Origin of the sequence: Pseudomonas sp. TWI929 (assembly GCF_039673335.1) — a bacterium.
GTDB lineage: Bacteria > Pseudomonadota > Gammaproteobacteria > Pseudomonadales > Pseudomonadaceae > Aquipseudomonas.
On sequence record NZ_JBDJLK010000024.1, the window covers coordinates 1 to 56,704 of the forward strand.

Here is a 56,704-nt window from a genome sequence, read left to right on the forward strand (position 1 = left end):
CACAGGATCTGCGCCAGCCTCCAGGCCTGTGCTGTCCCTGGGGGAGCGGGCGTGCCCGCGAAGGGCTGAAAAGCAGCCCCAATCTGCCCAAAACGAGTACCCCGCTACATGAACTACCTGTTCCCCCTCACCGCCATCCTGATCTGGGCCGGCAACACCGTGGTTACCAAGATGTCCGCCGGTGCCATCCACCCCGCCGAGATCGGCTTCTACCGCTGGCTGCTGGCCGCCCTGCTGTTCACCCCGTTCCTGCTGCCCGCCGTGTGGCGCAACCGGGCGGCCATCCGCCCTCACCTGGCCAAGGTGTTCGTGCTCGGCGTGCTGGGCATGGCGCTGTACCAGAGCCTGGCCTACTTCGCCGCCAGCATCACCAGCGCCACCAACATGGGCATCATCCTCTCGCTGATGCCGCTGATGTCACTGGCGCTGTCCATCGCCTGGCTGGGCCAGCGCCTGAGCTACGGCGCCTTGCTGGGTGCGCTGGTGTCGTTCATCGGCGTGCTTGAAGTGGTCAGCGCCGGTCACCCCGCCAGCCTGTTGCAGCAAGGCCTTAACAGCGGCGACCTGCTGATGCTGGTGGCCACCCTGGCCTACGCGCTGTACAGCTTCCTGCTGAAGAAATGGCAGCTGCGCCTGCCACCGATGCAGCTGTTGTACCTGCAGGTGCTGGTGGCCATCGTCGTGTTGCTGCCGCTGTTCCTGCTGTCGGACAAAACCGGCCTCGACAGCCACAACATCGGCCTGGTGCTGTACGCCTGCATACTGGCCTCGATGATCGCGCCGCTGGTGTGGATGCAGGCCGTGCACCGCCTGGGGCCAAGCCGCACCACGCTGTTCTTCAACCTGCTGCCGCTGGTCACGGCACTGATCGCCGCCGTGGTACTCGACGAGCAACTGGCCAGCTACCACCTGGTTGGCGGCCTGCTGACCCTGGCCGGCGTGCTGCTGGCCGAACGCTGGACCACGCCGATTCGCCGCTAGAGCCCCACTACTAGAGCCCCGCAGCCTTGAGCCGGGCGGCATGTTCGGTAAACAGCCGCACCGGCTCGGCGCCTTTGCCCACGGCGCCCAGTGACTGGTTGACGATATCCAGGTGGTCGAGCGGGTAGTCGTCGCCGATCACTTGCCCCAGATGCGAACTGAAGCGCCCGACCATGCCGTCGCAATGGCCTTTTTCCTTGACGAAACTGCGCGCGAACAGCCGACAGAAGCGGCTACTGCCATCGAAACGGTTGCGCCCCTGGTCGGTCAGGCCAGGCTGCAAGGTGCCGGACCAGGAGTAATAGCGCACGCCATTGACCTCATAGGCCCCTTCCCCACCCCAAGTGTCCGGCAGCCCCTGTGGATAAGCCTGGTTGAACAGCGCTACCCCGGCGCTGGTCAGCGACTGGTGCGAGGCATGCACATCGACCGGCAGCGGGTCGCGGCGCCAGCCGGTTTCCAGCCACACCAACAGCACGGCAAAGCCATGTAGCAGCGCCTTGAGGATGCGGCCCTGAGGGGAGTAGCCCGGCGCCATACGTTCCAGGTGGTCGGCCAGTTCCGAGCCATGGTTGGGCCCTGCCACCGACGTGACTGACGCCACCCGATCGGGCCGCTTGGCCGCTGCGTAGCGCGCGCTCAGGGCGCCCTGGCTATGGCCGAAGAGGTTGACCTTTTCCGCGCCGGTGCGCTGGCAGATGTCTTCGATGATCTCTAGCAATTGCTCGCCGCGCACCTCGCTGGAGTGCAACGGCGAAACCTGCACCGCAAAGACCTGCGCCCCGCCTTTGCGCAAGGCCGGCACGATGCCGAACCAGTAGGGGTAGAGCACTACCCGGACAAACCCGAGCATGCCCGGCACCAGCACCAATGGGTACCGCGTGGCCAATTCCTGCTGCATTGCCCCAGCCCCTTTCCGTGGACGACTGGCCAACACTACAGCGGCCATCATGACCATCGCAATCGAACTCCCGGCGCGCGCAGCGGTTCCAAACCACACAGACCCTTTGCAAGGAGCGGGACCATGTACAAGCAGACCCTGGCAATCCTTCTGGCAGGCGCCACCCTGGCTGCCTGCAGCAGCCACCCGGAAAACCCGGTGGACGCTGTCACTTACCGCGAAGAACCACTGGTCAAGCAGGTGGAAAAAGGCATGACCATGCAGAAGGTCATTGCCATCGGCGGCAGCCCATCGAACGTGATCGACCTGCCGCACGGCGGTACCTGTAACGACTACATCCTCAACCGCGACGGCCACCAGCAGCCCTACTACGTGCGCTTCGATGCCACTGGCCACGTCGATGCCAAGGGCTTCAAAACCTGCAAGCAACGCGAAAAAGACAGCGACGCCACTCACGGCGCGTGAACCTTTCAGGCCCTGCCATGACCACCCTTAAGCTTTCGGAGATGAACATGAATGCGACTGGACTGACCGATGTGCAAACCCTGCGCGAGCGTGCCCGCCAGCACGTCGAGCAAGGCGCGGTGACCGAGGGTTACCACGCAGACCGCAACCAGATCCTGCGCCTGCTGAATGAATCGCTGGCGACCGAGCTGGTTTGTGTGTTGCGCTACAAGCGCCACTACTTCATGGCCAGTGGCATCAAGGCCAGTGTGGCTGCCGATGAGTTCCTCGAACATGCCAACCAGGAAGCCGAACATGCCGACAAGTTGGCCGAGCGCATCGTGCAGCTGGGCGGCGAGCCGGATTTCAACCCGGATAACCTGAGCAAGAACTCCCATGCCCAGTACGTGGCGGGCAGCTCGCTGAAGGAGATGGTGCTGGAGGACCTGGTGGCAGAGCGGATTGCGATTGATAGCTACCGCGAAATCATTCAGTACATTGGTGATAAAGACCCGACTACCCGGCGCATTTTTGAAGACATCCTGGCGCAGGAAGAAGAGCACGCGGACGACATGTCCGACTTGCTGCAAGGCTTGTAAATACTGGGGGCGCTTTGCGCCCCTATCGCGACGCAAGGCCGCTCCCACAGGTACTTCACTGGGCTCAAGGGTGGTGAAAAACCTGTGCGGCCTTGTGTCGCGAATGGGCTGCAAAGCAGCCCCTTGCTATTTCTTGCCTTTCACCGCCGCTGGCGCCTTGCCCGCCTTCATCTGCTGCAACAACGGCGTGCACTGGTTCGGGTCATCCCCGCTGCTGGGCGCAATCAACGCCAGCAACCCCGCTGCCGGCCCGGCCACCACCCCCAGCGCTAGCATCCCCGCCCCACGCAACGCCAACGGTACCGCCTGCACACCCGCACTCGGCTTGGCGAATGGCCCGCGCACATACAGCGGCGAGCGCAGCGAGAACAGCCGCAGCCCTTTCGATTCCGGGGTGATTTTCAGGTCCAACTGCTCAGTGGCGAAATTGGCCGTGCCGTTGATGTAGATGATCGCGTTCTCGGTATCGAAGATGAACAGCCGGGTAGTCGCCAACCCCTCCTTGATCCCCACATCGGCCGCCGCGCAGTTGATCTTCACGTCCTCATCGCCGAACAGCTTGCCAACCACGTAGTTGCCCACGTTCAACCCGGCAATCTCCATCAGGCTGCGGCTGATGGCGCCATCGTTGATCAACATGCGCAGGTCGCCATTGGCCGTGCCCAGCAAGGCCGCCACCGAGTTGCCGCGGCCACTGATATCGGCATCACCGTTCAACTCACCAAAGCTGGTCTGCATCGGCGCGAAGGAGGGGAACAGCTGCTTGAGCTTGAACCCACGCGCCGTCAGCTGGGCACGGCCCTGCAGCGGCACGCTGCGCCCATCCAGGCGGATGTTGGAGGCCAGGTTGCCGCCGGCCACACCAAAACGCAGGGGTTCCAGACGCAGCAGGCCATCTTCGAGGATCACGTGGGCCGACAGATCATTGAACGGTAGCTGCGCGCTGTGCACGATACGCTTGCCGGCAAAGGTGACGTCGGCGTCCATCGCGCGCCAGCGCTCGGTGCGGAACTCTTCCACCGGCAACACCTTGCCGGCCGGCTGCTTGCTGGCACCACCGCGGGCCTTCTGCTCGGCGTTGGAGTCGGCGCCGATCAGCGGCGCCAGGTCCTTGAACAGCAGCTGGTTCGATACCAGGTTGCCCGAAAGCTTGGGCCGTGGCTGGCTGGCGACGAAGGCCAGGTCGCCATGGATATCGCTGTCGCCGATCTTGCCGTTGAAACCCTGGTAATTGAACGTTGCCCCTTGCGCCGCATGCAGGTTGGCGCTGAGGCGACCGTCGGTGGCATAGGCCGGGGTGTCGGGCAAGGTAACGCCGGTTAGCGGGTAGAGGTTACCCAGGCTGGCACCGGACAGGCGCAGGCGCAGGTCAAGGGCCCCGAGGTTGCGCGGGTCGATCAGGGTGCCGGCGAGCACCACGTGGGTGTCGGCAATGCGCACGTCAGCCTGCAGCGGGAACGGCTGGCTGGCGTCTTGCAGGGCCAGCAGGCCGCCGATCTTGCCGGTGCCGGACACCGGCTGGCCCTTGTAGCGGCCCTGGGCCTTGAGGCCAAAGGCGTAGTCCTGCGCGCCGCCGGCCTTCTCGGCGCTGGCCTTGCCAACAATGTCGCTGAACGGGATTGGCTTGCCCAGCGGGTCGATCTGTACCTTCATGCTGGTTTTCAGGGTCTGGTCGTCGAAGCTGACATTGCCCTGGTCAAAACCGATCGCACCGATATCCAGTTCCCACTTGGAGGGCCCTGCGTTTTCATCCTTCGGCCCGAAGTCGAACATCCAGTTGGCCCGGCCATCGGCCAGGCGGGTAAGGCTGGCCGTGGGCTTGGTCAGGTCGATGCGCGGTATGCTGATCTGCTGGAACAACAGCGGCAACGGCGCCAGGCGAAACTCCACGCGCTCCAGGTTGACCATCTTCGGCTCTTTGAGCCACTCGGGGTTGCCCAGGGTCAGGTCTTCGGCAATGAAATGCGGCCATGGCACCCAGGCCCGCCAGCCACCCTCTTCCGGCTCGGTGCGCCACTGCACCACCAGGTTGCCGTTGATTGCGAACGGCCGGTGCAGGGCCTCGGAAACCTTCTCGTTGAGCAACGGCTTGACGCGGTTCCAGTCGAAGGTGGCGATCACCACCAGCAGGATTGCCAGTAGGGTCAACAGGCTGGTGAGGGTCCAGACGAGGATTCTGGCGGGACGCGTCATTGCGTGATTCTCCTTGCGGTATGGCACAAAACGGGCGCAGCGATGGCACTCAATATCTCGGACTGATGAAAACCCGCTGGGTTTTATCGATGGCGCCATGATAGCGAAGTTTTTCATGCCGCCTTGCTCGGCAATTCGTCGCGCCAGGCAGTGGGTGTTACTCGCGAAGCGTACCGGCAAACAGCCACCTCACATCCTGAAAAGTGCTTTCTAGAGACGTTTCCAACCTCTATCAATACGGTCGATTGTTACCATTACCCGTATGAACTTCTCTCTGGCGTTACCCGGCGTAGCATTGGCTTCGTACCCACTTTCCAGCCCCCGAGAGGAGCACCGAAATCATGAAACGCCACCTGCTGACCCTGACCCTGTCCATCCTGGCTGCCAACGCTTTTGCCCTGCCAGCCGCCGAACAACACCTGACTGCCGAATCGCGCTCCAGCGCTGCCGAAATCGCCCAGCCGCTGAAAACCGTTGCTGAAGGTGGTGCTGATCGCCTGATCGAACGTGCTGGTCGTGTTGCCGAAGGTGGCTCCGACCGCCTGATCGAACGCTCTGGCCGCGTAGCTGAAGGTGGCTCCGACCGCCTGATCGAACGCTCTGGCCGCGTAGCTGAAGGTGGCTCCGACCGCCTGATTGAACGCTCTGGCCGCGTAGCTGAAGGTGGCTCTGACCGCCTGATCGAACGCTCTGGCCGGGTTGCCGAAGGTGGCTCCGACCGCCTGATCGAACGCTCTGGCCGCGTAGCTGAAGGTGGCTCTGACCGCCTGATCGAACGCTCTGGCCGGGTTGCCGAAGGTGGCTCCGACCGCCTGATCGAACGCTCTGGCCGCGTAGCTGAAGGTGGCTCGGATCGCCTGGTTGCAATCAGCCACGTGAGCTGATTGCCATGGCCGAAAAGAACAACCTCTGTCACAACGCCTGCTCCCCTCCAGCCCGGTCCATTGACCGGGCTTTGTTTTTTTAACTAGAGTGCCCAGCCTTACCGTCACAGAAGCCCGCACCATGCTGCCGCGCGCCGAACAGAAGCTACAGACCCGCCAGGCCCTGCTCGATGCCGCCTGCCAGCTCATGGAGAGTGGCCGTGGTTTCGGCAGTATCAGCCTGCGCGAAGTGGCAAAGACGGCCGGCATCGTGCCCACTGGCTTCTACCGGCATTTCCCCGACATGGACGCCCTGGGCCTGGCCTTGGTGGCCGAGATCGACACCACTTTCCGCCAGACCATCCGACTGGTGCGCCACAACGAATTCGAACTGGGCGGCATCACCGATGCCTCAGTGCGCATCTTCCTCGACGTTGTTGCTGCCCACCGCGCGCAGTTCCTGTTCCTGGCCCGCGAGCAGTACGGCGGTTCGCAGGCCGTGCGCCAGGCCATTGCCCGCCTGCGCCAGGACATCAGCGACGACCTGGCCACCGACCTGGCGCGCATGAAGCGCTGGCAGCACCTGGACAGCGCCGCGCTGACGGTAATGGCCGACCTGGTGGTGAAGACTGTGTTCGCCACCCTGCCCGAGCTTATCGACAGCCCGGAAGCGGGTTATCCACAGGCGCTGACGCCGCAGGAAAAGATCACCCAGCAGCTGCGCTTCATTTTTGTCGGGGCGCGGCATTGGCAAGGGCTCGGCAACCCGGGCTGATGGGCTGCCCTCAGGCCCTGTGCGGGCCCTGTGGGAGCGGGTTCACCCGCGAAGAGGCCCGCACAGGCTACTGAAAACCCCAGTTCTGCTACCATGGCGCCCTGCCCGACAGCAACGAGCGCCGAAATGTCCGACCCCCGCCCCACCCTGCCCGCACTGGCCCGCTTCAACCAGCACTTCGCCGAACGCATCGTGCCAATGTGGCAAGGCCCGGGCTGGAACGCCGACATGGCCCTGCCCTACGAGGCCCTGAACGCTCAGCACCAGCCGTTGCCGGTGCAGCGCTACCGGGCCATGGCCTGCGCCCGTCAGCTGTACCTGTTCAGCAGCCGCATCGGGCAACCGGGCGCAGCCGAGCGTGCGGCAGCGTTGTTCCGCTCGCTGCAAAAGCACTTCCACGACGCCGAGCACGGTGGCTGGTTCTACAGCATCGATGCCCAGGGCAAGCCGCTGGACCGGCGCAAGGACCTGTACACCCACGCCTTCATCGTCTTCGCCTGCGCGCACTACTGGGGCAAGGTGCGTGAAAGCCTGGTGGAGTCCACCCTGAATGCCGCGCTGGACATCATCGACCAGCAGTTCGCCCGCGACGATGGCCTGTACGAGGCCAGCCTGGGTGAAGACTGGGCCGACCTGGGCAGCGGCCCGCTGCAGAACCCGCAGATGCACCTGGCCGAGGCGTTTCTGCAGGTACTGGCGGTACGTGACGACGAACATGCCCGGCAGTCGCTGCTGCAACTGTGCGAAGCACTGCAGGCACACTTCATCGAACCGGCCCATGGCCTGATGCTGGAAAAACCACGCGGTGCTGTGGATAACTGGTTCGAGCCGGGGCACCAGTTCGAATGGTTCTACCTGCTGCACACCTCGCCACTGCTGCGTGACACGCCGCTGCATGCGTCTATCGAGCGGGCGTTCGGCTTTGCCGAGCAATGCGGTGTGAAAGAGGGTGCGGTACTGGCGATGCTGGCTGTGGATGGCCAGGTGCAGGATGCCACGCAACGGATCTGGGCACAGGCGGAATACCTGCGGGCGCTGGTGTTGCGGGCTGGGGGCGAGGCGAAATTGCCGGAGCAGTTGCAGGTGCTGGAGGCGCGGTTCCTGCGTGAGGCGGGCTGGTATGAATGCCGGGATGGGGAAGGCAATGTCAGCCGACATGATATGCCTTCTACTACACCTTACCATTTGGCGACTTGCCTGGAAGGGTTGCAGCGCTTGGGCTGATGCATTCGCGGGGCAAGCCCGCTCCCACAGATGTTGTACAGGACCTGTGGGAGCGGGTTCACCCGCGAAGAGGCCCTCGGATCAGCCCTTGGCCGAACGGTCGATCGAGAACCCTGCCCAGTCCTGGCTAACCGGCATCAGCTCCAGGCTGTTGATGTTGATGTGCGCCGGCTGGTTGAGGATCCAGAAGATGGTCTCGGCAATGTCCTGCGGCTGGATCGGCTCGGCGCCTGCATAGGTGGCGTCGTACTTGGCCTGGTCACCGCCGAAACGCACCAGCGAGAACTCGCTCTCGCACAAGCCCGGCTCGATGTTGCTCACGCGCACGCCAGTGCCGCGCAGGTCGCAACGCAGGCTCAGCGAGAACTGGCCAACGAAGGCCTTGGTCCCGCCATACACGTTGCTGCCCGGGTACGGGTAGTTGCCCGCCACCGAACCTACGTTGAGGATCGATGCCCCACGGCCGTGGGCGATCAGCCGTGGCAGCAGCAGGCGGGTGGTGTACATCAGGCCCTTGATGTTGGTGTCGACCATGGTTTCCCAGTCGTCCAGGCTACAGTTCTGCGCCGCATCCACACCCAGCGCCAGGCCAGCGTTGTTGACCAGGCCACGAATCTTTTCGAAGCCGGCCGGCAAGTTGGCGATGGCCTGCTCCATGGCCTGGCGATCACGCACGTCAAGTACCAGGCCATGCACTTCGGTCTTGGCCGACAGTTCGGCGCACAGGGCGTCCAGGCGCTCCTTGCGGCGGCCTGTGAGTACCAGCTTCCAGCCGGCTTCGGCGAAGCGGCGGGCAGTGGCCTCGCCAAAGCCGGAAGTCGCGCCAGTGATGAATACGGTGGACGTCATGCTCAGTTCCTCACGGTAGGTTGTCATGGCAGCTTTGCAGCATGCCCGCGCCAGGCGCTGGCAGCAAGCCGTGCAGGGGGCTGTTCATTTTTTGTTCATGTGCGGCAAACCCTTGTGGCAGAGGGCCCGGCGCCAGCTATGCGCATGTTATCCACAAGGCTTTCCCCACGGATTGGGGGCAACTTGCCCACCGCGCGGAACCCTTTCAGCGCTCTGTGGTCGGTGGATATCTTTTCGGTGATGGCGCAAGGCTTTCAAACATGCCGCCTGTAGCGGTCTGTCCAAGGTTTTTACACAGAGTTATCCACAGGGTTTACATTGGCCGGCGGATGCATGCAGGGCACTGAAAAGCTTGGGAAAATCATCCACAAGGGGGATGTGATCAAAAAATGATCGCAATGCTGCAGGGCTTGATACTAAAGGGCTTGAGGGAGATGCCACCATGTTTTCCACAGGCGGTTCCACATTATCCGTGGAAAAGATCTGGCCTGTGGAAACAAGGGCTTATGTAGGGATGGTGATGTGTATGGAGCTAGGTGCGCGACAAGTTGTCCACATTGGGAATGGGGCTGCTTTGCAGCCCCGAATAGAACTCAGTGCCCGCCCAGATAGGCGTTACGCACCTCTTCGTTGACCAACAACTCCTGCCCGGTCCCGGTCATGCGGATCTGCCCGTTGACCATCACATAAGCCCGGTCCGACAGTTTCAGCGCATGGTTGGCGTTCTGCTCCACCAGGAAGATGGTCATCCCGGTCTTGGCCAGCTCACGCAGGGTCGAGAAGATCTGCTTGACCACGATCGGCGCCAAACCCAGCGATGGCTCGTCCAGCAGCAGCAACTTCGGCCGGCTCATCAGCGCCCGGGCAATGGCCAGCATCTGCTGCTCGCCACCAGACATGGTCATGGCCCGCTGGTTGCGCCGCTCCTTCAGCCGTGGAAACAGCTCGTACATGCGCTGCATGTCTTCATCCGCATGCTTGTCGCCAATGGGGATGGTACCCATCATCAGGTTTTCCTCGACGGTCATGTCGGGGAACACCCGGCGCCCTTCCGGCGACTGGGCGATGCCGTTGGAAGCGATGTAGTGCGACGACTTGCGGGTGATGTCGGTGCCGCGGTACACGATGTGCCCGGAGGCCGCCCGTGGCTGGCCGAAGATCGACATCAGCAGGGTCGACTTGCCGGCACCGTTGGCGCCGATCAGGCTGACCGTCTCGCCTTCGTTGATGTGCATCGACACCTTTTTCAGCGCCTGGATCGGCCCGTAGAACACGTCCAGGTCCTTCAGCTCGAGAATGGGTGCAGTCATACCAGTTCCTCTTCGTCGGCACCCAGGTAGGCGGCGATCACCGTCGGGTTGTGGCGGATGTCCTGCGGCGCGCCTTCGGCAATCACGTTGCCGTGGTCCAGCACCACGATATGGTCGGAAATGCTCATGACCATGCCCATGTCGTGCTCGATCAGCACCACGGTGATGTCGTGCTCGTCGCGCAGCACGCGGATCATGCGGCTGAGGGCTTCGGTTTCCTGAGGGTTGAGGCCTGCAGCCGGTTCGTCCAGGCAGATGATCTTCGGCCGCGTGCACATGGCCCGGGCAATTTCCAGGCGGCGCTGCTGGCCGTATGACAGCTCGCCAGCCAGGCGGTTGGCGCAATCGACCAGGTCGACCACTTCCAGCCAGTAGAAGGCGTGGTCCAGCGCGTCACTCTCGGCCTTGCGGTAGGCCTTGGTGTTGAGCACCCCGGCCAGCAGGTTGCGGTTGACCCACATGTGCTGGGCCACCAGCAGGTTTTCCACCACCGACATTTCCTTGAACAGGCGAATGTTCTGGAAGGTGCGCGCCAGGCCGGCGCGGTTGACCAGGTGGGTACCGCCGAACATCTTGTAGTACATGCGGTTGGCAAAGCGCGCCGGCGACACGAAATCCGCCGCCTGGAAGCGCTCGCCGAGCAGCTGGATGACGTTGGTGTGGCTGCCGCGCACGTTCAGCTCGATGCGCCCGCCACTGGCCTTGTAGAAGCCGGTCAGGCAGTTGAAAACCGTGGTCTTGCCGGCGCCGTTGGGGCCGATCAAGGCGAAGATCTGGTTGCGCCGGACCTTCAGGCTGACATCGCTGAGCGCCTTGATGCCACCGAACTGCATCATCAGGTTGTCAACCGAGAGAATGATATCGTCGCTCATGGCGCCACTCCTTTACGCGGGGTCACACCGGTACGGCTGATGCGGATCAGCCCACGCGGTCGCCAGATCATCATCAGCACCATCAGCACGCCGAACAGCAGCACCCGGTATTCGGAGAAGCTGCGCAGCAGCTCCGGCGCCACGGTCAGCACGAATGCCGCAATGACCACGCCCACGGTCGAACCCATGCCGCCCAGCACGACGATGGCGAGGATTAGCGCCGACTCGAAGAAAGTGAACGACGACGGGTTGACGAAGCCTTGGTAGGTGGCAAAGAACACCCCGGCCAGGCCGGCAGTGGAGGCACCCAAGGTGAACGCCGAAAGCTTGACCAGTACGTGGTTCAGGCCCATCGAACGGCAGGCGATCTCGTCTTCGCGCAGCGCTTCCCAGGCCCGGCCGACCGGCATGCGGGTCAGGCGGTGCTTGATGTACAGCACGGCCAGCACGACGATGAACAGCACCGCGTAGATGAACACGAACTTGAGGTTGGCGTTGTACTCGAAGCCGAAGAACTCATGGATTGGCACCCCGCCATCCTTGGCCCGGCGGCCGAATTCCAGGCCGAAGAAGGTGGGCGACGGCGCCGGCATGCCATTGGGGCCGCCCGTGAACGACAGCCAGTTGTTCAACACCAGGCGGATGATTTCGCCAAAGCCCAGGGTCACGATCGCCAGGTAGTCACCGTGCATCCTTAGCACCGGGAAACCGAGGATGCACCCCGCCAGCGCCGCGGCGATGGCCGCCAGTGGCAGCACGCTCCAGAAGCCCAGGCCGAGGTACTGGTAACCCAGCGCCAGGCCATAGGCACCGATGGCGTAGAACGCCACGTAGCCCAGGTCGAGCAGGCCAGCCAGGCCGACCACAATGTTCAGGCCCAGGCCCAGCAACACGTAGATCAGGCCGAGGATGACCACGGTCAGCAGGTACTTGTTGGCGAAGATCGGGAAGACGATGGCAATCACCACCAGCGCCGGGATGATGTAGCGCAGGCGCGACACGTAGTTCGGCGCACGCACATGCACGCCCGAGCCACCACTGTCGAAGCCTTCGAGCATGCGCCGCCCGGCAGCGGTCTGCAGGTACAGGCTCAGCAGGAAACGCCCAAGCATCACCCCACCGACCAGCCAGGCTACCCGGCGCGGCTCGGCGTTGAAGGTGTAGCCGTCGAGCACCACGCCAACGACCGGGCCAAACACAATGAGGGCCAGCAGGCCGGCGACAATGGTCTCCAGCAGGCTGCGTTTAAGGTCGAAACCCTTGTTGGTTTCGCTTACAGCGGCAGTTTTGGCAATGGACATGTTCACACCTTAGCCACGAGCGGGCGACCCAGCAGGCCTTGTGGGCGGAAGATAAGGATCATCACCAGCAGCGAGAAGCTGAACACGTCCTTGTAGTCGGAGTTGATCAAGCCAGAGAACAGCGACTCGGAAATGCCCAGGATGATCCCGCCAAGCATGGCGCCAGGCAGCGAGCCGATACCACCCAGCACCGCGGCGGTGAACGCCTTGATGCCGATGATGAAGCCAGCGTAGAAGTCGAAGGTGCCGTAGTTCATGGTGATCAGCACGCCAGCCAGCGCGGCCATCACCGCACCGATGACGAACACGTAGGAGATCACCCGGTCGGTGTTGATGCCCAGGATCGAGGCCATCTTGCGGTCTTGCTGGGTAGCACGGCACATGCGGCCGAGCTTGGTGTACTTGATCACATAGGTAAGCAGGCCCATGCCGACGAAGGCTGCCACCAGGATGAAGATCTTGGTGTAGGTCAGTTGCACGAAGCCGGTACCCACTTCGACACGCATGGCGCCTTCAAGCAGGGTCGGTACGCCTTGCTGGCGGGCACCCTGGCTGATCTGCGCGTAGTTCTGCAGGATCAGCGAAATGCCGATGGCGCTGATCAGCGGTGCCAGGCGGGTGGAGTTGCGCAGGGGTTTGTAGGCGATGCGCTCGATGGTGAAGCCGTAAACGCCGGTGACGACGATGGTGAACAACAGAGTGCCCAGCATCAGCAGAGGGAACGACTCGACACCGAAGTAAGCCAGCAATGCCAGGCTGATCGCCGCGAGGTACGCGGAGATCATGTACACCTCGCCGTGCGCGAAGTTGATCATGCCGATAATGCCATAGACCATTGTGTAGCCGATGGCGATCAGGCCATAGACCGACCCGAGGGTCAGGCCGTTGACCAGTTGCTGCAGGAAAATACCATCCATAACGCAATCTCACCTGAGCGAGACTGCACGAATGCCGACCACGAAAGACCACGGATGAAGCGGCCCCAGCAGCGCAGCCGTGCAGATCTCCGAATAAAGACAGGTACCGCGGGGCGTTGGCCCGGAAGCAAGTGCACCCGGGCTGGCGGCCGTTGTTATTTTTGTTTTTCCAGCTGGTGGTACTTGCCGGTCTTGTCCCACTGGTAGACCACATAGTCGGACACGGTCAGGTCGCCCTTGCTGTCCCACTTCTTCTCGCCCATGACGGTCTGCACCGGGTTGGCCTTGAGCCACTTGGCAGCGTCTTCGCCCTTGTTCGACTTGGCGCCGTTGAACGCGGCGGCCAGGGCCTGCAGCGAGGCATAGGCATACAGGGTGTAGCCTTCAGGTTCGGTACCGGCCTTGCGGAACTCCTCCACCACCGCCTTGCTGTCTGGCAGCAGGCGCGGGTCGGCACCGAAGGTCATGTACACGCCATCGACGTACTGCGCGCCGCCAGCGGTGGACACCAGTTCGTCGGTAACGATGCCGTCATCGGACATGAACTTGACGTCTTTCAGGCCCTGCTCGCGCAGCTGGCGTACCAGCGGGCCGGCTTCCGGGTGCAGGCCGCCGAAATAGACCACGTCGGCGCCGGTGGAGCGGATCTTGGTGACCACGGCGCTGAAGTCTTTCTCGCCACGGGTCAGGCCTTCGTACAGCACCGGCTTGACGCCGCGTTTCTCCAACTGTGCCTTGGTTGCATCGGCCAGGCCCTGGCCGTAAGTGTCTTTGTCGTGCAGCACGGCGACTTTCTTGCCCTTGAGCACGTCGACGATGTAGTCGCCGGCAACGATACCCTGCTGGTCGTCACGGCCGCACATGCGGAACATGGCGCCCAGGCCGCGCTCGGTGACCTGCGGGTTGGTGGAGCCCGGGGTAATGGCGATCACGCCAGCTTCATCATACACCTCGGAAGCCGGGATGGTGTTGGAGGAACAGAAGTGGCCGACCACGCCGATCACCTTGTCCTGGTCGACCAGGCGGTTGGCCACGGCCACAGCCTGCTTCGGTTCGCACGCGTCATCGCCCTTGACCAGGACGATTTTTTCGCCGTTGACGCCACCAGCGGCGTTGATCTTGTCGGCCGCTGCCTGCGCACCTTTCATGTACTGCTCGCCAAACGCTGCGTTTGCCCCGGTCATGGGGCCCGCTACACCGATCTTGACGTCGGCCTGAACATACGAAGAAACACCCAGTGCCGTAGCTACGGCCAGAGCCAGGAAACCTTTCTTGTAAAACGTCTGCGACATGAGGTGGTGCTCCTAGAGTTTTTTTTGGTTGGCACTACAACTTCTCAGCCCTGTGCTCTGAGCAAGGGCCGTGCCATAGGTTTTGTCTTCCTGGAAATCACACTGTGCAGGGCGCCTGCAGGCGACCGACGGCCTTTTCTTTATTGAGCGTGCAACCGTCTGCCACGCGGCAGGCGCCACCACACGTACAGACAAGGAGCAACCGCCAAGTGCCATCATTGCAACCCTGACAAGTGTTTACGTGCAACCGCCCTGTAACAGCCGACGTCACCGAAGTGCACACCGCTGGTGCGCGACTGCTACAGGCGGCACCGTTTCAAGGCTAGCTGGCGCACGGAAAAACACGCGGTTTTGGCAGTTCCGGCCTCTTCGCGGGCTCGCCCGCTCCCACAGGATTGCACCGTTCATGAGCCCGGGGCGGTCACTGTGGGAGCGGGCAAGCCCGCGAAGAGGCCAGCACAGCCACAACAACCCCCAAAAGGCTGGCACAATGTCCGCCATTCGCCGCTTCCGGAGCCCCCCTTGATGAGCGAGAGCGCATTCGCCGAGCGCATCGTGCACAACCTGCTCGACACCGACTTCTACAAACTCACCATGATGCAGGGCGTGCTGCACAACTACCCGGACGCCGACGTCGAATGGGAATTCCGCTGCCGCAATGGCGAGGACCTGCGCCCTTACCTCGGTGAGATCCGCAACCAGCTTGAACGGCTCAGCGACCTCACCCTCGATGATGGCCAGCCGGCCTTCCTCGAACGCATCAGCTTCCTCAAGCCCGACTTCCTGCGCTTTCTACGGCTGTTCCGCTTCAACCTGCGCTACGTGCGCATCGGTATCGAAAACGACCAGCTGTTCCTGCGCCTGAAAGGCCCGTGGCTGCATGTGATCCTCTTTGAAGTGCCACTACTGGCAATCATCAGCGAAGTGCGCAACCGCCACCTGCACCCACGCATGCGCCTGGCCGAAGCGCGCGACCAGCTGTACCGCAAGTTCGACTGGCTGCGCGCGCATGCCAGCGACGACGAGCTGGCCGAGTTGCAGGTTGCCGACTTCGGCACCCGTCGGCGTTTTTCCAGCCGCGTGCAGGAAGAAGTGGTGCGGGTGCTACGCGACGACTTCCCGGGCCGCTTTGTCGGCACCAGCAACGTCGACCTGGCATGGAAACTGGATATCAAGCCACTGGGCACCATGGCCCACGAGTGGATCATGGCCCACCAGCAGCTCGGCCCGCGCTTGATCGACAGCCAGATCGCCGCGCTGGACTGCTGGGTACGCGAGTACCGGGGCCTGCTTGGCATTGCCCTGACCGACTGCATCACCATGGATGCTTTCCTCAGCGATTTCGACCTGTACTTCGCCAAGCTGTTCGACGGCCTGCGCCACGACTCGGGCGAACCGGTGGCCTGGGCGGAAAAGGCCATTGCCCACTACCAGAAACTGGGTATCGACCCGATGACCAAGACCCTGGTGTTTTCCGACGGCCTCAACCTGACCCGGTCGCTGGAAATCTTCCGCGCCCTGCGCGGTCGCATCAACGTCAGTTTTGGCATTGGCACCAACCTCACCTGTGACATCCCCGGTGTGGCGCCGATGAGCATCGTGCTTAAAATGACCGACTGCAATGGCGCGCCAGTGGCCAAGATTTCCGACGAAGCTGCCAAGACCCAATGCCGCGACGAAAACTTCGTCGCCTACATGCGCCACGTATTCAAAGTCCCCAGCAAGGAGTAACCCATGCAAGCGGTTCAGCAAGAAATTGCCCAGGCGCTGAAGGTACAGCCGCCGTTCGCCGACGCTGCAGCGCTCGAGGCCGAAGTCGCCCGGCGCGTGGCGTTCATCAAGGGCTGCCTGGCCAATGCCCGGCTCAAGACCCTGGTGCTGGGCATCAGCGGCGGTGTCGACTCGCTGACCGCCGCCCTGCTCGCCCAGCGCGCCGTCAACGAGTTGCGCGCCGAAACCGGCGACAAGGCCTACACCTTCATCGCGGTGCGCCTGCCGTATCAGGTGCAGCATGACGAGCATGACGCCCAGGCCTGCCTGGAAGTGATCAAGGCCGATGAAGTGCACACCGTGGATATCGCCCCGGCGGTGCGGGCACTGGCGGCGGAAGTGGTGGAGTTGAAGAACGGCTCGCCAACGCTGGTCGACTTCGTGGTCGGCAACGTCAAGGCACGCACGCGCATGGTCGCCCAGTACACCATCGCCGGCGCCCGCGCGGGCCTGGTGATCGGTACCGACCATGCCGCCGAGGCGGTGATGGGCTTCTTTACCAAGTTTGGTGATGGTGCCTGCGACCTGGCGCCGCTGAGCGGGCTGGTGAAAAACCAGGTACGGGCGATTGCGCGCAGCTTTGGTGCACCGGAGTCACTGGTGGAGAAGGTGCCGACCGCAGATCTGGAAGACCTGGAGCCAGGCAAGCCGGACGAAGCGTCGCATGGCGTGACCTACCAGCAGATCGATGCCTTCCTGCATGGGCAGCCGGTTGACCAGGCAGCGTTCGACATCATCGTTGCCACCTACCGCAAGACCCAGCACAAGCGCGAACTGCCGTTCGCCCCTTGATCAGGCTGTAGAAAGACCTGTGGGAGCGGGTTCATCGGAGCGCCGAACCGCCGCGAATGCGATGGTAGCTCCACCGACGCATTCGCGGGTAAACCCGCTCCTACAGGGTTCGGCGTCAGGCTTTGATTACTTGACGACGACCTTGCCCTTCATCATCGAGATGTGGCCCGGGAAGGTGCAGAAGAAGCTGTAGTCACCACCGGCTTCCAACTTGGTAGCGTCAAACTTCACTTCGGTTTCTTTCTCTGGCGCGCCGATCATTTTGGTGTGGGCGATGATCGCGGCGTTATCAGCCTTGATGTAGTCCTTGTCCAGACCCTGGCTCATGCCTTCGGTGGCAATGCCCTGCATGTCGGCAGTCTTGCTGATCACCAGGTTGTGGCCCATGACGTTCTTCGGCAGGTTGCCGGAGTGGGTCAGTTTGACGGTGAATTCCTTGCAGCTCTTGTCGACGGTGATTTCCTTGGTATTGAAGGACATCTGGTCAGTCGAGTCGACGGTGACCGAGCACTCGGCGGCGAAGACAGAAGCGCTGGCGAGGGTCAGCAGGGATACCGCTACAGCTTTCGCAAACATCATGAATCTCCTTGGCAGGGTTTTATCAATTGCGAGACTGCCTGAAACCGTTCAGCCCCTTGCTGATATGGGTCAAGGGGGTGTCAAGAGGCCAGCCAGTAGAATTGTTCAATGGATTGTATACAACCAATCTAAGGGCACATCATGCCCTTTTATTGGACGATGGGACAACCTCTCATTTAGGAGCAATACCAAATGCCCATCTCCAGCTTCTTCAACAGCCTGCTCGCCGCCTATGCCCACGGTGCCACAGGCGCCATCTGTGAATTCTCCCGCCCGGAATGATAGCGGCCTTGGAAGCGACGGGCATGCGCCGTACCCTGTGCAGCTGAGTGACAGGAGATGAGCAATGCCCGTACGTTCCGTTTGTGTGTTCTGTGGTGCCAGCATCGGCACTAACCCTGCCTACCGTGAAGCGGCCATCGCGCTGGGCCAGGCCATCGCCCGTCGCGGCCTGACCCTGGTGTATGGCGGCGGCGCGGTCGGTTTGATGGGTGTGGTGGCCGACGCGGCCATGGCAGCAAGTGGCGAAGTGGTCGGGATCATTCCACAGAGCCTGCTGGACGCTGAAGTCGGCCACAAAAGCCTGACCCGCCTGGAAGTGGTTGATGGCATGCATGCGCGCAAGGCCCGCATGGCCGAGCTGAGCGATGCCTTCATCGCCTTGCCGGGTGGGCTGGGTACGCTGGAGGAATTGTTCGAGGTGTGGACCTGGGGGCAGCTGGGCTATCACGCCAAGCCGTTGGGGCTGCTCGATGTGAACGGCTTCTACGACAAGCTGGGCGGCTTCCTCGACCATATCGTCGAAGAAGGCTTCGTGCGCCCGCAGCACCGGGCGATGTTGCTGCTGGCGCAGCAGCCGGATGAGCTGCTGGATGGGATGGACAACTTTGTCGCGCCGGTGGCGCCGAAGTGGGTCGACAAAAAACCCGATTGATCTCGATTGTTGGACCTGACACCTAACCTGTGGGAGCGGGTTCACCCGCGAATACGTCGGTAAATCCACCATCGCATTCGCGGGTAAACCCGCTCCCACAGGGTTCTATGCAGGGCCTAGATCAGCGCGGAATAACTGGCTGACGCGGCTTCTTGTTGCCCTTGCCGCCTTTGGCCGCTTCCTTGCGCTCCTTGGCCGCCTGCTGGTTACGCGCAAACGCCTCGGCCTTGGCCTTCTCGCGCTTGTCCCATGGCTTGCTGCCATCGCTTGCACGCGGTGGCAGGCCGGTGTGCTGGGTCAGAATCTTCTGGTCCTTGCCCACCTTGTGGCTACCGGCCGGGGTCGAGTTCTTGCGACGCGCGCTCTGGTAGGTATCGGTCTGCGGCTGGTGCAGCGGGATCAGTTGGTGCTTGCCCGGCCCGATCAGGTCGGCGCGGCCCATGCGTTCCAGCGCTTCACGCAGCATCGGCCAGCCCTTCGGGTCGTGGTAACGCAAGAACGCCTTGTGCAAGCGACGCTGCTCTTCGCTCTTGACGATCTCCACCCCTTCGCTCTTGTAGGTCACCTTGCGCAGCGGGTTCTTGCCCGAGTGGTACATGGCCGTGGCCGAAGCCATCGGCGACGGGTAGAACGCCTGCACCTGGTCGGCACGGAAGCCGTTGCCCTTCAGCCACAGCGCCAGGTTCATCATGTCTTCGTCGGTGGTGCCCGGGTGAGCGGCGATGAAGTACGGGATCAGGTACTGCTCCTTGCCGGCCTCTTTCGAGAACTTCTCGAACATGCGCTTGAAGCGGTCGTAGGTGCCGATGCCCGGCTTCATCATCTTGTCCAGCGGGCCACGCTCGGTGTGCTCCGGGGCAATCTTCAGGTAGCCGCCAACGTGGTGGGTGACCAGCTCCTTGACGTACTCCGGCGATTCCACGGCCAGGTCGTAGCGCAGGCCCGAGGCGATCAGGATCTTCTTCACACCCGGCAAGGCACGGGCCTTGCGGTACAGTTCGATCAGCGAACTGTGGTCGGTGTTGAGGTTTTCACAGATGCCCGGGAACACGCACGACGGCTTGCGGCAGTGCTTCTCGATCTCGTGGCTCTTGCAGGCGATGCGGTACATGTTGGCGGTTGGCCCACCAAGGTCGGAGACCACGCCAGTGAAGCCCGGCACCTTGTCACGCATCTCTTCGATTTCGTGCAGGATCGACTCGTGCGAGCGGTTCTGGATGATGCGGCCTTCGTGCTCGGTGATCGAGCAGAAGGTACAGCCACCGAAGCAGCCACGCATGATGTTCACCGAGAAGCGGATCATCTCGTAGGCCGGGATGCGCTCCTTGCCATACGCCGGGTGAGGAATACGCGCGTAGGGCATGCCGAACACGTAGTCCATTTCCTCGGTGGTCATCGGGATGGGTGGCGGGTTGAACCACACGTCCACTTCGCCATGCTTCTGCACCAGGGCACGGGCGTTGCCCGGGTTGGTTTCCAGGTGCAGCACGCGGTTGGCGTGGGCATAGAGCACCGGGTCATTACGCACCTTTTCGAACGACGGCAGGCGGATTACCGACTTGTCGCGGGTCATTCGCGGGCTGTCGAGAATCTGCACCACCTTGGCTTCGTTCGGGTCTTCCTGCTCGCCCTTGGCCTGCTCGATGGCGCAGGCCTGGGTGTCCTGGGTGTTCACGTACGGGTTGATGATCTTGTCCACGCGGCCCGGGCGGTCGATGCGGGTGGAGTCGATCTCGAACCAGTCGGCAGGCGTGTCACGGCGAATGAACGCGGTACCACGCACATCGGTGATGTGCTCGATTTTCTCGCCCTGGGACATGCGCTGGGCAACCTCGACGATGGCCCGCTCGGCGTTGCCGTACAGCAGGATATCGGCGCTGGCGTCGATCAGGATCGAATGGCGGACCTTGTCCTGCCAGTAATCGTAGTGAGCGATGCGGCGCAGCGAAGCCTCGATGCCACCCAGCACGATCGGCACGTGCTTGTAGGCTTCCTTGCAGCGCTGGCTGTACACCAGGCTGGCACGGTCCGGGCGCTTGCCGGCCAGGCCACCCGGGGTATAGGCGTCGTCAGAACGGATCTTCTTGTCCGCGGTGTAGCGGTTGATCATCGAGTCCATGTTGCCCGCGGCCACGCCGAAGAACAGGTTCGGCTCCCCGAGCTTCATGAAGTCGTCTTTGGACTGCCAGTTCGGCTGGGCGATGATGCCCACGCGGAAGCCCTGGGCCTCCAGCAGGCGGCCGATGATGGCCATGCCGAACGACGCGTGGTCGACGTAGGCGTCCCCGGTCACGATGATGATGTCGCAGGAATCCCAGCCGAGCAGATCCATCTCCTCCCTGCTCATTGGCAGGAAAGGTGCTGGCCCGAAGCATTCGGCCCAGTACTTGGGATAGTCGTAGAGTGGTTTGGCTGCTTGCATGTCAGTGACCGGTTCTGGTGTACAGGGAAATCGCGGGCGCGGAATATAGCACAAATTTTGACCAAATCCGACTGGATTCGTGGGGATTGGTGGGTGGAGCGACGGTTGGGATGGGCGGGGGTGCCGGGTGGGTGGCTTGGAATTGTGGTGAGATTGCCAGGTGTTCGCCACAACATAATCAGCGCTCGATCTCATAGGCGCTGAAACTGCTGCGGCGAACACCTGGCGCCTTCATGCAACCTGAAGCCAACCCCTCACTGCTTCATCCCCAACTCAGCATCATCCATCAACGCCTTGGCCATCGCACTCAGGTAATGGGCAGCCCAGATCATCATCGGCTTTTCATCCATCAACCCGGTGATAGTCAGTTCGCGCACATACCCCATCAACTCCGAAGACTGCTCGCGAGCGTCCCGGCACGGGATCCCGGGCTCGATGCGGAACAACGGGTGGGTGCCATTTTCGCCTTGGTAGAACGTGGTCTTGCCGACGGTGAACTGGGTGTCTTCTGTTGTCATTGTTCAATCCCCTCAGATTTCTCTATTGCCTGGCCGGGCCTCTTCGCGGGTAACCCGCTCCCACAGGCACGGTGCAATTCTCGAAGCCTGTGGTGATCCTGTGGGAGCGGGTTCACCCGCGAAAGGGCCAGACCAGGCGGCATATCAACGAAGCCTTACAGCAGGCATCTGCCCCTGCATCGGATTGTCTTCATCAAAAGGGGGATCGCGGGGCGGAGCGGGGACAATCTTGATCATGGCGTAATCTCGTCTGATTCCGAAAAGACCGCCACGACATCACTTGCATTTGATGGGTGGCGGCTACGTACGGGTCTGCAAGACCGGACAGACGATAAAACCGGCAGATCCGAAGATCTCCCGTACGCAGCCACCATTGACCGAATTGCCGACTGGCAGCAATCCGGATAGCGGTACTAATCGTCTGCGAGCTTGCAGGCCCGGTCGCTGCTTGGGCAACGACAGAGCCAGACTAGGCCGCCCAGAAAACCACCGCAATGGCGCAAAGGCGGTTGAAAGCTATTTCAGAAACGGCCTACACGCAATGGGAAAAAGCTGATTACTTCCTCGCATAAAGGGTCGCAACGCCAGCCATGGCAACCCCTTCGCAGCCAGATACATTTTCAAACGCTTCGCCGGCAGACAGCCCTGCGAACTTATTGAAGGATGGTGCTTTCTTGCGGCTTGACCCATCCACACCACCAGGCCCAGCACTCCTCCTACCACAGAGCTAGCAGAGGCATATGCACATCTTTCGAGGCATCCTCGCCGCCCTAAGCGCAACACTGATCCTGAAAGTCGCGACCGTCGTACCTGCCCTGGTCTTGGCCGACATCATTGACAACCTGGCCACCTCAGCCGCGTCTTCCCAGCTTCTGCTCGGAGCCTTCATATGCCTGGTAGCATTACAAGCCTCAATGACCCCTTTGCAAGCCTGGTGCCTGGCGCGGCTTTGCCAGGAACGCGTGAAGCAACTTTCCATTCGCTGGTGCCGCGCATTGCTGGACAAGCGCTTCGAGGCCTATGGACAACTCCATGGCGGAACACTGGTAAAAGTGCTGGATAGGGGCATTACCGCACAAGAGCGGTGGTTAGGCTTTCTGATTGGTTCGGCATGGCCGGTGCTTGCCGAAGCTGCAGTGCTGATAACGCTCTTTGCATACCTGGGGGCTACTTCGGTATTGATCGGCCTCATCCCATTGAGCCTGGCTTACCTGTGGGTCAACGATCGCCTGGTGCGCTGGCGCCGGCCTCACATCGAGGCAGTGAACGCGCGCGAGGATGAACTGGCGGAACAATGGGTGGATACCTTCGCCAGCGCCGCAACAGTCAAACTGGAAAAGGCCGAGGATGCCGCGATGCTCCCGGTCAACCAGACGCTCTCGGACTATGCCGATTCAGCAGTGCGGGTAGCTCACAGCGGGGGCTGGGTTCAGGGCTTGCGCACATTGTTCATTGGCCTGGGCAGCGGCGGTTTGCTCATGTGGGGCATCCATGATCAGGCGCTGGCAACACCGCAACTGAGCTTGGGCGAGCTGGTTGCTCTCTTCACCTTAGTGAGTGGCTTGCTGGCAGGGGTTGCACAACTGGCCGAGGCCTGGCGCCTACTAGACCAGTTCAGGCTCGACAAACGCAAACTCGAACACTGGCTCCAGCTCCCCTCGTTCGGCCCGACACATTCTGCTGAGGCGGTGTCGCTCGAGCATGACGCGCAGTTGCGCATCACCCCGTGCCAGCTGAGCACTCGGAACACGGTGCAACTGCAAATCGAAGAACCCTTGGTCCTGCACAAAGGAGAACGGGTCGCGCTGGTCGGACCCAGCGGAGGTGGTAAATCGACACTTCTGCACGCGCTGGCAGGAACGATATTCCCGTTGCGCAAGGATGTTCACCTGCAAGGCAGGTGCCTGGCGTCGCTCGACGCTAGTGAACAGTTCGGGCGCTTACGGCTCTGCCCTCAGGATGCGCATTTCATACCCGGCCCCCTGCCCCGCGCGGTACTGTTCGAACAGCCTCATGATCGCGCTCAAATCGAACAATGGCTTGAACGGCTGGGATTGGGCAAAGTCTGGTACGAACTTGATCTGGATGCACGCGCAGAATCGATTTCCGGCGGCGAAGCACGCAGGCTGACGCTGCTACGCCTTCTTAATCAGCCTGGGGAATTCAATTTCTTTGACGAACCCACAGCCGGGCTCGATGCCGGATCGGCTGAGCGCACCTGGGATCTGTTGTTCGAGGCATTCAAAGGGAGAGGGCTGGTTTGCGTGACGCATGATCAGAGCGCGCTGTCGCGGTTTGACCGGGTTATCACCATGAGCGGGGGGCGGATCATCAGCCAAGTGCAAACGAACATCGCTCAGAATCCACAGCTAGCGGGCGCACCGCATACCTTGTAGGAGCGGCCTTGCGTCGCGATGGGCTGCGCAGCAGCCCCAGCACTTTTTGCATCTTCGCTGAAATCCTGGGGCTGCTCTGCAGCCCATCGCGACGCAAGGCCGCTCCTACAGGGGTCCCTGCTAGCTCAATGAGTTATTCATCATCATCGAAGTTATACATCCCCGGCGCCAAGTTCTCGAAACGGGTGTACTTGCCGATAAACGCCAGGCGCACAAAGCCGATCGGGCCGTTACGCTGTTTACCAATGATGATTTCCGCCACGCCCTTGTGCTCGGTCTCGGGGTGGTACACCTCGTCGCGGTACACGAACATGATCACGTCGGCGTCCTGTTCGATTGCACCGGACTCACGCAAGTCGGAGTTCACCGGGCGTTTGTTCGGGCGCTGTTCCAGCGAGCGGTTCAGCTGCGACAGGGCGATGACCGGGCAGTTGAATTCCTTGGCCAGGGCCTTGAGCGAGCGGGAAATCTCGGAAATCTCGTTGGTACGGTTGTCACCGGCCGAACCGGGGATCTGCATCAGCTGCAGGTAGTCGACCATGATCATGGCGATTTCGCCGTGCTCACGGGCCAGGCGGCGGGTACGCGCGCGCATTTCCGACGGGCTGATGCCGGCGGTATCGTCGATGAACAGCTTGCGGTCGTTGAGCAGGTTCACCGCCGAGGTCAGGCGCGGCCAGTCGTCGTCGTCCAGCTGGCCGGAACGCACCTTGGTCTGGTCGATACGGCCCAGCGACGAGAGCATACGCATGATCAGCGACTCACCTGGCATCTCGAGGGAGAACACCAGAACCGCTTTGTCGGTACGCAATACGGCGTTTTCCACCAGGTTCATGGCGAAGGTGGTCTTACCCATCGACGGACGACCAGCCACGATGATCAGGTCGGCGGCCTGCAAGCCGCTGGTTTTCTCGTCCAGGTCGGTGTAACCGGTGGAAATACCGGTGATGTCGCTGTCGGAGTTGAACAGCGTATCGATACGGTCGATGGCCATGGCCAGCAGGTCGTTGACACCTACCGGGCCACCGGTTTTCGGGCGCGCCTCGGCGATCTGGAAGATCTGCCGCTCGGCATCGTCGAGAATTTCTGCAGCGTTGCGCCCTTGCGGGTTGAACGCGTTGTCGGCGATGTCGGTACTGATACTGATCAGCTGGCGCAACGTGGCCCGCTCGCGAATGATCGCGGCATAGGCCTTGATGTTGGCCACAGACGGGGTGTTCTTGGCCAGCTCAGCCAGGTACGCCAGGCCGCCGATTTGCGAGGACAAGCCTTCCTTGTCCAGCTGCTCGTGCAGGGTAACCACGTCGAATGGCTGGTTGGCGTCGGCCAACTTGTGCACGGCACGGAAGATCAGGCGGTGGTCATGCCGGTAGAAATCGCCATCCGACACCTGGTCCAGCACCCGCTCCCAGGCGTTGTTGTCCAGCATCAGGCCACCGAGCACGGCCTGTTCGGCCTCGATGGAATGCGGCGGCACCTTCAGGGCTGCGGTTTGCAGGTCTAGCTGTTCGGAAGTGGTGATCTCGTTCATGGCCACGAAAGAATTCTGGAGTACGAAAAAGACAAAGGGCACGGCCTGTAAAAAACAGGACCGTGCCCGATGTTAACCGCCTGACTCACAAGGAGCCAGCCAGTCAGCGCAGCTTAGGCAGCTACGACGACCACACGTACGGTGGCTTCAACGTCGCTGTGCAGGTGCACGGCTACGTCGTATTCGCCAACCTGACGGATGGTGCCGTTCGGCAGACGAACTTCAGCCTTGGCCACTTCAACGCCGGAGGCGGTCAGGGCGTCAGCGATGTCGTGGGTGCCGATCGAACCGAACAGCTTGCCTTCGTCGCCAGCAGTGGCAGTGATGGTCACTTCCAGCTCGGCCAGTTGGGCAGCGCGGCTTTCAGCCGAAGCTTTCTTGTCAGCGGCTGCTTTTTCCAGCTCGGCGCGACGCTCTTCGAACGCAGCCAGGTTGGCGGCGTTGGCAACGGTGGCCTTGCCGAATGGCAGCAGGAAGTTACGGCCGTAACCAGCCTTAACTTTTACTTTGTCGCCCAGGTTGCCCAGGTTAGCGACTTTTTCCAGCAGGATCAGTTCCATTTGGTAAAACCTCTTAACTTTTAACCTTCACCGTTCGCGGAGTCATTCCCCTTGGGGGACTTGCGACCGCGAAAATCAATCAGGCTGTCGACAATGGCCAAGACCACCAGCAACGGATAAATCAGCTGCATGATCAGCGGCAGCGTCACGTACATGCCCACCAGCCAGAAACCGGCCAGTCGGCCCTGTGCCACCAGCCCATGCATCAAGGCGATGCCGGCCAGCACCAGTACCAGGCTGGAAGCCGATGCCAGGATGATGAACTGCGGGCCGATAAACGGCGCCACCACCATCACTGCCACCAAGACCGCCATGGTCTGTTTCGGCAACTTCAGTTCGCGAAACTCGCGACCAAAGCCTCCAGGGTTGTACAACGCTGCCTGCCAGTAGCGCGCCAGCATCAACGCCAGCACACTGAACAATTGCACCGTCACTGCTGTGGAAGCGACCAGCACAGGGCGGATCAGCTCACCGGAGAGCACCGGTTGCCCTTCGATTTGCGGCATGGCTTCGGCAAACGCCTTGGCCAGCACATCGAAGGTTTGCGCCAGCGCCAGATCAAGCACGAGGCTAAACGCCACGGCGAACACGGCACTGGCGAGCAACACCCGGCTCCAGGGATGCTCGGCACGCAACATGGCGGCCAGGGCCAGGGCACCCGCAATCACCAGAAAGGTGATGGGATCGCCCATGACCCACACGGCCAGCCCGGCCAGCAGGCCGCCGGCGATGACCGATGTAGCATCCTTGAACCCACGCCGCAGCAGCACAAGGCTGCTGGCAGCGGCACTCAACCAGAACAGCAGCGGCAGTACCGCGCTGATGACCACCACCAGGGTGGCCTGCACACGACCGCGCATGATGAAACTTGCTAACGCTCGCATGCTAATCCCTTACTGCTTGTCGACGACCCGGTCTCAGCGGCCGTGGCTGTCGGTGTAGGGCAGCAGGGCCAGGAAGCGGGCGCGCTTGATAGCGGTAGCCAGCTGACGCTGATAACGAGCTTTGGTACCGGTGATACGGCTTGGAACGATCTTGCCGGTTTCGGATACGTAAGCTTTCAGGGTGTTGAGATCTTTGAAGTCGATCTCTTTCACGTCTTCAGCAGTGAAGCGGCAGAATTTACGACGACGGAAGAAACGTGCCATTTAATAGGCTCCTCTAAAGGTCCGTGGATTACTCGTCAGCGTTATCGCTGGAGTCGCTGTCATTGCTGTCGTCGCCTTCGGCGGAGTCAGCATGCTCAGGACGCTCGCGACGCTCACGGCGCTCGCTGCGGTTCTCTTCAGCCTTCAGCATCTCGGACTGGCCGGTAACGGCTTCGTCGCGACGGATGACCAGGTTACGGATAACGGCATCGTTGTAGCGGAAGTTGTCTTCCAGCTCGGCCAGGGCCTTGCCGGTGCACTCAACGTTCAGCATCACGTAGTGAGCCTTGTGAACATTGTTGATTGCGTAGGCCAGTTGACGACGGCCCCAGTCTTCCAGGCGGTGGATCTTGCCACCATCTTCTTCGATCAGCTTGGTGTAACGCTCAACCATGCCGCCGACTTGCTCGCTCTGGTCCGGGTGAACCAGGAAGATGATTTCGTAATGACGCATGAATGCTCCTTACGGGTTAGTAGTCTGCCAGGGAATCTGGTCAGACAAGGAGTGAATGACACTGTATGTCTTGCACGGAGGGGAGGCACATGAGCGCCTGCCAGCTCGGCAAGGGGCGCAATTGTAGAGAAGCTGGGGCGCACAAGCAAGGTGATTGGTGATTATTTGAACAGCCAGAAACATATTCACAGGCTGCCGGCCCTTTCGCGGGTTCACCCGCGAAGAGGCCGGTACAGGCTAAAGGTCAGCGCTTGGCCTGACGCTGACGCACGGCCTCGAACAGGCACACGCCCGTCGCCACCGACACGTTCAGGCTGCTGACGCTACCGCCCATCGGCAACTTCACCAGGAAATCGCAATGCTCGCGGGTCAGCCGGCGCATGCCCTTGCCTTCCGCGCCCATGATCATCACCAGCGGCCCGGTCAGGTCTTGCTGGTAGATCTCCTGCTCGGCTTCGCCGGCGGTACCGACCACCCACAGGCCACGCTGCTGCAACTTCTCCAGCGTACGCGCCAGGTTGGTCACGGCCACCAGCGGAATCACCTCGGCAGCGCCACAGGCCACCTTGCGCACAACCGGGGTAAGGGTTGCCGACTTGTCCTTGGGCACGATCACTGCCGTGGCACCCGCCGCATCGGCGGTACGCAGGCAGGCACCGAGGTTGTGCGGGTCGGTCACACCGTCCAGCACCAGGATCAGCGGCGGCGTTTCAGTGCGCTCAAGCAGTTCCTCGAGCATCAACTCGCCCCACACCTGGCTCGGGCTGACCTCGGCCACAACACCCTGGTGCACGCCCTCGACCCAGGCATCCATCTCACGGCGCTCGGCCTGGCCAACCGCCACGCGGTTTTCTGCGGCCAGCGCCAGCAGCGCTTGCAGGCGTGGCTCGCTGCGCCCTTCCGACAGCCAGATCTGCTTGACCCGCTTCGGATGGTGCTGCAGCAATGCCTGCACGGCGTGCACGCCGTAGATCTTTTCCAGCTGACTCATGGCTTGCTCTTGCTCTTGCGTGGCGCGCCGGACTTCGGCGGGCCTTTACGGTGCTTGGTCGGCTTGCCGGTGGTTTTGCCACCTTTGTCCGACTTGCTGCTGGCATGGCCGCCAGTGCGTGCCTCGCTCATCAGCGCCTTCTTCATTTCGCGGCTCTTGCGCACTTCGGCGTTACGCTGCACGGCGTCTTTCGGGAAGTACGCTTCGGAGGCTTCACTCTTGCGGCTGCGTGGCTTCGGCGTGGCCTTGGCCTCGACCGGGGCAGGCTCGGCCTTTTCGGCAGCTGGCGCGGCGCCGCGCTGCTTGCGGCCAATTGGTGCGGCGAGGGCCTTTTCCGACACCTCGAAGTCGATCTTGCGCTCGTCCAGGTCAACACGCATGACCTTGACCTCGATCGTGTCGCCCAGGCGGAAGCTACGCCCGGTGCGCTCGCCCGACAGGCGGTGGTGCACTGGGTCGAAGTGGTAATAGTCGCCCGGCAATGCACTGACGTGCACCAGGCCTTCTACATAGATGTCGGTCAGCTCGACGAACAGGCCAAAACCGGTCACCGCAGTGATCACACCCGGGAAGGTCTCGCCCACGCGGTCCTTCATGTACTCGCACTTGAGCCAGTTGACCACGTCACGGGTGGCTTCGTCGGCGCGGCGCTCGGTCATCGAGCATTGCTCGCCGAGTTGCTCGAGGGTGTTTTCGTCGTACGGGTAGATACGCGCCTTGGGGATGCTCATGGCGCCGGCACGCTTGACGTGCGGGGTATCGACCTTGGAGCGGATGATGCTGCGGATGGCGCGGTGCACCAGCAGGTCCGGGTAACGGCGAATCGGCGAGGTGAAGTGGGTGTACGCCTCGTAGTTCAGGCCGAAGTGGCCGTTGTTGTCGGTGCTGTACACGGCCTGGCTCAGCGAGCGCAGCATCACCGTCTGGATCAGGTGGAAGTCCGGGCGCCCGGCGATGCTCGCCAGCAGGGCCTGGTAGTCCTTCGGTGACGGGTCCTTGCCCTTGTGCAGGGTCAGGCCCAGTTCGCCAAGGAAGGCACGCAGTTTTTCCAGGCGCTCCGGTGGCGGGCCATCGTGCACACGGTACAGCGCCGGTACGCCATGCTTCTGCAGGAACTCGGCGGTGGCCACGTTGGCCGCCAGCATGCACTCCTCGATCAGCTTGTGGGCGTCGTTGCGCACGGTCGGGCGGATTTCCGCGATCTTGCGTTCGTCGCCGAAGATGATGCGGGTTTCTTGGGTCTCGAAGTCGATGGCGCCACGGGTGTGACGGGCATCCACCAGCACCTTGTACAGGTTGTACAGGTTCTTCAGGTCCGGCACGACTGCCTTGTACTCTTCACGCAGGGCCTTGCCCTCACGGGTGCGGGCGTGCTCGAGCATGCTGCTGACCTTGTTGTAGGTCAGGCGGGCGTGGGAGTGGATGACGCCTTCGTAGAACTGGTAGTCGACCATTTGGCCGGCTTTGTTCATGGTCATTTCGCAGACCATGGCCAGGCGATCGACGTGTGGGTTCAGCGAGCACAGGCCGTTGGACAGCTCTTCGGGGAGCATCGGCACCACGCGCTCGGGGAAGTACACCGAGTTACCGCGCTGCTGGGCTTCGACGTCCAGGGCCGAGCCGAGGCGCACGTAGCTGGACACGTCGGCGATGGCCACATACAGGCGCCAGCCACCCGAGAACAGGCGCAGCTTGCCCAGCGGTTCGCAATAGACAGCGTCGTCGAAGTCGCGGGCATCTTCACCGTCGATGGTGACGAACGGCAGATGGCGCAGATCGACGCGCTTCTCTTTGTCCTTCTCTTCGACTTCGGAGCGGAACTTGCGCGCTTCCTTGATCACGTCCTTGGGCCAGACGTGCGGGATATCGTAGCTGCGCAGGGCAACGTCGATTTCCATGCCCGGCGCCATGTAGTTGCCGATGACCTCGACCACGTCGCCTTGCGGCTGGAAGCGCGGGGTTGGCCAGTGGGTGATCTTGATCTCGACGAACTGGCCGATCTTGGCGCCACCGTTACGCCCGGCGGTAACCAGCACTTCCTGTTGGATCTTCGGGTTGTCCGGGGTCACGTAGCCAATGCCGCCTTCTTCGAAGTAACGGCCGACCACGCTTTCGTGGGCACGGGAGATGACCTCGACCAGCACGCCTTCGCGGCGGCCACGGCGGTCGACGCCAGAGACACGGGCCAGGCCGCGGTCACCGTCGAACACCAGTCGCATCTGCGACGGGCTGAGGAACAGGTCTTCGCTGCCGTCATCCGGAATAAGGAAGCCAAAGCCGTCGCGGTGGCCGGAGACGCGACCACAGATCAGGTCCAGCTTGTCTACCGGGGCATAAGTGCCGCGCCGTGTATAGATAAGCTGGCCATCGCGCTCCATGGCACGCAGGCGGCGGCGCAGGGCTTCGATCTGGTCTTCGTCGTACAGACCGAACTCGGCCGCCAGTTCCTCGCGTGCGGCCGGTTCGCCACGGTCGGCGAGGCGCTGCAGGATCAGCTCACGGCTGGGAATAGGGTTGTCGTATTTTTCCGCTTCGCGAGCGGCCTCGGGATCGAGGGATTGCCAATCGGCCATCAGAAGGGGTTCACCTTGGGGTATATAGATAGGAATTCTGGCATAGGCGTATTGAAACCGGAAATGTCAGCCTTGGACAGCCCCCGCTGCAGTGCATAGACAGCAGTAATAGGGCTGTGGAATCAACGAGTTGAATTTTTTGAAATTTTTTTTGATTGGGGGCTTTACAGCCTTGGGGAGCGTCCGTATAGTGCGCACCACAACGACGGACAACCTCGAAGTTGCTGAAGTTGTAGTAGAGACGAAAGGCGCTGTAAAGCATCAAGTAATCTCGAATGTGTGCCCAGGTGGCGGAATTGGTAGACGCGCTGGTTTCAGGTATCAGTGACCGCAAGGTCGTGGAAGTTCGAGTCTTCTCCTGGGCACCAAATATTTTCAAGTAACAGATGACCAAGGATCTGTTACTACTGTGTGAAAGCGAACGATAGTCGCCTTCATCAGATGATGCAAAGCTTTGCCCAGGTGGCGGAATTGGTAGACGCGCTGGTTTCAGGTATCAGTGACTTAACGGTCGTGGAAGTTCGAGTCTTCTCCTGGGCACCATACAAAAACCCACTAGCTTGCTAGTGGGTTTTTTCTTGTCTGCGATTTTTGTATCCCTCCTCTCTCGGTCACAGGTGCAAACCTGTTCCGACCTCTTCGCGGGCACGCCCGCTCCCACAGGATCATCACAGGCCGTTCGGCTAGCAAAATACCTGTGGGAGCGGGCGTGCCCGCGAAGAGGCCAGCACAGCCAACACACCTTCAAGGCTGTTACACCATCGTCTGCCCCATGAATTTCTCGTCACCCGGCCACTTGAGAAACGATTTCGTTTACCATTGTTTCCAAATATGTAGCCGTAAGCGAGGAAGTACCCGCATGACGATCCGCCCGCAACCGCTGATGCGCACCTTGGCCGCCGCCGTGCTGAGCCTGGTCATCGGCGCACCGGCCGCCATGGCAGACGCACCGGTCACCCTGACCATGTACAACGGTCAGCACAAGGAAATCGGCGAAGCCATTGCCAAGGCCTATGAGGCCAAGACCGGCATTCACATCAATATCCGCAAGGGCAGCAGCAACCAGCTGGCCAGCCAGATCATCGAGGAAGGCGAGCGCTCGCCGGCCGACATCATCTACACCGAAGAGTCCCCGCCGCTGAACAACCTCGGCGAACTGGGCCTGCTGGCGAAAATCGACGACGCTACCGCGAACATGATGCCCAAGGAGTACGTTGGCGCCAACGGCACCTGGATGGGCATCACCGCCCGTACGCGCATCGTCGTGTTCAACCCGAAGAAGGTCGACGAGAAAGACTTGCCGACCACAGTGATGGACTTCGCCAACCCCGAGTGGGAAGGCCGCGTTGGCTACGTACCGACCAGCGGTGCCTTCCAGGAACAGGCCGTGGCCATCCTGAAAATGCATGGTCGTGAAGCCACCGAAGAATGGCTGACCGGCCTGAAAGCCTTTGGCAAGACCTATACCAACAACATGGTCGCACTCAAGGCCGTGGAGAAAGGCGAAGTCGCCGCCGTGTTGGTGAACAACTATTACTGGTATGCCCTGGAGCGCGAGCGCGGCAAGCTCGACTCCAAGCTGTACTACCTGGCCGACGGCGATGCCGGCAACCTGGTGACCATCTCTGGTGCCGCCGTGGTCAAGGCCAGCAAGCACCCGAAAGAAGCCCAGGCGCTGCTGAACTGGATGGCCAGCGAAGAAGGCCAGCGCGTGATCACCCAGACCACCGCCGAATACCCACTGCACAAGGGCATGGTCTCTGACCGTGGCCTGAAGCCGTTCGAAGAGCTGCGCCCGCCAAAAATTTCGCCGGCTGACCTTGGCAATGCCGAGGAAGCCATCGAGCTTGAACGCGAGGTCGGCCTGCTCTGATGACCGCCGCCATGTCCGAGCCGGTGCGGGCACGCTTCGTACCGCGCCGCAAACGCCCCTCCATCTGGGTGGTGCTGCCTGTGCTGTTCCTGGTGGCGATGAGCCTGCTACCGCTGGCCTATGTCGCCATCAAAGCCTGGGAAGCCGGCTGGCGCGAAGCCTTGCACCTGCTGTGGCGGCCCTTTGTCTGGGGGCTGATGCGCAACACCCTGATGCTGATGGTCGGGGTGACACTGACCTGCATGGTGGTTGGCCTGGCGTTGGCCTGGCTGCTGGAACGCAGCAACCTGGCCGGCCGCCGGCTGTGGGGCGTGGTGCTGTGCCTGCCATTCGCCGTACCGTCGTTCGTCAGCAGTTTCACCTGGGTATCGCTGAGCTCGGACTTCGAAGGGCTGGGCGGGGCAATCATGGTCATGGCCCTGTCCAAGTACCCACTGGTGTTCCTGCCGGTGGCCGCAACCCTGCGCAACCTCGACACCTCGCTGGAGGAGTCGGCGCGCACACTGGGTTGCAGCCGCTGGGGCGTGCTCAGCAAGGTCACCCTGCCGCTGCTGTGGCCGTCGATGCTCGGCGGCGCGCTGCTGATTGCCCTGCACATGCTGGTCGAGTTTGGCGCACTGTCGATCCTCGGCCTGCAAACCTTCACCACGGCGATCTACCAACAGTTCGAACTGGAGTTCAGCAATGCCAACGCAGCCATGCTGTCTGCCGTGCTGCTGGTGATGTGCCTGGTGATGCTGTGGCTGGAATTGCGCGTACGCGGCAAGGCCCGCCATGTGCGCATCGGCCAAGGTGTGGCGCGGCGCGCGCAACCGGTGCGGCTGCGTGGCTGGGCGGTGCTGGCGCAGCTGTTCTGCGTGAGCCTGGCGGTGCTGGGCAGCGGTATTCCGCTGGCCATGCTCGGCTACTGGCTGAGCGTTGGTTCGTCGGCGGCGTTCCCGGTGGCGGCCATCTCCAAGGCGCTGTTCACTTCGCTGTCGGTATCGCTTGGCGGTGCTGGCTTCTGCGTACTGCTGGCCCTGCCGATCAGCTTCCTGGTGGTGCGTTATAAAGGCCGCCTGGCGATCTGGGCCGAGCGCCTGCCGTACCTGCTGCACGCCCTGCCCGGCCTGGTGATTGCCCTGACCCTGGTGTTCTTCGCCCTGCACTACGTGCCGGCGCTGTACCAGACCACGGCGTTGTTGCTGCTGGCCTATGCGCTATTGTTCCTGCCGCTGGCGCAGTCGCCAGTGCGCACCGCACTGAACAAGGCTTCGCCAACGCTGGAAGAAGCCGCGCGCACCTTGGGCGCGAGCAGCTTTACGGCGTTCTGCCGGGTGACCTTGCCAATCATCTTCCCGGCCATGGCGGCGGCCTTTGCCCTGGTGTTCCTGGATGCCATGAAGGAGCTGACGGCGACCCTGCTGCTCAGCCCGACTGGCATGACCACCCTGGCGACCGAGGTGTGGGCGCATACGGCAAACGTCGAGTTTGCGGCAGCTGCGCCTTATGCGGCGCTGCTGATCGTGGTGTCGGGGTTGCCGGTTTACCTGCTGACAACGCGGATGTACCTGAACAAGGCCTGAACCACGCCGCCCTCCAGGCCTGCGCAGTACCTGTGGGAGCGGCCTTGTGTCGCGATAGGGCTGCGCAGCAGCCCCAGGATATCGGCGCCGACACAAAGACTGCTGGGGCCGCTACGCGGCCCTATCGCGACACAAGGCCGCTCCCACAAAAGACCGCATCGGCATGATCAGGCTCGGAACTGACCTAAGCTCGCCCGCAGCTGCGCTGCCAAATCATCCAGCACCTTGCTACTGGCCGTAGTCTGCATCACCACTTCAGCCGAGCGCTCGGCCTGGGCATGAATGGTCTCTACCCGCCCACGCACCGCCTGTGCCCCGCTCGCCTGCTGCTCAGCCGCCCGGGTCGCCAGACCGATGGCCGCATGCACCTGTTCCACGGCCACCTGCACAGACTGCTGACGGCGCTCGTTGTCACGCAGCACCAGCAGCCCTTCGCTGGCCTTGAGCCCAGCCTGGCTGATGGTGGCCACGGCCTCCTTCGCACCTTTCTGCAACGCGGCGATATGCGCCTGGATATCCCCCGTGGAGCTTTGCGTCTTGCTCGCCAGCGCCCGCACCTCATCCGCCACCACGGCAAAGCCACGCCCGGTTTCGCCAGCCCGGGCCGCTTCGATAGCGGCGTTCAAGGCCAGCAGGTTGGTCTGCTCGGCGATGCCGTGGATCACCGTAAGCACCACTTCGATCTGCTCACTCTGCTTTGCCAAGCGCTCGATCACCTGGGAGCCGGCGTCCACCTGCCCGGCCAGGTTCTCGATCAAACCGGCCAACTGCGTCGAGGTGCGACTGTTCTCATCAGTAGCCTGGCGGATATCCACCACCTGCTGCAGGGCTGCCTGCATAGCGTGGCTTTCGGCCTGGGCTTCGTCGGCCATGCTCGACAGGTCGCGCAGGCTAGCCGCCACTTCGTCGCGCTGTAGCGCGGCAGCAGCATCGGCACCGGCATTGCGCTGAGCCATCGCGCCAATCTCGACGCCAGTGCGCTGCGCCACCTCGCCCGCCTCGCGCACGATCGGCTGCAGTTTGTCGACAAAGCGGTTCACCGCCGAGGCCATGTCGCCAATTTCGTCGCGGCTGTCGAGCGGCACGCGCTTGGTCAAGTCGCCTTCGCCGGCGGCCAAGTCGTCGAGGGCAGCAATCAACAGGCGCAGCTTGCTCAGCACCCGGCGACCAAGCACCACGGCCACCACCAGCAACACGCCCAGGCCTACCAGCACCAGGCCCAGGCCGATGCGCCAGCGCAGCTGCGCAGCAGCATCGCGCACGGTCTGCGCGGTGTTGGCCTGCATGGCGGCAGCACTGCCCTGCGCCTTTTCCAGGCGCTCGCGCAGAGTCTTGCCACTGTCGGCGGCAGCGCCGACCAGGCTGTCGCCAACCAGTTGTTCACCGCTGGCGATCAACGCCGCGAAGCGCTGGTCGAGAGCCTTGAGTTCCTGATCGATGCCAGCCGTGGAAACCCCCATCACCACCTTGCCGATTTCGGCGCCGTTGGGGTTGATCGGGGCTTCGACGAAGTACACCGCTGGGTCACGCCGGGCCGCATCGATCACCTTGTCCAGCGCGCGCTCGCCCTGGCCCTTCTCCATCAATGTCTGGTTGATCGGGTTCTGCCGGTTCAGGTAGCGGGTAAGGTGCTGGCCCTGGGCGTCGTCGTAGACAACGAACAGCACGTTGGGGTTGCGCTGGGCACGTCGGGCGAAGTCGGAAAGCACCGGCACGTCGTTATCCCAGATCGCCCGCGGGGCGACCGAAGCCAGCAGCTCGGCCATGTCGTTGGCAGAGTCCTTGAGGTTCTTCTCCAGGGTGCTGCGCAGTTGTTGCTGCTCGCTTTGCAGGCGGGCAGACAAACCGGCACTCAAGCGCTGGCGGGTGCTGCTGGAAAGGCCGTCGAGGCCCGAGCGAACATCTTGCCCGGCTTGCTCCAGCTCGGTGGCGAGCTGGCGGCTGTCATTGCCCAGGCGCTGACCAAGATCGGCCTCCAGCGCGGTGATCGTGCTGCGGGTGAGCGCAACGGCAACCAGCACCTGCACCAAAAGAGCGATACCAAGGGCAACAAACACAGGCCGCAAAAGGCGGCTTCGTAACAGTGAGAGGATGGCAGACACGGTGTAACCCTCGTGTTTTCTGGCGCCACTATTTTGATGGCATCATCAGACGTTTCTTACAGCAAGGGTTGTGCCGGGGACAGCAGGGATAAACGCCAAGGTTTAGCAATGGGGGTTGCCTGTGGGCTGGCTTGTCGGCGACGGGGCCGGTGCAGGCATACCCCACAAATGAAAACGCCGCAGCCCCTTTCAGGGCCACGGCGTCAGATCAGCCTGGAAGGCAGATCAGGCGAACGGGTGACGCAGCACGATGGTCTCGTTGCGGTCCGGGCCGGTGGAGATGATGTCGATCGGCGCGCCGATCAGGTCTTCGATGCGCTTGATGTAGGCGCGAGCGTTGGCCGGCAGTTCTTCCAGGGTTTTCACGCCCACGGTCGACTCGCTCCAGCCTGGCATCTCTTCGTACACTGGCTCCAGGCCGATGTAGCTGTCGGCATCGGAAGGCGCGTCGATGACAGCACCGTTCTCGTTCTTGTAGCCAACGCAGATGTTGATGGTTTCCAGGCCGTCCAGTACGTCCAGCTTGGTCAGGCAGATGCCCGAGATGCTGTTGACGTCGATGGCGCGACGCAGGATGACGGCATCGAACCAGCCGCAACGACGGGCACGGCCGGTGGTGGAGCCGAACTCGTGGCCACGCTTGGCCAGGGTAGCGCCGGTCTCGTCGAACAGTTCGGTCGGGAACGGACCGGAACCTACGCGAGTGGTGTAGGCCTTGGTGATACCCAGGATGTAGTCCAGGTACATCGGGCCAACGCCGGAGCCGGTGGAAATACCGCCAGCAGTGGTGTTGGAGCTGGTGACGTACGGGTAGGTACCGTGGTCGATGTCCAGCAGCGAGCCCTGGGCGCCTTCGAACATGATGTCCTTGCCGGCGCGGCGCAGGTTGTGCAGCTCGGCGGTGACGTCGAGCATCATCGGCTTGAGCTGCTCAGCGTAGGCCATGCACTCGTCCAGGGTCTGCTGGAAGTCGATGGCCGGCTCTTTGTAGTAGTTCACCAGCTGGAAGTTGTGGTAGTCCAGCAGCTCACCCAGCTTGGCGGCGAAACGCTCGCGGTGGAACAGGTCGCCTACGCGCAGGCCGCGACGAGCAACCTTGTCTTCGTAGGCTGGGCCGATACCACGGCCAGTTGTGCCGATCTTGGCTTCGCCACGGGCTTTTTCGCGGGCCTGGTCCAGGGCCACGTGGTACGACAGGATCAGCGGCGCAGCCGGGGAGATGCGCAGGCGCTCACGCACCGGTACGCCCTTCTCTTCCAGCTTGGTGATTTCACGCATCAGGGCGTCCGGGGCAACGACCACGCCGTTGCCGATCAGGCACTGTACGCCTTCACGCAGGATGCCCGAGGGAATCAGGTGCAGAACGGTCTTTTCACCGTTGATCACCAGGGTGTGACCCGCGTTGTGGCCACCCTGGTAGCGCACTACGGCGGCAGCATGTTCGGTCAGCAGATCGACGATCTTGCCTTTGCCCTCATCACCCCACTGGGTGCCCAGGACGACGACATTCTTACCCATTACATTGGTCCTCATTCACGCAAACTTGGTTGCCGGCCTGTTGCCGACGCAGAAACTCACTGGGCCAGCGGCAGAACCTGCCAGCGCCCGTCTTGCTGAATCAATTGCCGATCACAATCCGCCTCGAGAGCAGCACTCAACGGCTGGCCAGGCAAAGCCTGGACCACACGCTGGCCCTCGTTGCGCAACTGGCAGACTTGCTGCCAGAGGGCCGCGTCGCCACTGTCCGGCATCCAGATGCCGCCAGTTGGCAATACGACCTCCGCTCGCCCCAGTGTGACCAGGGTCTTCAAATCCGTGGAGAAACCGGTGGCCGGGCGCGCCCGGCCAAAATCGGCGCCGATGTCGTCGTAGCGGCCGCCCTGGGCGATCGATTGACCTTCGCCAGGCACGAACACCGCGAACACCACGCCGGTGTGGTAGTGGTAACCGCGCAGCTCGCCGAGGTCGAAATACAGCGGCAGGTCCGGGTAGCGCGAGGCCAGGCGATCGGCGATCGCCAGCAGGTCGTCCAGCGCCGCCAGCACGCTGGCCGGGGCTCGACCCAGGCGCACACGGGCTTCAGCCAGCACTTCGCGGCCACCGCACAGCTCGACCAGCGCGCGCAGCATGTTGCCCAGGTCCTTCGGCAGGTCGGCGGTCAGCGCCTGCACTTCATCGACGGCCTTGCGTTGCATGGCATCGAACAGCTGTTGCTCGACCGCACCGGACAGCCCGGCGGCACGGGCCAGGCCGCGGTAGATACCGACGTGGCCAAGGTCCATGTGCACATCCGGTACATCGGCCAGCTGCAAGGTGGCGAGCATCAGGCTGATGACTTCCACATCGCTGGTAGGGCTGGCGTCGCCGTACAGTTCGGCACCCAACTGGATCGGGCTGCGCGAAGTGGACAGTGCACGCGGCTGGGCGTGCAGCACGCTGCCGGCATAGCACAAGCGGCTCGGGCCTTCACGGCGCAGGGTGTGGGCGTCGATGCGCGCCACCTGCGGGGTGAAGTCGGCGCGGAAGCCCATCAGGCGGCCGGACTGCGGGTCCACTACCTTGAAGGTACGCTGATCCAGGTCCTGGCCGGCGCCGGTAAGCAGCGACTCCAGGTACTCGATATGCGGGGTGACGACCAGTTCGTAGCCCCAACTCTGGAACAGGTCCAACACCTGGCGGCGCGCGATCTCGATGCGCGCAGCCTCAGGTGGCAGTACTTCCTCGATGCCATCTGGCAGCAGCCAGCGGTCTACCGTTGCCATTACGCCATTTCCCCTCTGGTCCGGGCGGCTTGCCAGCAGGCGAGCCGTCAGTAAAGCCGGTATCGCGCACAGCAGCGGGCAGCACTGATCCCAGCGCAGCCACCGTACCCGATACCCTCAAATTGCCTTGCGAGCTGACCAAACCGTCGACTGGCGCTTTGCCAATCAACCTTGCAGACGCAAAAAAGCCGGGAAATTTCCCGGCTGCCTCATCATACACCCCTTTTCATTCAGGATGCACCCCGCCTGGTGTTTTAGCTGCCCGGCGGGGCGCTGCTGCATGAAAATCAGGGCCTGAGCATCAAGGCCTGCTCTTGTCCAGGTAGCGGAAGAACTCGTTCTTCGGGTCCAGGACCAGCACGTCGCTCTTGCTTGAGAAGCTCTCGCGGTAGGCCTGCAGGCTACGGTAGAACGCATAGAAATCGGCGTCCTGGGTGTAAGCCTTGGCGTAGATGGCGGCCGACTGGGCATCGCCGTCACCACGGGTTTCTTCTGCTTCGCGATAGGCCTCTGCCAGCAGTACACGGCGCTGACGGTCGGCATCGGCACGGATACCTTCAGCCAGCTCGTTACCCTTGGCGCGGTGCTCGCGGGCTTCACGCTCACGCTCGGTGCTCATGCGGTCGAACACGCTGCGGTTGACTTCCTTCGGCAGGTCGATGGCCTTGACGCGCACGTCGACCACCTCGATACCCAGCTCCTTGTTGGCCATACGGTTCAGCGATGCCGTGATGTCAGCCATCAGTGCGTCACGTTCACCGGAAACCACTTCGTGCAGGGTACGTTTACCGAACTGGTCACGCAGGCCGCTTTCCAGGCGACGCGACAGACGCTCGTCGGCGATCTGCTTCATGCCGGAGGTAGCGGTGTAGAAGCGTTCGGCGTCCTTGACGCGCCACTTGGCGTAGGCGTCGACCATCACCGCTTTTTTCTCCAGGGTCAGGAACCGCTGGGTCGGGGCGTCGAGGGTCATCAGACGGGCGTCGAACTTGCGCACCTGGTTCACGTACGGAATCTTCACGTGCAGGCCCGGCTGAACATCTGCCTGAACCACCTTACCGAAGCGCAGCAAAACCGCACGCTCGGTCTGGGACACGATGTAGAAACTGTTCCAGGCCACAATGGCCAGGACCACGGCGGCGATCAGGGCGATCAGCGATCTATTGCTCATCAGCGGCTCTCCCTAGTGCGCAGCGGCTGCTGTTGCTGTTGCAGGTCCTGCGCCGCACGGGCGGCCGCATCGTTGGCCGATGGCGACACGCTGGTGGTTGGCGCGGACGGGTTGCGGCTGCCTTCGACCATCTTGTCCAATGGCAGGTAGAGCAGGTTGCTCTGCCCGTCCTTGGTCGCCACCATGACCTTGCTCGACTTGCTGTAGACCTCTTGCATGGTCTCCAGGTACAGGCGCTGGCGGGTCACGTCAGGTGCCTTGCGGTACTCACCCAGCAGCTTGGTGAAGCGGTCGGCCTCACCCTTGGCGCGGGCGATGACTTCGTCGCGGTAACCGTTGGCGTCCTCGATGATGCGCTGGGCCTGACCACGGGCTTCCGGCACCACGCCATTGGCGTAGGACTCGGCCTGGTTGCGGGCGCGCTGCTCGTCTTCACGGGCACGGATTACGTCATCGAAGGCTTCCTGCACTTCACGCGGGGCTGCCGCGCTCTGTACGTTGACCTGGGTGACGCTGATACCGGTACGGTAGTTGTCGAGGAAGCGCTGCAGGCGTTCGCGGATATCCACGGCCATCTGCTCACGGCCTTCGGTCAGCACCTGGTCCATCGAGGTGGAACCCACCACATGGCGCAGGGCGCTGTCGGTCGCGTGTTGCAGGCTCACCTCAGGCTGGTCGACGTTGAGCACGAAGTCCTGCAGGTTGCTGATCTTGTACTGGACGGTCAGCGGCACCTCGACGATGTTCTCGTCTTCGGTCAGCATCTGGCCCTGCTTGGTGTAGGCACGCTCACGCGTGACGTTTTCCATGTACTTGCGATCGATCGGCGGGAAGTAGATGTTCAGGCCGGGGCCGACCGTCTCATAGTACTTGCCGAAGCGCAGCACCACGGCCTGCTCCTGCTCGTCGACCACGTACACGGCACTGTACAGCCAGATGGCAGCCAGCACCGCCAGGCCGATGCCAAGCAGGCCCAGGCCACCGCCCTTGCCGGCATTGCGATCAGCACCGCCACGTTTTTTGCCACTGCCGAACATGCCGTTCAGGCTGTCCTGCAATTTGCGGAAGGCCTCGTCCAGATCCGGCGGACCTTTCTTGTCCCCACCACCGCCACCGCCACCACGGCGGCCGCCCCAGGGATCCTGATTGTTCGAGTTGCCACCCGGCTCGTTCCAAGCCATAGCGCTCTCCATCTGATAAAGCAAAGACGCGCCCACGGCGCGCCGTCCAATGCTACAGAATGCCTGTCACTGCTGCCCGGCGACCTCGACGGGCATTTATTGCAAAGTGTGTTGCTCGACAAACACTTGCGGCTCCATGCCTTCACGGCTGACCAGGCGATTCAGTTCGACCATGGGCAGTCGCACGCTTAGCAGGCTGCGCCCTTCTTCATCATGCTCTTCACTCTGCACGGCGCCCAAGGCAAAGAATTGCGCGCGCAAGCGGGCAAAACGCTGCTCCAGGCACAGGGTACCGACAAACAGATCTTCCCCCAGCAACTCGGCAATCGCCTGGCCAACCAGCTCCAGGCCACGCCCATCGCGTGCCGATACCCAGACCCGTTCCGGCTTGCCATCGGCATTGCGCTGGATCTGTGGCTCGACATCTTCGAGCAAGTCGAGTTTGTTATAGACCTCGAGGATCGGCAACCCTTCGGCGCCAATCTCGCCCAACACCGCCAGCACCTGCTCGATCTGTTCCATGCGCTCTGGCTCATGGGCGTCGATCACATGCACCAGCAGGTCAGAGTTGCTCGACTCTTCGAGCGTAGCCCGAAATGCCTCGACCAGCTTGTGCGGCAGGTGGCGAATGAAGCCCACGGTGTCGGCCAGCACGATCGGCCCCAGGTCGTTGAGCTCGAGCCGGCGCAGGGTCGGGTCGAGGGTGGCGAACAGCTGATCCGCGGCGTACACCTCGGATTCGGTCAGGGCGTTGAACAGCGTGGACTTGCCGGCGTTGGTGTAGCCCACCAGCGATACCGACGGGATATCCGCGCGCTTGCGCCCGCGGCGCGCCTGCTCGCGCTGGCTGCGTACCTTCTCCAGGCGGGATTTGATCTGGCGAATGCGCACCCGCAGCAGGCGGCGGTCGGTTTCCAGCTGGGTCTCACCCGGGCCGCGCAGGCCGATACCACCTTTTTGTCGCTCAAGGTGGGTCCAGCCGCGCACCAGCCGCGTGCTCATGTGCTCCAGCTGGGCCAGTTCAACCTGCAGCTTGCCTTCATGGGTACGCGCCCGTTGGGCGAAGATATCGAGGATCAGCCCGGTGCGGTCGAGCACACGACACTCGAACACACGTTCGAGGTTGCGCTCCTGACTGGGCGTGAGGGTGTGATTGAAAATCACCAGGTCTACCTGCTCGGCATGGACCAGGTCGTGCAACTCCTCGACCTTGCCACTGCCAATCAGGTATTTGGCGGAAGGCTGATGCCTTGTCACCGTGACCAGCGAGACGATGTCGGCACCCGCCGACAATGCCAGTTCCTGAAACTCCTGCGGGTCTTCGCGCGCCTCAGGGTTCTGACCTTCCAAGTGAACGAGCAGCGCCCGCTCACCACCACCGTGGCGCTCAAAGAACAATGCAGGCTCCTATCAGGCGTTGCCTGGCTCGCTGTCGCCGTGTTCGGAGTCGGACGGGCTTGGCAGGCGAACCGGACGGGCAGGAACCACGGTCGAAATGGCGTGCTTGTAGACCATCTGGCTGACGGTGTTCTTCAGCAGTACCACGAACTGGTCGAAGGATTCGATCGAACCCTGCAGTTTGATGCCGTTGACCAGGTAGATGGATACTGGGACCTTTTCTTTTCTCAAGGTATTCAAGTAAGGGTCTTGTAGCGAATGCCCTTTTGACATATGCCGCACTCCTGTAAGGATAAATAATAGAAAATCAATAAAATCGATAAATTAGGCCGCCCCTTCGCAAGAATAGACGGCAATCAGCAGGGACTCAGCTCAATATGGAGATGGCCCCAAGGTATTTCAAGGTGCGGGACAGATTGTCGCAGGCCAGGCTGTCAAGCCAGTGTACTTCAGGCCAGCCACGCAACCAGGTGAACTGCCGCTTGGCCAGCTGCCGGGTAGCAATGATACCGCGTTCACGCATCTCATTCTCAGTCAGCTTGCCGTCGAGGTAATCCCAGACCTGCCGATAACCCACTGCCCGTATAGACGGCAGCCCGGCGTGCAAGTCACTTCTGGCTCGCAGCGATCGGACCTCGTCGACGAAGCCCTGTTCCAGCATCTGTGAAAATCGTAACGCAATTCGTTGATGCAAAATGTGACGATCTGTAGGAGCAATCGCCAAACTCGCGACAGTATAGGGCAAATGCCCGCCAGCGCCTGCGTCTGCGCCGCTACTTTCCGCGAATTGACGCTGGCGATGGGCTGTCATGCTTTCGCCGCTCACCCGGTATACCTCCAGCGCCCGGATCAACCGCTGCGGGTCGTTGGGGTGGATGCGCGCCGCCGACTCGGGGTCGACTTCAGCCAATTGGCGATGCAGTTCTGCCAGCCCGAGGGCTTCGGCCTGGGCCTCCAGCTCGGCACGCACCGCCGCATCGGCCGCCGGCATGTCGGCCAGGCCATCGATCAATGCCTTGTAATAGAGCATGGTGCCGCCGACCAGCAGCGGGATCTTGCCGCGCGCGGTGATCTCGGCCATGGCTTCCAGGGCATCGGCGCGGAACTGCGCGGCCGAATAGCTCTCGGCTGGGTCACGAATGTCGATCAGCCGGTGCGGGTGAGCGGCGAGGATTTCTTTCGACGGTTTGGCCGAACCGATGTCCATGCCGCGGTAGACCAGCGCCGAGTCGACGCTGATCAACTCGCACGGCAGGACCTTGGTCAGCTCGATGGCCAGGTCGGTCTTGCCGGCCGCCGTCGGGCCCATCAGGAATATTGCAGGGGGCTTGCCGCTCATTTCATCGACCGCGCAGGAAGAGTTTGTCCAGGTCGTCCAGGCCCATCTGGGTCCAGGTGGGACGGCCATGGTTGCACTGGCCGCTGCGCTCGGTGTTTTCCATGTCGCGCAGCAGGGCGTTCATCTCGGGAATGGCCAGGCGCCGGTTGGCGCGCACGGCGCCGTGGCAGGCCATGGTGCCGAGCAGTTCGTTGAGGTGCGCCTGGATACGGTCGCTGGTGCCGTACTCCATCAGGTCGGCGAGCACATCTTGCACCAGGCGGTTGGCCTCGGCTTGCTTGAGCAAGGCCGGGATCTGGCGGATTGCCAAGGTCTCGGGGCCAAGGCGCTGCAGCTCGAAGCCCAGGCGCTGGAACCACTGCGCGTGTTCTTCGGCGCAGTCGGCTTCGCGCTGACTCAGGGCCAGGGTTTCCGGCACCAGCAGCGGCTGGCCGCTGAGGCCCTCGCTGGCCATGGCCACCTTCAGGCGCTCGTACATGATGCGCTCGTGGGCGGCGTGCATGTCCACCAGCACCAGGCCAACGGCGTTCTCGGCCAGGATGTAGATGCCCTTGAGCTGGGCCAGCGCGTAGCCCAATGGCGGGATATCACCCTGGCTTTCGGGCAGCGCAGAAGGCGTAGCCACGCCTTCGCTCATGGGTTTGTAAAACTCGCGATACACCGCCTGCGCCTCGGCGGCCGGCAGCGGCTGCGAAGGGCGCGGGGTGTACTGATACTGGTAACCGGTGCCGCTGCCGCCATTGGAAATTGCATGCTGTGGCGCCTGGGGCTGTTCAAGTACCGGCGAAGCCAGGCGCATTTCGCCCTGCGGGCCGAACTCACCAGCCTGCTGGCCAGTGGGGCGAGCCGCCTCAGGCACGGCGGCAGGCGCGGCCAGTTGGTCTTCCGGGCGCACATCGGCCAAAGCACGGTGCAGGGTGCCATACAGGAAGTCGTGCACCGAGCGCCCTTCGCGGAAGCGCACCTCGTGCTTGGTCGGGTGCACGTTGACGTCGACGCCGTTGGGCTCCAGCTCCAGGAACAGCACAAACGTCGGGTGCCGGCCATTGAACAGCACGTCACGGTAGGCCTGGCGCACGGCGTGCGCGACCAGCTTGTCGCGAACCGCACGGCCGTTGACGAAGAAGTACTGCAGGTCTGCCTGGCTGCGCGAGAAGGTCGGCAGGCCGACCCAGCCCCACAAGCGCAGGCCATTGCGCTCGACGTCGATCGGCAGCGCCTGCTCCATGAAGCCCGGGCCGCAGATGGCGCCGACCCGCCGCGCACGGGCGGTTTCGTCATGAGCCTCGTGCAGGCTGAGGATGCTCTTGCCGTTGTGGCGTAGGTGGAAGCCGACATCGAAACGCGCCAGCGCCAGCCGGCGGATCACTTCCTGCAGGTGATCGAATTCGGTTTTCTCGGCCTTGAGGAACTTGCGCCGGGCCGGGGTATTGAAGAACAGGTCGCGCACTTCCACCGAAGTACCTACCGGGTGCGCCGCCGGCTGCACCCGCGGGGTCATGTCGCGGCCTTCGGTTTCTACCTGCCAGGCCTCGGTGGCACTGGCGGTACGCGAGGTCATGGTCAAGCGCGCTACCGAGCTGATCGATGCCAGGGCCTCGCCACGGAAGCCCAGGCTCATCACACCTTCAAGGTCTTCAAGCTCGCGGATCTTGCTGGTGGCGTGACGGGCCAGGGCCAGCGGCAGGTCGTCAGCAGAAATACCACTGCCATCGTCCCGCACTTTCAGCAGCTTGACGCCGCCCTGCTCCACTTCCACGTCAATGCGCCGGGCACCAGAGTCCAGGCTGTTTTCCAGCAGTTCCTTGGCGACAGAGGCCGGCCGCTCGACAACCTCGCCGGCGGCAATCTGGTTGGCCAGCCGCGGGCTGAGCAGCTGGATGCGCGAACCACCACTCATTGCGAGGCCAATGTGGTGGCGGGGACATCGAGGCGCTGGCCGACCTTCAGCTCATCGGTCTTGAGGCTGTTGGTGCTGCGCAGGCTGGCCACGCTGACCTGGTAGCGCACGGCGAGCATCGCCAGGGTCTCGCCAGGGCGCACCGTGTGCTCACGTGGGCCAGCAGCGATCTTGCCGGTGTCACGCAGCCAGGCGATATAGGTACCAGGCGGCGGGTTCTGCTGGAAGAACTGGCGCACACCGGTATGAATCGAACGGGCCAGCGCCTGCTGATGGCTGCGGGTGGCCAGCTTGGCCGCCTCGTTGGCGTTGGAGATGAACCCGGTTTCGACGAGAATCGACGGGATATCCGGCGACTTCAGCACCATGAAGCCCGCCTGCTCCACGCGCTGCTTGTGCAGCGAGGTGATGCGGCCCATGTTGCCCAGTACCTTCTGCCCGACATTCAGGCTGGAGCTGAGCGTGGCAGTCATCGACAGGTCAAGCAGCACGCCCGCGAGCATGCGGTCTTTGTCGTCGAGGCTGACGTTGCCGGCACCACCGATCAGGTCAGAGCGGTTTTCCGTGTCGGCCAGCCAACGTGCAGTCTCGGAGGTAGCGCCACGGTCGGACAGGGCGAATACCGAGGCACCGAATGCGGCCTTGGATGGCGCGGCGTCGGCGTGGATCGAGACGAACAGGTCGGCGCCCTTCTTGCGAGCAATCTCGGTGCGCTTGCGCAGCGGGATGAAGTAGTCACCGGTACGGGTCAACTCGGCGCGGAAGCCCCTTTCGGTGTTGATCTGGCGCTGCAACTCCTGGGCAATCTGCAGCACGATGTCTTTTTCATGCTGGCCGCGCGAGCCGGAAGCGCCTGGGTCTTCGCCGCCGTGGCCGGCGTCGATGGCAATCACGATGTCACGCTTGCCATTAGGCACTGGCGGCAACTTGATGGCAGGCTGGGCCGGGGTCACCGGCACCGCAGGCGTGGTCGCAGGCGTTTGCACCGGGGCTGGAGCCGGAGGCGGCGCGCTGGCCGCAATGGCATCGGCCTCCTGGTCGTACAGATCGACCACCAGGCGGTTGCCGTACTGGGCATTGGGCGCCAGGGTGAAGCTTTTCGGGGTGACCGACTTTTTCAGGTCGACCACCACGCGCAGGTCGGTCGGCGTGCGCTGGGCCGAACGCACACTGCTGATCGGCGTGTTGGAGGTGGCCACGTTCAATGGCGCAGCCAGGGTCGCGCCATTGATGTCGATAACCAGGCGATCAGGTGCGCTCAGGGTGAAGACGCTGTGCTGCACGGGGCCAGACAGGTCGAAGACCAGCCGCGTGTTGTCTGGCGCGCGCCACAGGCGCACGCTCTTGACTTGAGTGACGGCCAGAGCGTCAACGGTCACCGTTGTCAGCAGCAGCCCAACGATGGCGACCAGTGCGCGTATGCGCATACCTACCCCACTTACTGTTTATAGTGTTCGGCCAGTGCCACGCACCAGGCCTCGCCGCGAGCCCCCCGCGGCGAAAGGTTCAGCGAGCGTCCGCCCGCTTGGGGGCTTATGGTAATGGTCAGGTCAGGCTTTGGCAAAACGCCCGCACCCTTTTGTGGCCACTCGAACAGGCACAGCGGGTCGCCCTCGAAATAGTCACGAATACCCATGAACTCCAGCTCTTCCGGATCGACCAGGCGATACAGGTCGAAATGGAAAGCCCGCACCTCGCCGATTTCGTAGGGTTCGACCACGGTAAAGGTCGGGCTTTTCACTGCACCAGTATGGCCCAGGCCACGGATCAGGCCACGCGACAGCGTGGTTTTACCCGCGCCCAGGTCACCTTCCAGGAAAATCACGCCGCGACCGCCGGTCACTTCGGCCAGTTTTGCGCCGAATTTGACCGTGGCTTCTTCATCGGCCAGAAACAGGTTTAAGCCAGACACGCAGAATGCTCCTCCAACAACTCACGAATGACCGGCGCCAGATCACTGGCCGCCAGGCCTCTACCATTTATACCCAGGCGTTCGCCGGCACAGGCGTGCAGCCATGTTCCCAGGCAAGCCGCGTTCCAGGCGTCCAGGCCTTGGGCCAACAGCGCCGCCAGGACGCCAGTCAGCACATCGCCCAGGCCCGCGCCGGCCATTGCCGGGTGGCCACGCTCGCACAGCGCTAGCTGACCGGCCGGGTCCGCCACCAGGGTGCCAGCCCCTTTGAGCACGCAGACGCTGTTATAGCGGCGCGCCAGCTTGCGCGCGGCCCCCGGGCGGTCGGCCTGCACTGCCTCGGTGGAAATCCCCAACAGCCGCGCCGCCTCCCCTGGGTGTGGGGTGAGGATGCTGCCGCTGGGCAGCGCCAGCGGAGTACGTGCCAGCAAATTCAGGGCATCGGCATCCCAAACCTGCGGCCGGTCGGCATTGGCTACCGCCGACAACAGGCTGCGGCCCCACGCCGCCTGCCCCAGGCCGGGGCCGACCACCAGCACCGTAGCGCGCTCCAGCACGCCCATCAGCTGGTTGGCTGAACTTGCGCCCAGGCACATGACCTCGGGCAGGCGCGCCAGGCTCGCGCCAACGTGCTCGGGCCGGGTCGCCACGCTGACCAGCCCGGCACCGCAGCGCAGTGCGGCTTCGGCGCTGAGCAGTACAGCACCACCGGTACCGAGGTCGCCACCGACCACCAGCACATGGCCGAAGTCACCTTTATGGGCATGCGCATGCCGTGCCGGCAGGTGCGCGACGGTCACGCTGCTGAGCAGTTGCGGGGCATGGCTTGGGTGTTTGGTCTGCGGCATGGGGTCAAAGGCTCCAATGTCTGGCAGAATTATACGCACCTGAGCCCGTATTGCCTGCCCATCCATGTCCGCCTCTACACCTGACCTCGCCCAATTGGCCCAATCGATCAAGATTTGGGGCCAGGAACTCGGTTTTGCCCACGTCGGCATCGCCGGGATCGACCTTGGCGAACACGAACACCACCTGCAACGCTGGCTCGACGCTGGCTACCAGGGCGAGATGGAGTACCTGGGCGCACACGGCAGCAAGCGCGCGCACCCCGAACAGCTGATCCCCGGCACGGTGCGCGTGGTGTCGTTGCGCATGGACTACCTGCCCGGTGACACCCAGATGGCACAGCGCCTGGCACAGCCAGAGAAAGCCTACGTGTCGCGCTACGCCCTGGGCCGGGATTACCACAAGCTGGTGCGCAAGCGCGTGCAGTTTCTTGCCGACCGTATCCAGGAAGCCATCGGCCCGTTCGGTTACCGCGCTTTCGTCGACAGTGCCCCAGTGCTGGAAAAGGCCCTGGCCGAACAGGCCGGGCTTGGCTGGATCGGCAAGAACACCCTGCTGCTCAACCGCAAGGCGGGCAGTTACTTCTTCCTCGCCGAGCTGTTCGTCGACTTGCCATTGCCGGTGGACGAAGCCACCACCAGCGAACACTGCGGGCGTTGCCAGGCCTGCCTGGACATCTGCCCGACCCAGGCGTTTGTCGGGCCGTACGTGCTGGATGCGCGGCGCTGCATCTCGTACCTGACCATCGAGTTGCGCGGCCCCATTCCTGTGGAGCTGCGTTCAAAGATGGGCAACCGGGTGTTCGGTTGTGATGACTGCCAGATCGTCTGCCCGTGGAACCGCTTTGCCAAGCACAGCCAGGAGCAGGACTTCCAGCCACGGCATGGGCTGGAGAATGCCGAGCTGGCCGAGATGTTCCTGTGGGATGAGCGGACTTTCCTGCGCAAGACCGAGGGCGGGCCGTTGCGCCGGGCAGGGTATGAGCGGTTCTTGCGCAACCTGGCGGTGGGCTTGGGCAATGCGCCTTCGACCATTCCGGTGATCGAGGCGCTGAAGGCGCGCCGCGAGGATGCCTCGGAGCTGGTGCGCGAGCATGTCGAGTGGGCACTGGCCCAGCACGGCATTCAATAGCTACTTGGTCCCCTGTGGGAGCGGGTTTACCCGCGAAGAAGCCACCGCGGTGGATGGCACGGGCTGCGCCCGTGTTCGCGGGTGAACCCGCTCCCACAGGGGCCCTGTCGCGCCTGCAACTGCGTCACTGCTGGTCGTTATAGTGGAACTTGGGCATTTCCCAGTGGAAACGAATCGCCAGCAAGCGCACCAGGAACCCGCCAAACAAGGTCAGCAGCATCGCCTGCTCCGCCGGCACCTTGAAGTACACGCAGCCCAGGTAGAACCATGCCGCCGCAAACGACACGCTGGCGTACAGCTCGCGGCGGAACACCAGCGGAATGTCGTTGCAGAAGATATCCCGCAAGATGCCGCCGAACACCCCGGTAATCACCCCGCTGATCGACGCCACCAGCATGCCCTGCCCCATTTCCAGCGCGGTCATGCAGCCAATCAGGGTAAAGGCCACCAGGCCCAGGGCATCAAGCACCAGGAACAGCGAGCGCAGCCGGCGCATCATCGGCGCAATGAAGATGGTCAGCAGCGCGGCAAAGCTGGTCAGCACCAGGTACTCCGGGTGCTTCACCCAGGTCAGCGGGTAATGCCCGAGCAGCACGTCGCGCACCGAGCCGCCCCCCAGGGCGGTGACGCAGGCGATCAGCACCACGCCGAACCAGTCCATGCCGCGGCGCCCGGCAGACAACGCGCCGGTCATGGCTTCGGCGGTGATGGCGATGAGGTAGAGCATCAACAACATGGTGCGAGTCCGTGCGACAAAGGCGCGCAGTCTAACCAGTTGCCCATGGCACCAAAAGGGGGCGCAGGCACAATATCTGCGCCCTTTCGGCTCACAGCTTGATGAAGTGCTCGCGGTAGTGGCGCAACTCGGCGATCGATTCGCGGATATCGTCCAGCGCCAGGTGGGTGTTGCCCTTCTTGAAGCTGTCACGCACCGTTGGCGCCCAGCGTGCGGCCAGCTCCTTCAGGGTGGAGACATCCAGGTTGCGGTAGTGGAAGTAGTTTTCCAGGTTGCGCATGTGACGGTAGAGGAAGCGGCGGTCCTGGCAGATGCTGTTGCCGCAGATCGGCGATTTGCCTTTAGGCACCCACTGCTCAAGGAAGGCGATGGTCTGCGCCTCGGCTTCGGCCATGCTGACCTTGCTCTCGCGCACGCGCTGGGTCAGGCCCGAAGCGCCATGGGTACGGGTGTTCCACTCGTCCATGCGTGCCAGCACTTCATCACTGTGGTGGATGGCGATCACTGGCCCTTCGGCCAAGGTGTTCAGTTCGCTGTCGGTGACGATGGTGGCCATCTCGATGATGACGTCGCTGTCAGGATCCAGGCCGGTCATTTCCAGGTCGATCCAGATCAGGTTCTGTGGGTTTTGCATGCAGGGGCTCCTCATATAGGCCGTCATATTAGCCTAGTGGCCAAGGCGCGCCCATTCACTGCCCACCCACAACACATAAGGTAAGCGGAATAGTCGAACGCCTGGCGTGCTAAACTGCCTGCCGTTTTCAATGCCCTACCCCGGGCCTTTCTCACGGTACCTTCATGGCCAAACGCCAGCTCAATCGCCGCCAGAACTGGCGGATCGAAAAAATCCAGGGTGAGCGCGCCGCTCGCGCCGCCAAACGCGAGCAGCATGTGCTGCAGGAACTGGAGGGTGGTGACCTGGGGCCGGAGCAACTGGGCCTGGTGATCGCGCACTTTGGCGTGCAGGTAGAAGTGGAAGCCCAGGACGGCGAAGCCGCAGGCCAGGTATTCCGCTGCCACTTGCGCGCCAACCTGCCGGCGCTGGTCACCGGCGACCGCGTCGTCTGGCGTGCAGGCAACCAGGGCATTGGCGTGATCGTGGCGCAGATGCCGCGCAGCACCGAGTTGTGCCGGCCCAACAACCATGGCCAGTTGAAGCCGGTGGCGGCCAACGTCGACCTGATCGTGATCGTCTTCGCCCCCGCCCCGGAACCGCACCCGAACCTGATCGACCGTTACCTGGTAGCCGCCGAGCACGCCGGGCTGCGCCCGCTGCTGCTGCTGAACAAGGCCGACCTGATCAACGACGAGAATGGCCCTGGCCTGCATGCACTGCTGGAGGTGTACCGCGAACTGGGCTACCCGCTGCTGGAAGTCTCGGCGCACCACGGTGATGGCATGCAACGCCTGCAGCAACAGCTTGACGGTCACATCAGCGTGTTCGTCGGCCAGTCGGGGGTGGGCAAGTCGTCGCTGGTCAACAGCCTGCTGCCAGATGCCGGTACCCGTGTCGGCGACCTGTCGGAATGGTCGGGCCAGGGCACCCACACCACCACCACCGCGCGCCTGTACCACTTCCCCAACGGCGGCGACCTGATCGACTCACCGGGTATCCGCGAGTTCGGCCTTGGTCATGTCAGCCGCAGTGATGTGGAAGATGGCTTCATCGAGTTCCGCGACCTGTTCGGCACCTGCCGCTTCCGCGACTGCAAGCATGATCGCGAACCGGGCTGCGCGCTGCTCAAGGCACTGGACGAGGGGCGCATCAAGCCCCAGCGCATGAATAGCTACCGCTCGATCATTGCCAGCCTGGCAGAAGACGCCTACTAACCTGCCAGCCCCCACAGTTTTTGCGCCGGCCTCAGCTGCAGCGCGATCCTGTGGGAGCGGCCTTGTGTCGCGAAAGGGGCGCGCAGCGGCCCCAGATATCAGTATTAAGCAAATATTGCCGGGGCCGCGTTGCGGCCCTATCGCGACACAAGGCCGCTCCCACAAGAGACCGCACAGGGCGACCAAGGGGTTACTGCTCCCTGGCCTCATCCATCTTCAGCGCGCCATCTTCGAAGATGTTCAGTTTCTGGCGCAGCTCACGCGGTTGCATGGGCGCTTGCTCGGTGCCGGCACCCGCCCCTGGCGCAGCCGGTGCCGGAGCACCCGGCGCTGCAGGCTCGGCAGCCGGGGCTTCCGGCGCACCCTGCTCACCCTCGATATTGCGCTGGGCTTTCTTGGTCAGCACGATGATGTCGATACGGCGGTTGACCGGGTTGAACGGGTCCTTGCGGTCGAACAGCGACGATGAGGCGTAACCCACCACCCGCGCCACCTGACCGTCCGGGTAACCACCGGCCACCAGCGCACGGCGCGCGGCATTGGCGCGGTTGGCCGACAGCTCCCAGTTGCCGAACTCGCCCGTGCCGGCATACGGCTTGGCATCGGTGTGGCCGCTGATGCTGATCTTGTTCGGCACGGCCTTGATGGTGTCGGCCATGGCCAGCAGGATGTCTTCGAAGTACGGCTGCAGGCGCGCGCTGCCAATGTCGAACATTGGGCGGTTCTCGGCATCCATGATCTGGATACGCAGGCCATCCTGGGTGATCTCGAACAGGATCTGGTCCTTGAACTTCTGCAGCTGCGGGTTCTCTTCCACCTTGTTCTGCAACTCTTGCAGCAGCAGCTCCAGGCGCTCGCGCTCGACCTGCTCGGCCATGGTCTCGACCTGCTCTTTGTTCAGCTGGACGGTGGTGTCAGGGGTCGGCTCGGACTTCACTTCCGGGTTGATGGTTTTTTCCGGCGCCAGCTCCGGCGAGCCGCCCAGGTCGATGATGTAGGGCGTGCCGCTTTCCGAGAAACCGATCGGGTCCTTGAAATAGCCGGCAATGGCGATCTTCTGCTCAGGCGTGGCAGTGGACAACAGCCACAGCACCAGGAAAAACGCCATCATCGCCGTGGCGAAGTCGGCGAAGGCGATTTTCCAGGCGCCGCCGTGGTGGCCGCCGCCAAAGCGCTTGACGCGCTTGACGATGATGGGCTGATTGTTCTCCATGACTCAGCGACCGCGAACCGCTTGTTCCAGCTCGGCGAAACTTGGGCGGTGCTTGGGGTACAGCACTTTGCGCCCGAACTCGACCGCCAGCGAAGGCGGCATGCCCGAGGCCGAGGCAACCAGCGACGCCTTGATCGATTCGTAAAGGTTCAGCTCTTCCTTGGCGTCGTGCTCCAGGCACTTGGCCAATGGGCCGAAAAAGCCGTAGGCAGCCAGAATACCGAAGAAAGTACCCACCAGCGCCGCACCCACGTGCATACCGATGGCTGCCTGGTCGCCATCGCCCAGCGAGGCCATGGTCACCACGATACCCAATACCGCCGCGACAATACCAAAACCGGGCATGCCGTCTGCGATGCCGGTCACCGCATGGGAGGGGTGCTCAAGCTCTTCCTTCATGCTCAGCAGTTCCATGTCGAACAGGCCCTCGAGTTCGTGCGGGGCCATGTTGCCGGTGGACATGATGCGCAGGTAGTCACAGACGAAGGCTGTCATGCGCTCATCGGCCAGCACCGTCGGGTACTTGGCAAAGATCGGGCTGGCGGCCGCGTCCTCGATGTCGGCCTCGATGGCCATCATGCCTTCACGACGGCTCTTGTTGAGGATCTCGTACACCAGGCCCAGCACCTCCAGGTAGAAGGCATGGCTGAAACGCGAGCCGAACATTTTCATCGACTTCTTGATGACGTGCATGGTCATGTGGCCTGGGTTGGCCTGCAAGAATGCACCAAAGGCTGCACCGCCGATGATCAGCACTTCGAACGGCTGGATCAGCGCCGCGATCTTGCCGTGGGAGAGCACGTATCCGCCGAGCACGCTCGCGAATACGACGATGATGCCGATAATTTTAGCCATAGGTTCAAAGCACTTGCTGTCGTGGTCAGGGAGAGAGACGGGAGCTTTAAAACTCTTCTTCTACTTATCGGCAGAACTGCGCCAGACTATAGCCACTCAATGCGAAAAGCCAGTTCGGACTGATGTCAAAATGCCAATTGAAACCAAGGTGCCCGCTCAGGCCCCACGTACGCTAGAGGCCTGGGTAAAGCTGCTGGAGAGTGTTCGAATCCCCGTGCCGAAGCACAGCTACGACCGGGTCATGGCCGCCATCCACGATAGCCGCCGCTCGCTGCGCGATATCGCCGAACTGATGCAAGATAGCCCGGCCCTGGTGCTCTCGGTGATGCGCGAAGCCAACCACCCCACCAATGCCAGCCAGGCCGAACCCGCCGAAAGCCTGGAAATCGCCCTCAACCGCCTGGGCCTGGAGCGCACCGAACAGTTGCTCAAGCGCCTGCCCTCCGTGCCCCTTGAAGAAATCCCGCCGGTACTGTGCCAGTTCCAGCTGATCAGCCAGCACGCCTCGCAGCAAGCCAGCGGCCTGTTCGCCAGCCGCCTGGCGCGCTTGTGGCAGGAAATTCACTGGGGCAGCCTGCTGTTCCTGGCGCCACTCTGGCCGCTGGCGCTGGCCTACCCCAAGCTGCTCGACAGCTGGGAACTGCGGGTTATCCACAAAGGTGAAGATGCCACCCTTGTAGAAGAAGAACTGTTTGGCGTACGCATCATGGCGCTGTGTCAGACCATGGCCGAGTACTGGCGCCTGCCCCAATGGGTGACTCAGGGTTACCGGCTGCTGCTTGAGGAGCGCGAACAACTGGCCCAGGTGCTTGCCATTGCCCGCGACCAGGACCTGCTTAGCCAGCAACACCGGCTTGATGAAGAACCCGGCCTGCGCCGATGGTTCAACCAGCCAGCCAATACCGTGCTACTGGCCAACAACCTGGCCCTGGCCGCCCAGGTGGGCTGGGACAACCCGCACCTGCTGCGTTGGCAGCTGTTGACCGCACTGTATTTGCAGACATCCCTGGAAGATGTGCAGCAGCAAGTGCACCAGCAGGCCGCGGCCAGCGCCCGCCGTCATGCCCGGCATGCCCTGTTCCACCCGGCCGAAGCGCTGATCTGGCCCTGGCACCAGCGCCGCCCCCACCCGGACATGCTGGCGCCGCCACCGCCCAGCAGCGAAGAACTGGCACGCTGGCGCAAGCTGTGCCAGGACCTGCTGGCCCAACCCAGCCCCTTCACCAACACCGTGCACCTGGCCACCCAGGCCCGCGAAGCCCTGCTGGCCTGCGGCATGCAGCGCATCATGCTGCTGAGCCTGGACAAAGCCAGTGACTACCTGCGGGTGCAGCAGGTCGCCGGCCTGCCCAAGGAGGCCGGCGCGCTGGCCTTGCAGGTATCGCAGAACAAGCTGCTGCAGAAACTGCTGTCCAAAGCCGGCCAATTGCGTATCACGCCAGAGAACCACACACAGTTCCTGGCCCTGCTACCCAGCCCCCTGCGCGCACTGTTTCGCAGCGAGCACGTATTGCTGCGCTCGCTGGCAGTGAACGACCAGGTGCTGATGCTGATGGTGGCCGACCAAGGCTGCCGGCCTTTGGCCGATATCAGCGTGCAAGCGTTCGGCAAGACCGCGCAATGCATCGAGCGGGCCCTGTCGGTGTTTGCCACCCGCAAGGCCTGAGCCTTGCGCTACAATCGCCCCTCTTTCCACACTGG

Annotated in this window: 49 protein-coding genes and 2 tRNA genes; 17 read left to right on the plus strand and 34 right to left on the minus strand. The window is 62.7% G+C overall.

The genetic code is table 11. The features are described from left to right. Positions 1-108 precede the first annotated feature (108 nt). Entirely contained in the window at positions 109-981 is an 873-nt protein-coding gene (locus tag ABE456_RS12460) for a DMT family transporter (RefSeq protein WP_346644197.1), read from the plus strand. 10 nt (positions 982-991) lie between these two features. On the opposite strand, the gene ABE456_RS12465 is transcribed toward ABE456_RS12460, so the two are convergent. Continuing rightward, positions 992-1,882, minus strand: coding sequence for a triacylglycerol lipase (locus ABE456_RS12465; RefSeq protein WP_346644198.1), 891 nt, complete (start codon positions 1,880-1,882; stop codon positions 992-994). Between the two features lie 123 nt (positions 1,883-2,005). Here ABE456_RS12465 and osmE point away from each other — a divergent pair, with 123 nt between their 5' ends. Together osmE and ABE456_RS12475 are read left to right on the plus strand one after the other, a co-directional pair. Beyond that, positions 2,006-2,347 carry an osmotically-inducible lipoprotein OsmE gene (gene osmE, locus ABE456_RS12470; protein ID WP_346644199.1) on the plus strand — a complete coding sequence of 114 codons (342 nt, stop codon included), beginning with the start codon at positions 2,006-2,008 and terminating at the stop codon, positions 2,345-2,347. A gap of 47 nt (positions 2,348-2,394) precedes the next feature. Then, a complete protein-coding gene (locus ABE456_RS12475; RefSeq protein WP_346644200.1) occupies positions 2,395-2,925 on the plus strand; it encodes a ferritin-like domain-containing protein in 531 nt (176 codons plus the stop codon). 126 nt (positions 2,926-3,051) lie between these two features. On the opposite strand, the gene ABE456_RS12480 is transcribed toward ABE456_RS12475, so the two are convergent. Beyond that, a complete protein-coding gene (locus tag ABE456_RS12480) occupies positions 3,052-5,118 on the minus strand; it encodes an AsmA family protein (RefSeq protein WP_346644201.1) in 2,067 nt (688 codons plus the stop codon). A gap of 341 nt (positions 5,119-5,459) precedes the next feature. Here ABE456_RS12480 and ABE456_RS12485 point away from each other — a divergent pair, with 341 nt between their 5' ends. The 3 genes from ABE456_RS12485 (at position 5,460) to ABE456_RS12495 (ending at position 7,980) form a co-directional block, all read left to right on the plus strand. After that, positions 5,460-6,002, plus strand: a complete 543-nt coding sequence (locus ABE456_RS12485; protein WP_346644202.1) for a phage infection protein — start codon at positions 5,460-5,462, stop codon at positions 6,000-6,002. A gap of 121 nt (positions 6,003-6,123) precedes the next feature. After that, positions 6,124-6,756, plus strand: a complete 633-nt coding sequence (locus ABE456_RS12490) for a TetR family transcriptional regulator (protein ID WP_346644203.1) — start codon at positions 6,124-6,126, stop codon at positions 6,754-6,756. Positions 6,757-6,882: 126 nt separating this feature from the next. After that, positions 6,883-7,980, plus strand: coding sequence for an AGE family epimerase/isomerase (locus ABE456_RS12495; protein ID WP_346644204.1), 1,098 nt, complete (start codon positions 6,883-6,885; stop codon positions 7,978-7,980). An 81-nt stretch (positions 7,981-8,061) separates the two neighbouring features. Here the strand turns inward: ABE456_RS12495 and ABE456_RS12500 are convergent, their stop codons facing one another. The 6 genes from ABE456_RS12500 to ABE456_RS12525 form a co-directional block, all read right to left on the minus strand. Continuing rightward, on the minus strand, positions 8,062-8,829 hold the full coding sequence (locus ABE456_RS12500) for an SDR family oxidoreductase (protein WP_346644205.1): 768 nt from the start codon (positions 8,827-8,829) through the stop codon (positions 8,062-8,064). A gap of 593 nt (positions 8,830-9,422) precedes the next feature. Beyond that, a complete protein-coding gene (locus ABE456_RS12505) occupies positions 9,423-10,139 on the minus strand; it encodes an ABC transporter ATP-binding protein (protein WP_170032985.1) in 717 nt (238 codons plus the stop codon). Next, positions 10,136-11,011, minus strand: a complete 876-nt coding sequence (locus tag ABE456_RS12510) for an ATP-binding cassette domain-containing protein (RefSeq protein WP_010955466.1) — start codon at positions 11,009-11,011, stop codon at positions 10,136-10,138. Before ABE456_RS12510 ends, ABE456_RS12505 begins: the two co-directional genes overlap by 4 nt. Continuing rightward, on the minus strand, positions 11,008-12,312 hold the full coding sequence (gene livM, locus ABE456_RS12515; RefSeq protein ID WP_346644206.1) for a high-affinity branched-chain amino acid ABC transporter permease LivM: 1,305 nt from the start codon (positions 12,310-12,312) through the stop codon (positions 11,008-11,010). Before livM ends, ABE456_RS12510 begins: the two co-directional genes overlap by 4 nt. 2 nt (positions 12,313-12,314) lie before the next feature. Then, complete coding sequence (locus ABE456_RS12520) at positions 12,315-13,229, minus strand: branched-chain amino acid ABC transporter permease (RefSeq protein ID WP_014592581.1); 915 nt, start codon at positions 13,227-13,229, stop codon at positions 12,315-12,317. Positions 13,230-13,384: 155 nt separating this feature from the next. After that, a complete protein-coding gene (locus ABE456_RS12525) occupies positions 13,385-14,521 on the minus strand; it encodes a branched-chain amino acid ABC transporter substrate-binding protein (RefSeq protein WP_346644207.1) in 1,137 nt (378 codons plus the stop codon). Positions 14,522-15,046: 525 nt separating this feature from the next. On the opposite strand from ABE456_RS12525, the gene pncB reads away from it, so the two are divergent. Continuing rightward, complete coding sequence (gene pncB / locus ABE456_RS12530; RefSeq protein WP_346644208.1) at positions 15,047-16,252, plus strand: nicotinate phosphoribosyltransferase; 1,206 nt, start codon at positions 15,047-15,049, stop codon at positions 16,250-16,252. Positions 16,253-16,255: 3 nt separating this feature from the next. Further along, positions 16,256-17,083, plus strand: a complete 828-nt coding sequence (gene nadE, locus ABE456_RS12535) for an ammonia-dependent NAD(+) synthetase (RefSeq protein ID WP_346644209.1) — start codon at positions 16,256-16,258, stop codon at positions 17,081-17,083. 126 nt (positions 17,084-17,209) lie between these two features. Here the strand turns inward: nadE and azu are convergent, their stop codons facing one another. Then, the gene (gene azu / locus ABE456_RS12540; RefSeq protein ID WP_025752457.1) at positions 17,210-17,659 is read right to left on the minus strand and encodes an azurin; all 450 of its coding nucleotides are present in this window, start codon (positions 17,657-17,659) and stop codon (positions 17,210-17,212) included. 349 nt (positions 17,660-18,008) lie between these two features. On the opposite strand from azu, the gene ABE456_RS12545 reads away from it, so the two are divergent. Then, positions 18,009-18,596: a TIGR00730 family Rossman fold protein gene (locus ABE456_RS12545; RefSeq protein WP_346644210.1), complete on the plus strand. Its 588-nt coding sequence runs from the start codon at positions 18,009-18,011 to the stop codon at positions 18,594-18,596. Between the two features lie 121 nt (positions 18,597-18,717). Here ABE456_RS12545 and ABE456_RS12550 read toward each other — a convergent pair whose 3' ends face one another. Together ABE456_RS12550 and ABE456_RS12555 are read right to left on the minus strand one after the other, a co-directional pair. Beyond that, on the minus strand, positions 18,718-21,018 hold the full coding sequence (locus ABE456_RS12550) for a YgiQ family radical SAM protein (protein WP_346644211.1): 2,301 nt from the start codon (positions 21,016-21,018) through the stop codon (positions 18,718-18,720). 254 nt (positions 21,019-21,272) lie between these two features. Continuing rightward, a complete protein-coding gene (locus ABE456_RS12555; protein WP_019473937.1) occupies positions 21,273-21,536 on the minus strand; it encodes a DUF3077 domain-containing protein in 264 nt (87 codons plus the stop codon). 740 nt (positions 21,537-22,276) lie between these two features. Between ABE456_RS12555 and ABE456_RS12560 the strand changes: the two genes are divergently transcribed. Continuing rightward, positions 22,277-23,932, plus strand: a complete 1,656-nt coding sequence (locus ABE456_RS12560; RefSeq protein ID WP_346644212.1) for an ATP-binding cassette domain-containing protein — start codon at positions 22,277-22,279, stop codon at positions 23,930-23,932. Between the two features lie 133 nt (positions 23,933-24,065). Here the strand turns inward: ABE456_RS12560 and dnaB are convergent, their stop codons facing one another. The 7 genes from dnaB to rnr form a co-directional block, all read right to left on the minus strand. Beyond that, complete coding sequence (gene dnaB, locus ABE456_RS12565) at positions 24,066-25,463, minus strand: replicative DNA helicase (protein WP_346644213.1); 1,398 nt, start codon at positions 25,461-25,463, stop codon at positions 24,066-24,068. Between the two features lie 113 nt (positions 25,464-25,576). Beyond that, on the minus strand, positions 25,577-26,023 hold the full coding sequence (gene rplI / locus ABE456_RS12570; protein WP_003249568.1) for a 50S ribosomal protein L9: 447 nt from the start codon (positions 26,021-26,023) through the stop codon (positions 25,577-25,579). A gap of 20 nt (positions 26,024-26,043) precedes the next feature. Next, positions 26,044-26,907, minus strand: coding sequence for a hypothetical protein (locus tag ABE456_RS12575; protein WP_346644214.1), 864 nt, complete (start codon positions 26,905-26,907; stop codon positions 26,044-26,046). Positions 26,908-26,940: 33 nt separating this feature from the next. Further along, complete coding sequence (gene rpsR / locus ABE456_RS12580; protein WP_003249563.1) at positions 26,941-27,171, minus strand: 30S ribosomal protein S18; 231 nt, start codon at positions 27,169-27,171, stop codon at positions 26,941-26,943. 28 nt (positions 27,172-27,199) lie between these two features. Further along, positions 27,200-27,625 carry a 30S ribosomal protein S6 gene (gene rpsF / locus ABE456_RS12585; RefSeq protein WP_003249557.1) on the minus strand — a complete coding sequence of 142 codons (426 nt, stop codon included), beginning with the start codon at positions 27,623-27,625 and terminating at the stop codon, positions 27,200-27,202. Between the two features lie 244 nt (positions 27,626-27,869). After that, a complete protein-coding gene (rlmB, locus tag ABE456_RS12590; protein ID WP_110745923.1) occupies positions 27,870-28,616 on the minus strand; it encodes a 23S rRNA (guanosine(2251)-2'-O)-methyltransferase RlmB in 747 nt (248 codons plus the stop codon). After that, entirely contained in the window at positions 28,613-31,189 is a 2,577-nt protein-coding gene (rnr, locus tag ABE456_RS12595) for a ribonuclease R (protein ID WP_346644215.1), read from the minus strand. Before rnr ends, rlmB begins: the two co-directional genes overlap by 4 nt. A 281-nt stretch (positions 31,190-31,470) precedes the next feature. On the opposite strand from rnr, the gene ABE456_RS12600 reads away from it, so the two are divergent. The 4 genes from ABE456_RS12600 to ABE456_RS12615 all read left to right on the plus strand — a co-directional run bounded on the left by ABE456_RS12600 (position 31,471) and on the right by ABE456_RS12615 (position 34,627). Continuing rightward, a tRNA-Leu gene (locus ABE456_RS12600) sits at positions 31,471-31,557 on the plus strand. An 88-nt stretch (positions 31,558-31,645) separates the two neighbouring features. Next, positions 31,646-31,732, plus strand: a tRNA-Leu gene (locus tag ABE456_RS12605). Between the two features lie 316 nt (positions 31,733-32,048). After that, complete coding sequence (locus tag ABE456_RS12610) at positions 32,049-33,062, plus strand: extracellular solute-binding protein (protein WP_346644216.1); 1,014 nt, start codon at positions 32,049-32,051, stop codon at positions 33,060-33,062. Beyond that, entirely contained in the window at positions 33,062-34,627 is a 1,566-nt protein-coding gene (locus ABE456_RS12615) for an iron ABC transporter permease (RefSeq protein ID WP_346644217.1), read from the plus strand. Before ABE456_RS12610 ends, ABE456_RS12615 begins: the two co-directional genes overlap by 1 nt. Before the next feature lie 167 nt (positions 34,628-34,794). Here ABE456_RS12615 and ABE456_RS12620 read toward each other — a convergent pair whose 3' ends face one another. From ABE456_RS12620 to ABE456_RS12675, 12 genes are all read right to left on the minus strand, one after another. Next, on the minus strand, positions 34,795-36,729 hold the full coding sequence (locus ABE456_RS12620) for a methyl-accepting chemotaxis protein (RefSeq protein ID WP_346644218.1): 1,935 nt from the start codon (positions 36,727-36,729) through the stop codon (positions 34,795-34,797). Positions 36,730-36,954: 225 nt separating this feature from the next. Further along, positions 36,955-38,247: an adenylosuccinate synthase gene (locus ABE456_RS12625; protein WP_016712316.1), complete on the minus strand. Its 1,293-nt coding sequence runs from the start codon at positions 38,245-38,247 to the stop codon at positions 36,955-36,957. 56 nt (positions 38,248-38,303) lie between these two features. After that, on the minus strand, positions 38,304-39,491 hold the full coding sequence (locus ABE456_RS12630) for an ATP phosphoribosyltransferase regulatory subunit (RefSeq protein WP_003249540.1): 1,188 nt from the start codon (positions 39,489-39,491) through the stop codon (positions 38,304-38,306). 301 nt (positions 39,492-39,792) lie between these two features. Next, complete coding sequence (hflC, locus tag ABE456_RS12635; protein ID WP_346644219.1) at positions 39,793-40,662, minus strand: protease modulator HflC; 870 nt, start codon at positions 40,660-40,662, stop codon at positions 39,793-39,795. Further along, on the minus strand, positions 40,662-41,843 hold the full coding sequence (gene hflK, locus ABE456_RS12640; RefSeq protein ID WP_346644220.1) for an FtsH protease activity modulator HflK: 1,182 nt from the start codon (positions 41,841-41,843) through the stop codon (positions 40,662-40,664). The genes hflC and hflK overlap by 1 nt, the downstream gene beginning before the upstream one ends. A gap of 96 nt (positions 41,844-41,939) precedes the next feature. Continuing rightward, the gene (gene hflX, locus ABE456_RS12645) at positions 41,940-43,241 is read right to left on the minus strand and encodes a ribosome rescue GTPase HflX (RefSeq protein WP_346644221.1); all 1,302 of its coding nucleotides are present in this window, start codon (positions 43,239-43,241) and stop codon (positions 41,940-41,942) included. Between the two features lie 12 nt (positions 43,242-43,253). After that, positions 43,254-43,514 carry an RNA chaperone Hfq gene (gene hfq, locus ABE456_RS12650; protein ID WP_003258160.1) on the minus strand — a complete coding sequence of 87 codons (261 nt, stop codon included), beginning with the start codon at positions 43,512-43,514 and terminating at the stop codon, positions 43,254-43,256. A 94-nt stretch (positions 43,515-43,608) separates the two neighbouring features. Further along, positions 43,609-44,580, minus strand: coding sequence for a tRNA (adenosine(37)-N6)-dimethylallyltransferase MiaA (gene miaA / locus ABE456_RS12655; RefSeq protein ID WP_346644222.1), 972 nt, complete (start codon positions 44,578-44,580; stop codon positions 43,609-43,611). Position 44,581: 1 nt separating this feature from the next. Further along, positions 44,582-46,480: a DNA mismatch repair endonuclease MutL gene (gene mutL / locus ABE456_RS12660; RefSeq protein WP_346644223.1), complete on the minus strand. Its 1,899-nt coding sequence runs from the start codon at positions 46,478-46,480 to the stop codon at positions 44,582-44,584. Further along, positions 46,477-47,907 carry an N-acetylmuramoyl-L-alanine amidase gene (locus ABE456_RS12665; RefSeq protein ID WP_346644224.1) on the minus strand — a complete coding sequence of 477 codons (1,431 nt, stop codon included), beginning with the start codon at positions 47,905-47,907 and terminating at the stop codon, positions 46,477-46,479. The genes mutL and ABE456_RS12665 overlap by 4 nt, the downstream gene beginning before the upstream one ends. Positions 47,908-47,918: 11 nt before the next feature. Continuing rightward, positions 47,919-48,392 (minus strand): tRNA (adenosine(37)-N6)-threonylcarbamoyltransferase complex ATPase subunit type 1 TsaE, encoded by a 474-nt coding sequence (gene tsaE, locus ABE456_RS12670; RefSeq protein WP_346644225.1) that lies wholly within the window; start codon positions 48,390-48,392, stop codon positions 47,919-47,921. After that, a complete protein-coding gene (locus ABE456_RS12675) occupies positions 48,380-49,240 on the minus strand; it encodes an NAD(P)H-hydrate dehydratase (protein ID WP_346644226.1) in 861 nt (286 codons plus the stop codon). The genes tsaE and ABE456_RS12675 overlap by 13 nt, the downstream gene beginning before the upstream one ends. A 64-nt stretch (positions 49,241-49,304) precedes the next feature. Between ABE456_RS12675 and queG the strand changes: the two genes are divergently transcribed. Beyond that, positions 49,305-50,369 carry a tRNA epoxyqueuosine(34) reductase QueG gene (gene queG, locus ABE456_RS12680; protein WP_346644227.1) on the plus strand — a complete coding sequence of 355 codons (1,065 nt, stop codon included), beginning with the start codon at positions 49,305-49,307 and terminating at the stop codon, positions 50,367-50,369. Positions 50,370-50,493: 124 nt separating this feature from the next. Here the strand turns inward: queG and ABE456_RS12685 are convergent, their stop codons facing one another. Both ABE456_RS12685 and orn read right to left on the minus strand, forming a co-directional pair. Next, positions 50,494-51,105: a trimeric intracellular cation channel family protein gene (locus ABE456_RS12685; RefSeq protein WP_003249516.1), complete on the minus strand. Its 612-nt coding sequence runs from the start codon at positions 51,103-51,105 to the stop codon at positions 50,494-50,496. 91 nt (positions 51,106-51,196) lie between these two features. Continuing rightward, complete coding sequence (gene orn, locus ABE456_RS12690; protein WP_346644228.1) at positions 51,197-51,739, minus strand: oligoribonuclease; 543 nt, start codon at positions 51,737-51,739, stop codon at positions 51,197-51,199. Positions 51,740-51,903: 164 nt separating this feature from the next. On the opposite strand from orn, the gene rsgA reads away from it, so the two are divergent. After that, positions 51,904-52,935, plus strand: coding sequence for a small ribosomal subunit biogenesis GTPase RsgA (gene rsgA / locus ABE456_RS12695; protein WP_346644229.1), 1,032 nt, complete (start codon positions 51,904-51,906; stop codon positions 52,933-52,935). A 190-nt stretch (positions 52,936-53,125) separates the two neighbouring features. Here the strand turns inward: rsgA and motB are convergent, their stop codons facing one another. Together motB and motA are read right to left on the minus strand one after the other, a co-directional pair. Next, on the minus strand, positions 53,126-54,148 hold the full coding sequence (motB, locus tag ABE456_RS12700; protein WP_346644230.1) for a flagellar motor protein MotB: 1,023 nt from the start codon (positions 54,146-54,148) through the stop codon (positions 53,126-53,128). Between the two features lie 3 nt (positions 54,149-54,151). After that, on the minus strand, positions 54,152-55,003 hold the full coding sequence (gene motA / locus ABE456_RS12705; protein ID WP_003249507.1) for a flagellar motor stator protein MotA: 852 nt from the start codon (positions 55,001-55,003) through the stop codon (positions 54,152-54,154). 130 nt (positions 55,004-55,133) lie between these two features. On the opposite strand from motA, the gene ABE456_RS12710 reads away from it, so the two are divergent. After that, entirely contained in the window at positions 55,134-56,669 is a 1,536-nt protein-coding gene (locus tag ABE456_RS12710; RefSeq protein WP_346644231.1) for an HDOD domain-containing protein, read from the plus strand. The last annotated feature ends 35 nt before the right edge of the window (positions 56,670-56,704 follow it).

What these genes read in the sequence shown, in the direction of transcription:
- ABE456_RS12460 (WP_346644197.1), top strand. Translation starts at nt 109, where the DNA reads ATGAACTACCTGTTCCCCCTCACCGCCATCCTGATCTGGGCCGGCAAC.
- ABE456_RS12465 (WP_346644198.1), bottom strand. Translation starts at nt 1,882, where the DNA reads ATGCAGCAGGAATTGGCCACGCGGTACCCATTGGTGCTGGTGCCGGGC.
- osmE (WP_346644199.1), top strand. Translation starts at nt 2,006, where the DNA reads ATGTACAAGCAGACCCTGGCAATCCTTCTGGCAGGCGCCACCCTGGCT.
- ABE456_RS12475 (WP_346644200.1), top strand. Translation starts at nt 2,395, where the DNA reads ATGAATGCGACTGGACTGACCGATGTGCAAACCCTGCGCGAGCGTGCC.
- ABE456_RS12480 (WP_346644201.1), bottom strand. Translation starts at nt 5,118, where the DNA reads ATGACGCGTCCCGCCAGAATCCTCGTCTGGACCCTCACCAGCCTGTTG.
- ABE456_RS12485 (WP_346644202.1), top strand. Translation starts at nt 5,460, where the DNA reads ATGAAACGCCACCTGCTGACCCTGACCCTGTCCATCCTGGCTGCCAAC.
- ABE456_RS12490 (WP_346644203.1), top strand. Translation starts at nt 6,124, where the DNA reads ATGCTGCCGCGCGCCGAACAGAAGCTACAGACCCGCCAGGCCCTGCTC.
- ABE456_RS12495 (WP_346644204.1), top strand. Translation starts at nt 6,883, where the DNA reads ATGTCCGACCCCCGCCCCACCCTGCCCGCACTGGCCCGCTTCAACCAG.
- ABE456_RS12500 (WP_346644205.1), bottom strand. Translation starts at nt 8,829, where the DNA reads ATGACGTCCACCGTATTCATCACTGGCGCGACTTCCGGCTTTGGCGAG.
- ABE456_RS12505 (WP_170032985.1), bottom strand. Translation starts at nt 10,139, where the DNA reads ATGACTGCACCCATTCTCGAGCTGAAGGACCTGGACGTGTTCTACGGG.
- ABE456_RS12510 (WP_010955466.1), bottom strand. Translation starts at nt 11,011, where the DNA reads ATGAGCGACGATATCATTCTCTCGGTTGACAACCTGATGATGCAGTTC.
- livM (WP_346644206.1), bottom strand. Translation starts at nt 12,312, where the DNA reads ATGTCCATTGCCAAAACTGCCGCTGTAAGCGAAACCAACAAGGGTTTC.
- ABE456_RS12520 (WP_014592581.1), bottom strand. Translation starts at nt 13,229, where the DNA reads ATGGATGGTATTTTCCTGCAGCAACTGGTCAACGGCCTGACCCTCGGG.
- ABE456_RS12525 (WP_346644207.1), bottom strand. Translation starts at nt 14,521, where the DNA reads ATGTCGCAGACGTTTTACAAGAAAGGTTTCCTGGCTCTGGCCGTAGCT.
- pncB (WP_346644208.1), top strand. Translation starts at nt 15,047, where the DNA reads ATGAGCGAGAGCGCATTCGCCGAGCGCATCGTGCACAACCTGCTCGAC.
- nadE (WP_346644209.1), top strand. Translation starts at nt 16,256, where the DNA reads ATGCAAGCGGTTCAGCAAGAAATTGCCCAGGCGCTGAAGGTACAGCCG.
- azu (WP_025752457.1), bottom strand. Translation starts at nt 17,659, where the DNA reads ATGTTTGCGAAAGCTGTAGCGGTATCCCTGCTGACCCTCGCCAGCGCT.
- ABE456_RS12545 (WP_346644210.1), top strand. Translation starts at nt 18,009, where the DNA reads ATGCCCGTACGTTCCGTTTGTGTGTTCTGTGGTGCCAGCATCGGCACT.
- ABE456_RS12550 (WP_346644211.1), bottom strand. Translation starts at nt 21,018, where the DNA reads ATGCAAGCAGCCAAACCACTCTACGACTATCCCAAGTACTGGGCCGAA.
- ABE456_RS12555 (WP_019473937.1), bottom strand. Translation starts at nt 21,536, where the DNA reads ATGACAACAGAAGACACCCAGTTCACCGTCGGCAAGACCACGTTCTAC.
- ABE456_RS12560 (WP_346644212.1), top strand. Translation starts at nt 22,277, where the DNA reads ATGCACATCTTTCGAGGCATCCTCGCCGCCCTAAGCGCAACACTGATC.
- dnaB (WP_346644213.1), bottom strand. Translation starts at nt 25,463, where the DNA reads ATGAACGAGATCACCACTTCCGAACAGCTAGACCTGCAAACCGCAGCC.
- rplI (WP_003249568.1), bottom strand. Translation starts at nt 26,023, where the DNA reads ATGGAACTGATCCTGCTGGAAAAAGTCGCTAACCTGGGCAACCTGGGC.
- ABE456_RS12575 (WP_346644214.1), bottom strand. Translation starts at nt 26,907, where the DNA reads ATGCGAGCGTTAGCAAGTTTCATCATGCGCGGTCGTGTGCAGGCCACC.
- rpsR (WP_003249563.1), bottom strand. Translation starts at nt 27,171, where the DNA reads ATGGCACGTTTCTTCCGTCGTCGTAAATTCTGCCGCTTCACTGCTGAA.
- rpsF (WP_003249557.1), bottom strand. Translation starts at nt 27,625, where the DNA reads ATGCGTCATTACGAAATCATCTTCCTGGTTCACCCGGACCAGAGCGAG.
- rlmB (WP_110745923.1), bottom strand. Translation starts at nt 28,616, where the DNA reads ATGAGTCAGCTGGAAAAGATCTACGGCGTGCACGCCGTGCAGGCATTG.
- rnr (WP_346644215.1), bottom strand. Translation starts at nt 31,189, where the DNA reads ATGGCCGATTGGCAATCCCTCGATCCCGAGGCCGCTCGCGAAGCGGAA.
- ABE456_RS12610 (WP_346644216.1), top strand. Translation starts at nt 32,049, where the DNA reads ATGACGATCCGCCCGCAACCGCTGATGCGCACCTTGGCCGCCGCCGTG.
- ABE456_RS12615 (WP_346644217.1), top strand. Translation starts at nt 33,062, where the DNA reads ATGACCGCCGCCATGTCCGAGCCGGTGCGGGCACGCTTCGTACCGCGC.
- ABE456_RS12625 (WP_016712316.1), bottom strand. Translation starts at nt 38,247, where the DNA reads ATGGGTAAGAATGTCGTCGTCCTGGGCACCCAGTGGGGTGATGAGGGC.
- ABE456_RS12630 (WP_003249540.1), bottom strand. Translation starts at nt 39,491, where the DNA reads ATGGCAACGGTAGACCGCTGGCTGCTGCCAGATGGCATCGAGGAAGTA.
- hflC (WP_346644219.1), bottom strand. Translation starts at nt 40,662, where the DNA reads ATGAGCAATAGATCGCTGATCGCCCTGATCGCCGCCGTGGTCCTGGCC.
- hflK (WP_346644220.1), bottom strand. Translation starts at nt 41,843, where the DNA reads ATGGCTTGGAACGAGCCGGGTGGCAACTCGAACAATCAGGATCCCTGG.
- hfq (WP_003258160.1), bottom strand. Translation starts at nt 43,514, where the DNA reads ATGTCAAAAGGGCATTCGCTACAAGACCCTTACTTGAATACCTTGAGA.
- miaA (WP_346644222.1), bottom strand. Translation starts at nt 44,580, where the DNA reads ATGAGCGGCAAGCCCCCTGCAATATTCCTGATGGGCCCGACGGCGGCC.
- mutL (WP_346644223.1), bottom strand. Translation starts at nt 46,480, where the DNA reads ATGAGTGGTGGTTCGCGCATCCAGCTGCTCAGCCCGCGGCTGGCCAAC.
- ABE456_RS12665 (WP_346644224.1), bottom strand. Translation starts at nt 47,907, where the DNA reads ATGCGCATACGCGCACTGGTCGCCATCGTTGGGCTGCTGCTGACAACG.
- ABE456_RS12675 (WP_346644226.1), bottom strand. Translation starts at nt 49,240, where the DNA reads ATGCCGCAGACCAAACACCCAAGCCATGCCCCGCAACTGCTCAGCAGC.
- queG (WP_346644227.1), top strand. Translation starts at nt 49,305, where the DNA reads ATGTCCGCCTCTACACCTGACCTCGCCCAATTGGCCCAATCGATCAAG.
- ABE456_RS12685 (WP_003249516.1), bottom strand. Translation starts at nt 51,105, where the DNA reads ATGTTGTTGATGCTCTACCTCATCGCCATCACCGCCGAAGCCATGACC.
- orn (WP_346644228.1), bottom strand. Translation starts at nt 51,739, where the DNA reads ATGCAAAACCCACAGAACCTGATCTGGATCGACCTGGAAATGACCGGC.
- rsgA (WP_346644229.1), top strand. Translation starts at nt 51,904, where the DNA reads ATGGCCAAACGCCAGCTCAATCGCCGCCAGAACTGGCGGATCGAAAAA.
- motB (WP_346644230.1), bottom strand. Translation starts at nt 54,148, where the DNA reads ATGGAGAACAATCAGCCCATCATCGTCAAGCGCGTCAAGCGCTTTGGC.
- motA (WP_003249507.1), bottom strand. Translation starts at nt 55,003, where the DNA reads ATGGCTAAAATTATCGGCATCATCGTCGTATTCGCGAGCGTGCTCGGC.
- ABE456_RS12710 (WP_346644231.1), top strand. Translation starts at nt 55,134, where the DNA reads ATGCCAATTGAAACCAAGGTGCCCGCTCAGGCCCCACGTACGCTAGAG.